The organism is Tenacibaculum sp., from assembly GCF_048269885.1.
Lineage (GTDB): Bacteria > Bacteroidota > Bacteroidia > Flavobacteriales > Flavobacteriaceae > Polaribacter.
In genome coordinates this window covers 1-57,671 of record NZ_JBLWTZ010000011.1, presented here as the reverse complement: position 1 = coordinate 57,671, position 57,671 = coordinate 1, and the positions used below count along the sequence as shown (strand labels likewise).

General features: G+C 31.1%; 48 protein-coding genes and 1 pseudogene (1 of these 49 running past the window's edge). 24 read left to right on the top strand and 25 right to left on the bottom strand.

From position 1 onward, the window contains the following. The 4 genes from ACN0WY_RS09825 to ACN0WY_RS09810 form a co-directional block, all read left to right on the top strand. A protein-coding gene (locus ACN0WY_RS09825; RefSeq protein WP_417800255.1) for a S9 family peptidase crosses the window boundary here: on the top strand, nt 1-1,621 show its 3' portion. Its footprint begins 527 nt before the window's first position; the window shows 1,621 of its 2,148 coding nt (coding positions 528-2,148); its start codon lies beyond the left edge, outside the window; it ends in the stop codon at nt 1,619-1,621. Nucleotides 1,622-1,633: 12 nt separating this feature from the next. Further along, nucleotides 1,634-3,058, top strand: a complete 1,425-nt coding sequence (locus ACN0WY_RS09820) for a peptide MFS transporter (RefSeq protein ID WP_330488358.1) — start codon at nt 1,634-1,636, stop codon at nt 3,056-3,058. 69 nt (nt 3,059-3,127) lie between these two features. After that, the gene (locus tag ACN0WY_RS09815) at nt 3,128-4,891 is read left to right on the top strand and encodes a peptide MFS transporter (RefSeq protein ID WP_417800254.1); all 1,764 of its coding nucleotides are present in this window, start codon (nt 3,128-3,130) and stop codon (nt 4,889-4,891) included. A gap of 98 nt (nt 4,892-4,989) precedes the next feature. Further along, nucleotides 4,990-5,508, top strand: coding sequence for a thioredoxin family protein (locus ACN0WY_RS09810; protein WP_417800253.1), 519 nt, complete (start codon nt 4,990-4,992; stop codon nt 5,506-5,508). Between the two features lie 3 nt (nt 5,509-5,511). On the opposite strand, the gene ACN0WY_RS09805 is transcribed toward ACN0WY_RS09810, so the two are convergent. From ACN0WY_RS09805 to ACN0WY_RS09745, 13 genes and pseudogenes are all read right to left on the bottom strand, one after another. Beyond that, nucleotides 5,512-7,539 carry a ComEC/Rec2 family competence protein gene (locus tag ACN0WY_RS09805; protein WP_417800252.1) on the bottom strand — a complete coding sequence of 676 codons (2,028 nt, stop codon included), beginning with the start codon at nt 7,537-7,539 and terminating at the stop codon, nt 5,512-5,514. 203 nt (nt 7,540-7,742) lie between these two features. Beyond that, nucleotides 7,743-7,979 (bottom strand): annotated as a pseudogene (locus ACN0WY_RS09800) (lysine--tRNA ligase); the annotation flags it as partial. Between the two features lie 107 nt (nt 7,980-8,086). Further along, nucleotides 8,087-8,344: a hypothetical protein gene (locus ACN0WY_RS09795; RefSeq protein ID WP_417800251.1), complete on the bottom strand. Its 258-nt coding sequence runs from the start codon at nt 8,342-8,344 to the stop codon at nt 8,087-8,089. A gap of 65 nt (nt 8,345-8,409) precedes the next feature. After that, entirely contained in the window at nt 8,410-8,754 is a 345-nt protein-coding gene (locus tag ACN0WY_RS09790) for a hypothetical protein (protein ID WP_417800250.1), read from the bottom strand. Nucleotides 8,755-8,807: 53 nt separating this feature from the next. Further along, entirely contained in the window at nt 8,808-9,014 is a 207-nt protein-coding gene (locus tag ACN0WY_RS09785) for a hypothetical protein (RefSeq protein WP_417800249.1), read from the bottom strand. Then, complete coding sequence (locus ACN0WY_RS09780; protein WP_417800248.1) at nt 9,014-9,466, bottom strand: hypothetical protein; 453 nt, start codon at nt 9,464-9,466, stop codon at nt 9,014-9,016. Before ACN0WY_RS09780 ends, ACN0WY_RS09785 begins: the two co-directional genes overlap by 1 nt. 420 nt (nt 9,467-9,886) lie before the next feature. Beyond that, entirely contained in the window at nt 9,887-13,678 is a 3,792-nt protein-coding gene (locus tag ACN0WY_RS09775; RefSeq protein WP_417800247.1) for a hypothetical protein, read from the bottom strand. 254 nt (nt 13,679-13,932) lie between these two features. Next, a complete protein-coding gene (locus ACN0WY_RS09770; protein WP_417800246.1) occupies nt 13,933-14,910 on the bottom strand; it encodes a phage/plasmid replication domain-containing protein in 978 nt (325 codons plus the stop codon). A 50-nt stretch (nt 14,911-14,960) separates the two neighbouring features. Then, nucleotides 14,961-15,266 carry a helix-turn-helix domain-containing protein gene (locus ACN0WY_RS09765; RefSeq protein ID WP_417800245.1) on the bottom strand — a complete coding sequence of 102 codons (306 nt, stop codon included), beginning with the start codon at nt 15,264-15,266 and terminating at the stop codon, nt 14,961-14,963. Nucleotides 15,267-15,319: 53 nt separating this feature from the next. Beyond that, nucleotides 15,320-16,054 (bottom strand): hypothetical protein, encoded by a 735-nt coding sequence (locus ACN0WY_RS09760; RefSeq protein ID WP_417800244.1) that lies wholly within the window; start codon nt 16,052-16,054, stop codon nt 15,320-15,322. Nucleotides 16,055-16,056: 2 nt separating this feature from the next. Next, complete coding sequence (locus tag ACN0WY_RS09755) at nt 16,057-17,124, bottom strand: tyrosine-type recombinase/integrase (protein WP_417800243.1); 1,068 nt, start codon at nt 17,122-17,124, stop codon at nt 16,057-16,059. A gap of 153 nt (nt 17,125-17,277) precedes the next feature. After that, entirely contained in the window at nt 17,278-18,975 is a 1,698-nt protein-coding gene (gene lysS, locus ACN0WY_RS09750) for a lysine--tRNA ligase (protein WP_417800242.1), read from the bottom strand. Nucleotides 18,976-19,422: 447 nt separating this feature from the next. Then, complete coding sequence (locus ACN0WY_RS09745; RefSeq protein WP_417800241.1) at nt 19,423-19,923, bottom strand: DUF456 domain-containing protein; 501 nt, start codon at nt 19,921-19,923, stop codon at nt 19,423-19,425. A gap of 174 nt (nt 19,924-20,097) precedes the next feature. Between ACN0WY_RS09745 and ACN0WY_RS09740 the strand changes: the two genes are divergently transcribed. The 5 genes from ACN0WY_RS09740 to ACN0WY_RS09720 are packed head-to-tail and all read left to right on the top strand — an operon-like array spanning nt 20,098 to nt 24,231. Then, nucleotides 20,098-20,535, top strand: coding sequence for a nuclear transport factor 2 family protein (locus ACN0WY_RS09740; RefSeq protein ID WP_330488352.1), 438 nt, complete (start codon nt 20,098-20,100; stop codon nt 20,533-20,535). Beyond that, entirely contained in the window at nt 20,528-20,896 is a 369-nt protein-coding gene (locus ACN0WY_RS09735; RefSeq protein ID WP_330488351.1) for a BlaI/MecI/CopY family transcriptional regulator, read from the top strand. Before ACN0WY_RS09740 ends, ACN0WY_RS09735 begins: the two co-directional genes overlap by 8 nt. Then, nucleotides 20,893-22,419, top strand: a complete 1,527-nt coding sequence (locus tag ACN0WY_RS09730) for a M56 family metallopeptidase (protein ID WP_417800240.1) — start codon at nt 20,893-20,895, stop codon at nt 22,417-22,419. Before ACN0WY_RS09735 ends, ACN0WY_RS09730 begins: the two co-directional genes overlap by 4 nt. 51 nt (nt 22,420-22,470) lie before the next feature. Then, nucleotides 22,471-23,724, top strand: a complete 1,254-nt coding sequence (locus ACN0WY_RS09725; RefSeq protein ID WP_417800239.1) for a tetratricopeptide repeat protein — start codon at nt 22,471-22,473, stop codon at nt 23,722-23,724. A 36-nt stretch (nt 23,725-23,760) separates the two neighbouring features. After that, nucleotides 23,761-24,231 carry a hypothetical protein gene (locus tag ACN0WY_RS09720; RefSeq protein ID WP_330488348.1) on the top strand — a complete coding sequence of 157 codons (471 nt, stop codon included), beginning with the start codon at nt 23,761-23,763 and terminating at the stop codon, nt 24,229-24,231. A gap of 4 nt (nt 24,232-24,235) precedes the next feature. Here the strand turns inward: ACN0WY_RS09720 and ACN0WY_RS09715 are convergent, their stop codons facing one another. Continuing rightward, entirely contained in the window at nt 24,236-25,744 is a 1,509-nt protein-coding gene (locus tag ACN0WY_RS09715) for a GH3 auxin-responsive promoter family protein (RefSeq protein ID WP_417800238.1), read from the bottom strand. Between the two features lie 66 nt (nt 25,745-25,810). Between ACN0WY_RS09715 and ACN0WY_RS09710 the strand changes: the two genes are divergently transcribed. Further along, complete coding sequence (locus ACN0WY_RS09710; RefSeq protein WP_417800237.1) at nt 25,811-26,605, top strand: DUF2797 domain-containing protein; 795 nt, start codon at nt 25,811-25,813, stop codon at nt 26,603-26,605. Here the strand turns inward: ACN0WY_RS09710 and ACN0WY_RS09705 are convergent. From ACN0WY_RS09705 to ACN0WY_RS09695, 3 genes are all read right to left on the bottom strand, one after another. Continuing rightward, on the bottom strand, nt 26,600-27,214 hold the full coding sequence (locus ACN0WY_RS09705) for a hypothetical protein (protein ID WP_330488345.1): 615 nt from the start codon (nt 27,212-27,214) through the stop codon (nt 26,600-26,602). The two genes, ACN0WY_RS09710 and ACN0WY_RS09705, sit on opposite strands and share 6 nt — an antisense overlap. A gap of 48 nt (nt 27,215-27,262) precedes the next feature. After that, nucleotides 27,263-29,383, bottom strand: a complete 2,121-nt coding sequence (locus ACN0WY_RS09700) for a carboxy terminal-processing peptidase (RefSeq protein WP_417800236.1) — start codon at nt 29,381-29,383, stop codon at nt 27,263-27,265. Nucleotides 29,384-29,458: 75 nt separating this feature from the next. Continuing rightward, on the bottom strand, nt 29,459-29,974 hold the full coding sequence (locus ACN0WY_RS09695) for a hypothetical protein (RefSeq protein WP_417800235.1): 516 nt from the start codon (nt 29,972-29,974) through the stop codon (nt 29,459-29,461). Nucleotides 29,975-30,089: 115 nt separating this feature from the next. Between ACN0WY_RS09695 and surE the strand changes: the two genes are divergently transcribed. From surE to ACN0WY_RS09640, 11 genes are all read left to right on the top strand, one after another. After that, the gene (surE, locus tag ACN0WY_RS09690) at nt 30,090-30,860 is read left to right on the top strand and encodes a 5'/3'-nucleotidase SurE (protein WP_330488342.1); all 771 of its coding nucleotides are present in this window, start codon (nt 30,090-30,092) and stop codon (nt 30,858-30,860) included. Beyond that, nucleotides 30,848-31,135 carry a hypothetical protein gene (locus tag ACN0WY_RS09685; protein ID WP_330488341.1) on the top strand — a complete coding sequence of 96 codons (288 nt, stop codon included), beginning with the start codon at nt 30,848-30,850 and terminating at the stop codon, nt 31,133-31,135. The genes surE and ACN0WY_RS09685 overlap by 13 nt, the downstream gene beginning before the upstream one ends. Before the next feature lie 9 nt (nt 31,136-31,144). Beyond that, nucleotides 31,145-32,257 (top strand): lipid-A-disaccharide synthase, encoded by a 1,113-nt coding sequence (gene lpxB / locus ACN0WY_RS09680; RefSeq protein ID WP_417800234.1) that lies wholly within the window; start codon nt 31,145-31,147, stop codon nt 32,255-32,257. Between the two features lie 11 nt (nt 32,258-32,268). Then, on the top strand, nt 32,269-32,808 hold the full coding sequence (locus tag ACN0WY_RS09675; RefSeq protein ID WP_417800233.1) for a C40 family peptidase: 540 nt from the start codon (nt 32,269-32,271) through the stop codon (nt 32,806-32,808). Between the two features lie 149 nt (nt 32,809-32,957). Next, nucleotides 32,958-33,734, top strand: a complete 777-nt coding sequence (locus tag ACN0WY_RS09670) for a LytR/AlgR family response regulator transcription factor (RefSeq protein WP_417800232.1) — start codon at nt 32,958-32,960, stop codon at nt 33,732-33,734. A gap of 5 nt (nt 33,735-33,739) precedes the next feature. Further along, nucleotides 33,740-35,347 carry a histidine kinase gene (locus ACN0WY_RS09665; protein ID WP_417800231.1) on the top strand — a complete coding sequence of 536 codons (1,608 nt, stop codon included), beginning with the start codon at nt 33,740-33,742 and terminating at the stop codon, nt 35,345-35,347. Nucleotides 35,348-35,462: 115 nt separating this feature from the next. After that, entirely contained in the window at nt 35,463-37,964 is a 2,502-nt protein-coding gene (locus ACN0WY_RS09660) for a zinc-dependent metalloprotease (RefSeq protein ID WP_417800230.1), read from the top strand. Nucleotide 37,965: 1 nt separating this feature from the next. Continuing rightward, nucleotides 37,966-41,265, top strand: a complete 3,300-nt coding sequence (locus ACN0WY_RS09655) for a SusC/RagA family TonB-linked outer membrane protein (RefSeq protein ID WP_417800229.1) — start codon at nt 37,966-37,968, stop codon at nt 41,263-41,265. Between the two features lie 12 nt (nt 41,266-41,277). After that, complete coding sequence (locus ACN0WY_RS09650; RefSeq protein WP_417800228.1) at nt 41,278-42,594, top strand: RagB/SusD family nutrient uptake outer membrane protein; 1,317 nt, start codon at nt 41,278-41,280, stop codon at nt 42,592-42,594. 74 nt (nt 42,595-42,668) lie between these two features. Next, nucleotides 42,669-43,682: a hypothetical protein gene (locus ACN0WY_RS09645; protein WP_417800227.1), complete on the top strand. Its 1,014-nt coding sequence runs from the start codon at nt 42,669-42,671 to the stop codon at nt 43,680-43,682. Between the two features lie 66 nt (nt 43,683-43,748). After that, entirely contained in the window at nt 43,749-44,378 is a 630-nt protein-coding gene (locus ACN0WY_RS09640; RefSeq protein WP_417800226.1) for a hypothetical protein, read from the top strand. Between the two features lie 57 nt (nt 44,379-44,435). Here the strand turns inward: ACN0WY_RS09640 and obgE are convergent, their stop codons facing one another. The 3 genes from obgE to secDF form a co-directional block, all read right to left on the bottom strand. Then, the gene (obgE, locus tag ACN0WY_RS09635; RefSeq protein ID WP_417800225.1) at nt 44,436-45,425 is read right to left on the bottom strand and encodes a GTPase ObgE; all 990 of its coding nucleotides are present in this window, start codon (nt 45,423-45,425) and stop codon (nt 44,436-44,438) included. 65 nt (nt 45,426-45,490) lie between these two features. Further along, nucleotides 45,491-46,609 carry an adenylate kinase gene (locus ACN0WY_RS09630; protein ID WP_330488330.1) on the bottom strand — a complete coding sequence of 373 codons (1,119 nt, stop codon included), beginning with the start codon at nt 46,607-46,609 and terminating at the stop codon, nt 45,491-45,493. A gap of 87 nt (nt 46,610-46,696) precedes the next feature. After that, a complete protein-coding gene (secDF, locus tag ACN0WY_RS09625) occupies nt 46,697-49,675 on the bottom strand; it encodes a protein translocase subunit SecDF (protein ID WP_417800224.1) in 2,979 nt (992 codons plus the stop codon). Nucleotides 49,676-49,884: 209 nt separating this feature from the next. Here secDF and ACN0WY_RS09620 point away from each other — a divergent pair, with 209 nt between their 5' ends. Together ACN0WY_RS09620 and ACN0WY_RS09615 are read left to right on the top strand one after the other, a co-directional pair. Beyond that, a complete protein-coding gene (locus ACN0WY_RS09620) occupies nt 49,885-51,561 on the top strand; it encodes a formate--tetrahydrofolate ligase (RefSeq protein ID WP_417800223.1) in 1,677 nt (558 codons plus the stop codon). A 37-nt stretch (nt 51,562-51,598) separates the two neighbouring features. After that, nucleotides 51,599-51,763, top strand: a complete 165-nt coding sequence (locus ACN0WY_RS09615; RefSeq protein WP_330488327.1) for a hypothetical protein — start codon at nt 51,599-51,601, stop codon at nt 51,761-51,763. 301 nt (nt 51,764-52,064) lie between these two features. On the opposite strand, the gene ACN0WY_RS09610 is transcribed toward ACN0WY_RS09615, so the two are convergent. The 5 genes from ACN0WY_RS09610 to thrS form a co-directional block, all read right to left on the bottom strand. Further along, the gene (locus ACN0WY_RS09610) at nt 52,065-52,649 is read right to left on the bottom strand and encodes a tRNA (guanine-N1)-methyltransferase (protein WP_417800222.1); all 585 of its coding nucleotides are present in this window, start codon (nt 52,647-52,649) and stop codon (nt 52,065-52,067) included. A gap of 95 nt (nt 52,650-52,744) precedes the next feature. Next, nucleotides 52,745-53,089, bottom strand: coding sequence for a 50S ribosomal protein L20 (gene rplT, locus ACN0WY_RS09605; protein WP_330488325.1), 345 nt, complete (start codon nt 53,087-53,089; stop codon nt 52,745-52,747). A 148-nt stretch (nt 53,090-53,237) separates the two neighbouring features. After that, nucleotides 53,238-53,435: a 50S ribosomal protein L35 gene (rpmI, locus tag ACN0WY_RS09600; RefSeq protein ID WP_047790515.1), complete on the bottom strand. Its 198-nt coding sequence runs from the start codon at nt 53,433-53,435 to the stop codon at nt 53,238-53,240. 44 nt (nt 53,436-53,479) lie between these two features. Beyond that, a complete protein-coding gene (gene infC / locus ACN0WY_RS09595) occupies nt 53,480-53,998 on the bottom strand; it encodes a translation initiation factor IF-3 (RefSeq protein ID WP_262706669.1) in 519 nt (172 codons plus the stop codon). A 72-nt stretch (nt 53,999-54,070) separates the two neighbouring features. Further along, complete coding sequence (thrS, locus tag ACN0WY_RS09590) at nt 54,071-56,017, bottom strand: threonine--tRNA ligase (RefSeq protein ID WP_417800221.1); 1,947 nt, start codon at nt 56,015-56,017, stop codon at nt 54,071-54,073. A gap of 195 nt (nt 56,018-56,212) precedes the next feature. On the opposite strand from thrS, the gene ACN0WY_RS09585 reads away from it, so the two are divergent. Then, nucleotides 56,213-57,502 carry a sensor histidine kinase gene (locus ACN0WY_RS09585; protein ID WP_417800220.1) on the top strand — a complete coding sequence of 430 codons (1,290 nt, stop codon included), beginning with the start codon at nt 56,213-56,215 and terminating at the stop codon, nt 57,500-57,502. The last annotated feature ends 169 nt before the right edge of the window (nt 57,503-57,671 follow it).

The following is a 57,671-nucleotide window of genomic DNA, read 5'->3' as shown; positions in this document are numbered from 1 at the left end:
AATCATTAACGGTATTACTGATTGGGTTTATGAAGAGGAATTTGGTTTCGTAAAAGCATTTGAATGGAGTAAAGATAGCAAAAACTTAGCCTATTTACGTTTTGATGAAAGTAAGGTTAAAACTTTTTCAATGGACGTATATGGAAAAGAAAAATACCCAACACAGCATGTGTTCAAATATCCAAAGGCTGGCGAAGAAAATGCAAAAGTAGCTTTGCGTATATTTTCATTAGAAACGAATAAAACGGCTGAAGTTAGAGTTGGAGATTATGAATACATTCCAAGAATTAACTGGACAAACAATCCAAATATTTTAGCCGTTAGAACATTAAACCGTCATCAAAATGATTTAAAAATGTATTTTGTTGATGCGACTACTTTTAATAGTGCTATCGTTTTAAACGAAAAAGATAAGGCGTATGTAGATATTACTGATGATTTAACTTTCTTAGACGATAATAGTTTTATTTGGACAAGTGAAAAAGATGGGTACAACCATATTTATCACTATGATAAGGACGGTAAGTTATTAAATCAGGTAACGAAAGGAAATTGGGAAGTTACTTCTTACTACGGATACAATGCTGACAAGAAAACTATTTACTATCAATCAGTAGAAAATGGTTCTATTAATAGAGGAGTATATAGTATTTCTTTAGATGGTAAAAACAAAAAGTTATTGAGTAATCCTACAGGAACAAATAATGCTGCTTTTAGTAAAAATATGCACTATTTTATCAATACTTTTTCTGATGTAAATACACCACCGGTGTACACGTTAAGAAATGATGAAGGGAAGGTGTTAAAGACTATAAAAGATAATGCAGACTTAAAAGAAACTATTGCAGGATATAATTTAAGTAAAAAAGAGTTTTCTACAATTAATGTAAACGGAAACGACTTAAATATGTACACTATGAAGCCTGCAAACTTTGATGCTAATAAAAAGTACCCAGTTTTAATGTATCAATATTCAGGACCAGGTTCTCAAAATGTAAAAAATAGTTGGAATGGTTCAAATGACTACTGGCACCAAATGTTAGCGCAAAATGGTTATATAGTTGTTTGTGTAGATGGTAGAGGAACAGGTTTTAAAGGTCGTGATTTTAAGAAAGTTACTTACATGAATTTGGTAAAGTATGAAACGGAAGATCAAATTTCTGTAGCTAAAGAGTTAGCAAAATTACCATATGTAGATGCGAATAGAATAGGTATTTGGGGATGGTCTTTTGGAGGACATATGAGTACCAACTGTTTATTAAAAGGAAATGATGTTTTTGCTGCAGCAATTGCAGTAGCACCAGTTACTACATGGCGTTTTTATGATTCTATTTATACAGAGCGTTACATGCGTACACCAGAAGAAAACCCAGCAGGGTATGATGACAATTCTCCTTTAAATTATCCAGAATTATTAAAAGGAAAGTATTTGTTAATTCATGGTACAGGTGATGACAATGTACATGTACAAAATGCTTATAGAATGGCAGAAGCGTTAATTCAAGCAAATAAGCAATTTGAATGGGGAATGTATCCAGATAAGAATCACGGTATTTATGGAGGAAACACTCGTTTACACTTGTATACCAAAATGACTAACTTTATTAAAAACAACTTATAAAATTCAACAACTATGAGTACAGTTAAACAAACAAACCAAAGTGAGTTTTTGGGGCACCCCAAGGGACTTTATGTATTATTCTTCGTAGAAATGTGGGAGCGTTTTTCATACTATGGTATGAGAGCTATTCTAACACTTTTTTTAGCAGCACCCGTTCTTTTAGAAAATCCACAATCAGGCTATGGTTGGTCTAATGCAGAAACGTTATCATTCTACGGAACCTATACTATGTTTGTTTATTTAATGTCTATTCCTGGAGGTTGGATTGCTGATAAATTTATTGGCCAGAAAAAAGCCGTTATGCTTGGTGGATTGTTACTATGTATAGGACACGGTATTTTGGCAATTGATGCTCAATGGGCATTCTTTACTGGATTGATACTAATTGTAATTGGTGTAGGTTTTTTAAAGCCGAACATTTCAACAATGGTTGGAGGACTTTATAAAAAAGGAGATGATAGAAGAGATAAAGGGTTTTATATTTTTTATATAGGAATTAACCTTGGCGCTTTTTTAGGTGCTTTAATTGTAGGGGCAGTAGCTGCTAAATGGGGATGGCATTATGGTTTTGGATTAGCAGGTATAGGAATGGCTTTAGGTCAGGTGGTATACATGTTTGGTTTAAAATACTTAGAAGGCGTAGGTGATTTTTTAGGAAAACAAGATTCTCCAGATAAAGATTTAATGAAAAAACCTCTTACTGCAGTAGAGAAAGACAGGATGTTAGTTATGTTTTTATCTTTCTTAATTATCATTGTTTTCTGGGGAGCGTTTGAGCAAGCAGGAGGTTTAATGAGTTTGTATACAGAACAAAAAACAGATAGAGCACTTTCTTTTTCATTACCACTTATAGGAAATGAAGTTCCTGCGGCTGTTTTTCAATCAATAAATGCATTTTTCATCATTACACTAGGAACTCTAGTAGCTAATTTTTGGTATAAGTGGGGTAAAAAAGGAAAAGAATCTTCTTCGTTATTTAAAATGGCCATCGGTGTTATTATCATGGCATTTGGTTTTTTCTTTATGAGTAAAGCTAGTATGGAAGTGGTTATGGATGGAGATAAAATAGTAGAAAAATCAGCAATGATATGGTTGGTGTTAGCATATTTATTTCATACAATTGGAGAATTATGTGCCTCGCCAGTAGCTCTGTCGTTTATTACTAAATTAGCGCCAATTAAGTACGCCTCATTCATGATGGGAGCTTATTTCGCAGCAACAGGTTTAGGAAATAAAGTAGCTGGTTTTGTAGGTGAACTTTCAGAAGGGGCAGGAGAATTCCAAGTGTTTACTGGAATTGCTATATTTTGTACAGTTTTTGGATTGTTAATTTTAGCAATTTTAAAACCTCTGAAGCGTTTAACTCATGGAGCAGAAGAGTTTAATAAAACTTCACAAGAAGAAGCTGAAGGATTCGAATTAGCAGATAATAATTAAAAAAAATAAGCCATGGTAGTATGAAATTGCTACCAAGGCTTCTTCTATTATAAACTATATATCAAAAAAATGAGTACAGATATCGAAAATTTATTTAAAGACAAGGTTTTAGGGCACCCAGCAGGGTTGTTCGTTTTGTTTTTTACAGAAATGTGGGAACGTTTTTCTTATTATGGAATGCGAGCCCTATTAATATTATTTTTTACCGCTTCATTAATGGATGAAGGTTGGGGGTGGCCACGTGAATGGGCATACGCAATCTTTGGTACTTATACCTCTTTGGTATACCTATCTACAATGGTAGGTGGATATTTTGCTGATAACGTTATTGGTATTCGAAAAGCTGTAGTTTTGGGGGCTGTATTAATGACTTTAGGTCACGGATGTATGGCTGTGGAAACTCCATTTTTTATCTACGCAGGTTTAGGCTTATTAGTTGTAGGTAGTGGTTTTTTTAAACCAAACATGACTTCTATTATCTCAGAAATGTATAAAGGGAAAGAAGAAAAGAAAGATGGCGCTTATACTATTTTTTACATGGGAGTAAATGCAGGAGCGTTTTTAGGAATACTTTTATGTGGATATCTAGGAGAAAAAGTAGGATGGTCTTGGGGATTTGGAGTAGCAGGTATTTTTATGTTATTTGGAATGTTACAATTCTGGTTTGCCCAAGGAATTTTTGGCAAGATAGGAGATGGACCTAAGAATAAAAATATTGATATTATCGATGATATAATCGATGAAGAAGCTTCTGAAGATGAAGGTAGAAATTCGTTTACAGGTGTTCAAAAAATAATGATTGCTATATCTTCATTATTAGGTTTGGCTTGGATATTTAACGATCCTATTTCAAAAATTTCCGAAGGAAAATATAACCTATTCCCATTCGAAGCAGTGGGCTTGTCTGGTTCTAATGTTGCTATCTTAGTAGCCTTAGGTCTTTTTATAGCCCTTTTGGTAATTAGAATACCTAAGTATGCTCCAGTGTTAAGAGACAGAATGTTAGCTGTTGTTTTCTTTGCATTTGTAACTATATTTTTCTGGGCGATTTTCGAACAATCTCCAAGTTCATTAACTGTTTTTGCTAAAGATTATACACAAAGAACATTAGAAGGAAGTGCAGGAACAATTTTTAAAGTAGTAAATTCTTTAATGACCATTGTTCCTTTAGGTATTATTACTTGGGTTTTATATTTGTTATTTAAAAAGACTTTTGGAAAATATGCACTTTCAAATATTTTCTTAGCATTAAGTTTTTTAATTGTATGGGGAATAGCTCTTTGGATGTTATATGCTGAGTTCTTAAAAGACACAACAGAAGTGCCAGCATCATGGTTTTCAATATTAAACTCACTATTTATTATTACGTTAGCGCCATTATTTTCTAAATGGTGGGAAAGTAAATACAATCCTAATGCAAATATGAAATGGGCAATAGGTATGGGGTTATTAGGATTAGGTATGGCGTGTGTTGCCATTGGTTCTGCAGGAATACCCGTAGGAGCTAAAACAGCATCAGTAAGTATGATATGGTTAATTTTAGTGTATTTATTTCATACTATGGGAGAATTATGTGTGTCTCCAGTAGCTTTATCGTATGTATCTAAGCTGGTACCGGGACGTATGATTGCTTTTATGTTTGGTATTTGGTACCTAGCAGTAGCCATTGGTATGAAATTAGCAGGTGTATTTGCAGAGTCTTCAGAGGCAATAGCACAAGAAAAAGGATTAAGTAGCTTTTTCTGGTTGTTAACTTTTGTGTCTTTAGGTTTAGCAGTATTATCAGCAGTACTTTATCCAGTAATTAAAAAATTAATGCACGGAGTTAAATAACTCTAAATAAACGTTAAAACAATATTTTACAACCTGTCAATTTTAAATGTTGGCAGGTTTTTTTGTAAATTTGGAACACTTATTGAGACTTAAGGAGTATGAAAAAAATAATAGTAGTAGCAGTTTTAACCTTTATTTCATTTGGAGTAAAGGCGCAAGATAAAGTAAACTGGTTAAGCTTTGAACAAGCAATGGAAATGAGCGAGAAAGAGCCAAAGCCAATTTTAGTAGACATTTATACTGACTGGTGTGGTTGGTGTAAAAAAATGGATAAAACAACCTATAAAAACAAAGTAATTATTGAGTATATCAATACACATTATTATCCAGTAAAGTTAAACGGAGAAGCAAAAGATGATATTACGTTTCAAGGAAAAACGTTTAAGTACCAAGCTCAAGGAAGAAGAGGGTATCACCAGTTAGCAGCGGCTATAATGAAAGGACAGTTAAGTTATCCTTCAACTGCTTTTTTTAATACAGAAAGACAATTGTTACAAAACGTACCAGGGTATTTGGAAGAAAAAAAGTTTGAAAAAATACTAGCGTATTTTAACAAAGATAATTACAAGAATACACCATGGAAAGAGTTTGAAAAAAACTTTAAAAGCGCCATGTAAAGTCTATTCTCTTAAAATATAAGCACCATTTTGACCAGTATACCAAAATGGTGTTTTTTGTTTATAACAAGTTTCTCTCCATCTAGTAATATATGATTTATAATTACTTCCATCAGCAATAATTTGTTGAGGTTTTAAGGTAGTAATTAATCTATTTAAGTTTATTTTAGGACTGTTTCGTAGGAGAACTATCGGGTTTTTAAGTCCGTTTATTCGATAAATTCCTACACTATCTACAATTAAAAATTGCTTACTTTTATATGAGAAAACAGCTAAGGTAGAGTCAACAATTTTAGAAGAAACATGTTCTCCAATTCTATACGACTGTATTGGTTTTTGTTGATGTAAAATAGTTTTATTCAAAGAACTAATGATTGATAATTCTTTCCCATTTCTCTTTCCGTAAAATGAGTGTCGGCTTTTATGAAATACAATGAATTCACTTTTTCTGTTAATTTGAAACTTTTCATAAAAATAAATTCCCTGTAGTAAGAGGATAGAAGCTAAAAGTAAAGTTACATTTTTATAAGTTTTTCGAATACACGCTTGATATAAGAAAATAATAAAAACATACCAAGCTAGCATTGTTTCAAAAGATATGGAAATTTCTTTGAGTAAAAAATCTTCTTGATGCGCAATCCAATCAACAAAATAATTCATTGTTGAGATAATAAACCCGTAAATATTAGCTATAAATTGAGGAAGGATGTTCAATGTAGCTAGTAAGATAATAATGATTCCAAAGAGCAATATGCTCCCTAAAAAAGGAATAATAATTAGATTTGAGAGTATAAATAAGCCTGGAAATTGATGGAAATAATATAAACTAATAGGTAAAATACCTGCTTGTGCAGCTATTGAAACGGTAAATAAGCTCCAGCCTTTATCTAGTAACCAAAGTTTAGGTTTCCAGAGGTTGTAGAGTAATGGTTGCACCCAAACAATACCAAAAACAGCCAGATAACTCAGTTGAAAACCAACATCAAATAAAAACATGGGTTTTATTAAAAGTAAAAAGAACATAGAACTGATTAAAGAATACTCAATCATCTTTTTTCGTTTGAATGATTGTCCAATTGCGACAAAAGTGAACATGGTTACAGCTCTAACTACTGAGGCTGATAATCCAGCAATAAAAGCAAAAGACCATAAGAGTAATACAATACAGATGGTTTTTACGAGTATTCCGTTAGGAAGTTTTTCCATAGGTTTGAATACATAGGAGAGCAATAGCAGTAAAATACCAATATGTAATCCTGAAATGGCTAAAATATGAATCGCGCCTGCATTGGTATAGCTTTCTAATAGCTCTTTAGATATTTCTTGACGCTGACCGAGTAATAAAGCATTAATCACAGCAAATTCATCATTGGAAAAGTGATATTGTTTTAAGGAAGTTTGTACTTTTTCTCTGATGCTAGCCGATAAAGCGATTAAAGAAAAACTAGCATTGTTAAGCTGTTTAAATTCTTGCTTGCTTAAAAACACTTGATGATAAACATACTGTTTTGCTAAATACTGTTTGTAGTCAAATTGATGCGGATTTAAAGGTGTAATTAGCTCTTTAAAAGGAGTTTTGATAAAAATCCGATTACCTACCTTTAATATAGGTGATAAACTGTCCTTTTGAATGTTTAGAAGAATAGTTCCAGCAGTTTTGGTAGTATCTACTTGTGAAACTTCAGTTAGGTATCTTGTATAGTAATTACCTGATTTTAATACTTTTTGAATAGTTAATACAGAAGATGAGTCATCTGTTAATTGATGTTTGTAATAATTCGTATAATTCTTCGGATTATGAATATAGGTGGTGCTAACCCCAATAAAAACAAAAAGGAGTAAGCTAACTACGCTAAATATTTTTCGTTTTTGTAATCTTTTTAAAAAAAAGAGAACAACCCCAAAAACCAATAATAAACTGCCTAAATAAATAAAACTATATCGCCAAACCTGTATATAGAATTGAAGCATAATCCCAATAACAAGGCACACTAAAAAGTGAAAAGGAGGGTATTCTAACAATTTTTTCATAGTCCCTTAAAGTTATGAAAAACTTTGAATATAAGAAGTTTAGCTATTGTTACAGAGGGTGTGGGTTTATTTTAACAATTTATACTCATTCATAGCTAGTTTATTAAAAATAAAGCAAAATCAAACAAAAAGCAATCTTACTTCGGCTACGCACAGTAACCAGTAAGATTGCTTTTTGTTTATTATAAACTTTAAAAAGTAATTTATATAATTTCTACAAATAAACCTTCTTCCGTTTTTTCAACTTTAGCAAGATTGTTTTTAGTCAATCCTTTAATGGTTTTGTCCCACTTTTTATTAGACAAACCACTTTGAGTTTTTAACTCGTTTAAATCTATTTTTTCAGCTTTTTCTATCAATGCTAGCAATGCTTTTTCGTCATCGTTTAATTCAACAGCAGGAGCTTGCTTTTCAGGTTTCATTTGCGGGAAGAATGAAACCAAGTTTTAGAAACCTTTATAAATACAGGTGTTTCTAACTAATGTTGTTTTTAAACTGACAAATTTGTGACTGAAAATGCAGGTTTATCTACTAAAATATACTAATTTCAATCAATGTAAGGTTTGAATGGAAATTTTTCCTCTAGCTTAGCTATCTCATCTTTGTCTTTAATTTCAAAAGTTCTTTCTTGAGTAATTTCCATTTTAGAGAAAGGACTAGCTTGGTATTCTTTATAAAGAATGGTTAAAACCGTATCATTTGGTTCTTCTTTCTGTATTCTTTTTCCGAAATCTGTTTTGCTATCACCTGACACCCACCCATTAGGTGTTAAGTGCCAATATGTATACTCATTACTTGCTGACATTTTCTTTTTTTTTATTCTCAATAAAAGTAAAATATTATTTACACTTAAATGAGTTTTTATTTATTTTAATCTATAAACTTTTGCTTTACCACTTTTCCGTCCCAAGTATTGAATTCTTTGTAATGCACTTCTACAAAAAAGTATGAAGGATTATTATATCCTTGTTTACAATTAAATTCACAATAAATTTTCACCAAATACCTAAAGTTACCTAGGTGTCGAAGTAAATATGGCTGATAACTGCCCTGACGAGTTACTTTGCAATTAGGTTTTTTATTTATCACTTTTTTGATATATAATTTAGTGGCTTTGTATGCTTCTTTTCTCCAATGGTCTGAGTATTCAAATTCTTTTAATGTTGGTTCTTTATGTTTTTTATTATACTCTTTGGGATTTGACCAATGTTCCAACAAATCTAGTTGAAACTCAGATTTATTTTGAAAAGGTGAGTTGGTAGTTATTTCTATTTTTCACCCTCTTTTAGTTGTTGAAGTTGTTGTGCTTTTTTTATCCAATCTTCATTGTTTTGTTTATGAGTTTTTGGCGGTTCAATTATGGTGTTTTGTTTCTTTTCTAGTATTTGGTTGTTATGTTGTTGAGGAGTTTCTTTACAACTTATTAGAAGTAATGCTAGAATTAATGTTGTTGTTGATATTTTTAATGTTTTCATTATTTTATTTCTATAACTCCGTAGAAAACTAATTTTTGACCATTTCTAAATTCATAACCAATATTGCCCATTGTACTAACCCATACTTGAAAACAATTTGGGTTTTCAATGTCAAATTCCATTCCTTTTAGTCCTAATAGACTTTCTGTTGTTTTGCTTTTCTTTATTTTAAATTCAAAGGTTTTCCAATTTCCGTTTTGTGATTGAGATTTCATGATGATAAGGTTTTTATTAAAATCAAAAGTATGATAGCTTACCTCATTAGTAGTCTGTAATATTTTAACCTCATTTTCTAAGTCATTACTATTACTTATAAACCTAAAAACTAACGCATTTTTCTCATTCGTCTTGATTCTTTGTTGAGAAGATTTGTTAGTATGATTGCAACCAATTATGAATATAAAGCCAATGGTTATAAGGTGTTTGATACTTGTTATATTAGTGCAGTTCACTGTTAAAATTGTTAGTTCAACCAAGTACCTAATTGAAGTTATTATAAAATAAGAGGCATGGTACTTAAGGACACTCTTTAGTAAGGTACTGGTATACCTATAAGTAAAGCGAACTAAGCCCATGCCAATATTATGCATGGGCATTAGCTCATCTTTTTCTACTTATTTTTAAAAATTACCAGTTTTTACTAAAGTTAAAGATGGCCAATGCCTTTCGATTATGTTTTAATGAACGTTTATATCTGTCTTTCTATTGTTTTAATTGTTATTCAAATATATATGTTTTTATGTTGTTTTATAAAGGATTATTGATAAAACCCGTTAATAATAGTTTTAAAAAAATTGTTGTAGTAAAAAACGTACATAGTATTCATAAAGAATGATTATCTAAAAATTAATGGGGGACAGATATTACCATATCTAACTTAAGCCTTTTTGTTCATCAGTAATTTTTTCAATTTCAATTTGTTTGTTAAAATATTCAATTTGTTTTTCTGTCCAATTTGTTAATTCATCGATATTTAAATGTATTAGTTTTTCTAATAACTTTTTTCTAGACTCTAAATAAGGAACTCTTGAACCAACAGTTGTCATTGAATGAAAGTTAGATGAAAGTTCATCAAGGAATTCTTCCTTATTTCCAAATTGAATTATCATTTTAAATGTAAAGTCAAACCATTCTCCGGAATCAGAAAACAAAGGAGTGTAACGAATTATTCTTTTTGCAACCTCAGGATTTGATATACACCAGTTGAGAATTTTATTGTTTCTTTCCTTGTCTGAGAAAAAGGGATGGGTATTCCTGTCACTTGAAAAACCAAGATTAAAAATTTTAGAGAATAATAGGTAATTAGGTACTTCAAGTAATAACTTAGAATAATTACTCCAAGCCAAATCAAAATTTTTCTCTAAAGTTAAAATAGCGACTTTCGTTATGTGATTCTCACTAATAAGTGAAGTGAAATTAGATTTATTATATGAAATTATTTGTTCACATATAATAGAAACATAAGCAGGGTTTGTACACAACATTATTTCCATTGTCTCTTGCCAATCATAATTATCTCGATATGCACTCTTATTGATGTTTTCTAGAAGATTGTGTTTTTTCATCAATTCATTTAACCATTTAAATATTGCTACTCTCCCCATATTAGATTTATGAGATCTTAGATAATTATGTATTAAATTTAAAAACGGAGATTTATTTTCTAATAATTGATTTAACCTTTCTAGAAAAGTAATTAATTCTCCAATATTAAGTGATGATAATTCATGCCCAGCAAATCTCAAATATTTTATATTATCAATATTTATAACTTCTAATAATTTTAAAGCATCTTTTAGGTTTGCATTAATGTTTCTAAAAAGGTAAAATGAAAATTTAGATTTTTTAGATAAAAACTTATAGAAAACAGATTTTCTGATTTCAGATGAAAATTCAGATAAGTATCCATTCAAAAAGGAAATATTCCAATTCTCATCATCTCTTAAATCAATCAGAAATATTAAAATTTCATTTAAAAAAGTTTCTTCAAAACCTTTTAGTTCTCCGTATTTTTTACCAAAATTATATGTTTGATATTGTTCTCCAATGAATAGGTTTTTTAAATAAAGACTTAAATCAATTCTTTCATGAAAAATTTTTTCTGCAAAAGCTTCACAGTTTTCTTTATTTATATCTTTATTTATATCTTTTGAATAAATGTATTGAGGATTTGATACTTTATCTTTTATTTCTTCTTCAATTGTTTGTGGTTCTGTCTTGGAGATAAACTCATTAATTACTTCTATTTGAGTGTCATGTTGAATTTCAAAAGATTTAATATCTAACAAAGATTTTCTGAGTTCATGTCTAGATTTTGAATCCTTAATCATGTTTTCAAAAAACTCTCCTAATAAATTAAAATCATAGCTACTTTCTATAAAAAAATATAAGCTTGAACGAATAATTCCATTTATATTATCCTGATATTTACCATATAGCTTTCTTAAGATGAGTAAAATATCGTTTGTATAATCATTAATTTCTGATAAGTTTTTAGGTTGAAAATCTTTTAAAGGAATTTCGCTCCCTTGATTTTCTGCTCCAATTATTCTTGTATTACTACTCATTCCACTTAAAGCAGAACTACAAGCTTTTAAAGTCATAATATCAAAGTCAGGATTCTTCTTTTCGATAGCCCATTGTAATGTTTTTATTCTTTCGTTATAATTAACCTCTGTTCCTGCCAAATAAATATGAAAAAGTTGTTTGAAATAACTGGTAGAATTATTACTGTAATAAGTTTCTATTTCAGCTACTGCAAACGACATTAAAACTTTTGAAGCATTTGGAAAAGTTTCTTTTCTAAAGCATAATTTTTCTAAAGCCCATACAAGGTTTTGTCTGCCCTCAATTACTTCTGAAAGATATTCTGTTGGTTTGTTTAGGTAATTTTTTACAAGAACCTTGGTTGTCTCTTCTGGATTCACAGTTACAATTGAGCGAAAAAGACGTGAACCCATATTAGAATTTAATATTTCCGCTGTTGAAAAATTTCCATTTAGCCCCCACATAGTTTTTACTAATCCTTTAGCTTTATCTACACCTCCTATTTGTTGAAGTTGATCTGATAATGGTATTTTTAGGGAGTCAGGAATGTCAGAGATGAATTTACTATAATGTAAAGGAGATAAATCATCCCAAAAGAGTAACGATAACTTTAACGCAAGTGGATTTGGTCTTATCATAATAAGATTACCTCTGCGTTCAATAGTACCTTTATCAATGAATTTTTTTATAGTTAATCGAAATTTTTCAAATTCTATCTTAAAAAAAGATGATAAGAAGTTTATACCTTCCAATAATTGTTTATAGTGGTTTTCATCTATATAAAAATACTCATCTGATGGGAATTCCACTTTGTCAAAAACAGATAGTAATTTTAGTATTTTAAATTCATCACTATCACTTGGTTCTCTTCCAAATATTATTTTTTCAACTAAATCGTTATTAAATGCTTCATTAAGGTTGATTTTTTTAACTGAAGCATTTGCAAAATCAATAGCCATTTTTGTATTTCCTTCTGAGAACTTAATAAGAAATTCAATGTCACTATCTGACAATTCACCTTGGTACTTTTCTTTTAATATATCCTCAGTTACTTTAATGTAATAATCACTTTTTAAATCTAAGATTTCATCACCATTACTTTGTGATTGATTAACTCTATCAAAGTCAATGGATATTAATTGAAGATTACTGCCAACTCTCTTACATTCTCTAGAATACAATAAGTGATTATCAGGAGGACAGTTATCTAATACAATTATAGCTTGTGTATCTAAAGCATGGCTTCTGACAAAATTAAGTAGGTCAGAATTGTTATTACTTATATCAAAAAAGATTGAGTTTTCTGAAATAGTTTTTCTTACTAAATCATACTGTCCTTTGTCATTTTTATTTCCAGGTGACATTATTTCACAAATCAATCTCGATTTACCAATACCTGAAGGTCCTTGAATTCTAATATGTTTTCCCTGATAAATATCATTTCTTAGTTTGCTTATAATATTTTTAAGTTCAGGACTACTTTTAAAATCCTCTTGATTTTCTTTATATGTTTTTAGTTCATCCCAAATTAATAAACCGTTTGGTTTTGTATAACCATTACAAATCTGAACATATGAAATTGCAGAAATATATTGATTAGTCCAATTACTGATTAAATTTGCATCATAAATTTTAATTTTAGCATTTTCAGAAAATACTTTTGCATCAACTTCACTTAAACCTTCTTTTATTTTAGCTTCTTTTATTCCTTCTCTAATACTTGCTACTCTATCACTATCCTTATCAAGGCCTTTTTCTACAATACTCTGTGTTGTAACCAATATATATGTTCCATTATGGTCTAATATTTCTTTTACTTTTGGTTTGAGATTTCCTTTTGAGTTAAGTAATTCTTCTTTACATTTTCCTTTTGACATATCAGACGCTTTACATTGATATAAGCATAGGTTGTCAGTAACCCACATAGAGTCTTTGTGGTCTGTTGTTTCAATTCGACCATCTTCTCCACCGTCGGCAACATTAATATTCTGAGGTACGCTTATATAGCAATTTTCAAAATTATATTTTTGATGTTCTAAGAAAAGTAGTTTTAGTATAAGTTTGGTTAATTGAAAATCTTGAAGATGATTTATTGCTGTATGGTTAATAGAATTCATAGTTGTATTTTTCGAGCTACAAATTAATTAATAAACCTCAACTATGAGCAAAAAATTATGATTTTTATAAGGGCTCTCAGTATCTAAATATAAAGATTAGGACAAATTTCTATTCTTCTTCGTAATGAATAGACATTGCCAAATAATTTCGTTCACTTATTAGGTAAGTATACTGCTTGGTTACTAAAACACTTTTTAAAAAAGAATTTAACTTTTTTAAATCTTTAATATTGTGTTTTTTTCTTAATCTAATTTTAAATGTTTTTACTTGTATCTTTTTGCCTTTCATTTTGTTTAAAGTTTATTATTTTATCGTCCAATTCATCTATTAAGTACTTGTCTAGTGTGTTTTTATGAGCTTCCTTTAATAATTCATTTACTGTATGTTTTAATTTACTACGTTTAGCTACTGAGTTTTTTAAATCAAAATTTAATTCAGCGATTGTATTACTTATTCTTTGATACCCTACTTTCTCAACACCGTGATATGCTAGGTACTTATATAAGCCATTGTATTCGTATATTAAATGTATTGGGTCTATACCAATCTCAATCTTATTTATCTTCTTATAACTTTTCTCCCACCTAGTATGGATTTCATTGATAATGCTTTTTCTAAATAAAGTGCTTACTTTAAATTTATTTACGTTAAATCTTCTCCGTAAATTTGTTTTAAACCTAATTTCATATCGCATAATTCTTTTATTATGATATTCAACAGGTAAATTGATGAAATGATTTTTATCGCTCGATTTCATTTCTTTTAACTTATCATAGAATATTAAAGTTTTTGAAGCGTATTTTGTAAAGAAGTATATAGAGTCTTTATATCTATTTGTATCAAATCTTGGATATGAATTTAAACAACTTAAATATTTATGTACTGGATGTTTAAGTTTAAAACTATATCCATAATCAACTCTAGTTAAATTAGCTTTCTTCATATTCATTCCAATATCATCTGAAAACATATCTACTGCCTTTTTTAAAGTTTTCATATTTAGATGAGATAAATTATTACCAAAGTAATATTTGGACAATGATCCATTGAAATACATCCTGTAAGGTATATTTTCTGAATTAACTTTAATTGTTATCTTAAAGTTTGAGACATTCAAAATTGCATTATATCCTTTCTCATGTATACTTATACTAGCCTTATCTATTAATTTACTAATATTATGATAGTGCTTAGACTTTAAATCTCTATATCCCTTTATTGTATCAATCATAATTATTTCCTTTATACAGAAACTTGTGTAGCTTATTATAAATACCAGGATTAAAGCCTCTTTTTTAAACTTAAAAGATTATTCGCTAAAATAGTATCAGCATCATCTTTTGTAGGAGTATAGTTTCTCATTAGAAATTTCTCTAAATCTTTACGCCTAATAAAAATTAGTTTACCATTTGGCTTAGAGTAAGGTATTTGATTAGTGCTGATAAGTTTTTGTACATAGGAAATACTTACACCTATTACAATTGAGGTTTCTTTAATAGTGTAGATTCTTTTTCTAAAAAGATAACTTTTTTTTATTTCTTTTTTAAGGTTTTCTACCTCATCGATTAGTTTGGATATTTTCTCCATAATTAAATATTTAAATTAATAATGGTTCAAATATCGCAACCTTAATCTGTCTATTATGTAAGTGTTAAGTTAGTACTTACATTATCAAAAATTTCATTAGTTATATCCTTATACATGTTATCTTTTTCAATAGAAAAAACCTTGCTTAATTGCTTTTCTTTAAATGGATTACCATTTTTGTTTATAAAATGAGAACAAATGATTTTATATTTAAATTGATTACATTTTGGTCTCAAATACTTGTTTTCAATTAGCAAGTTAATCAAATTTGCAATTTGTTTTTCTGTGCCTTTCCATAATATTTTACACTCCCAAGCATTAGTAAAATGTAAAGAAAATTCATCTAAGTCAATGTTTATTAATTCATTGTTTAATAGGTGTTTATGAAGAAGTTTGATTAAGGAGTCTTTGTCAAAATTTTTATTTAATAAAAATTGAGTATTAGGATTTTTTGTTCTTTTAGGTTTCTCAATTTCTTGAAGAATATCATTTTCATTTTTTCCTATATTGGATATTTTAGTGTCTATGATTCTTTTTAGCTTTATTAATCGAATTTTTAATTCCATAAATTTTTCTGCTATATTATCCTCAAGTTCAAGAAGAAGTTCTACAATCCTATAATGGTATTTCATAAAATATTCCTCATAAAAAAATTCATCTTCTGTAATGTCTTCATAACCTCCTTCATAGAAATCTTCTAACACTAGATAGCTAAAACTTGTTTCAAAATCTGTTACTATTTTATCTTCTAAATATTCAACTTCTATTTTTGCTTTTTTATATTTCATAACTAAAATTTTAAATTAATACTATTTACGGCTTTCTGTTTTTCTTCGTCAATTACTTTAGCATACACCATAGTGCTTTTTATGTCTTTATGTCCCATCAATTTTGAAATAGTAAAGATGTTAGTTCCTGAAGTTACTAATAATGTTGCAAATGTATGCCTTGCGCAATGAAAATGAACTTTCTTATTTATACCTGATAGTTTTATAAGTTTTTTTACTGTTCTATTTAATGAGCTGGTATGTTCAGAGAGATTAAAAATGAAATTTTCATTTAGTTTTTGCTTTTTTAGGATGTTTTGGGCAGCACTGTTTAAAGGAATATAAACTGTGTTTTTAGTTTTGTTTTGAACGAGTTGAATTTTATTTTCGACAATATTTGACCATTTGAGTTTCATAATATCTGAAGCTCTTAAACCAGTGTAACAGCTAAAAAGAAAAGCGTTTTTTGAATCATTATCCCAAAAATCAGTATCAATTATTATTTGAATTTCTTCCTTTGTTAAATAAACTATTTCAGTTTCTTCCTTTTTTGGTCTATCTATATATTTTATTGGATTTTCAACTATAATTTTTTCTTTTACTGCTTGATTTAATGCAGCATTAATCTTATTCGTATAAGTTAATATTGAATTATTTGCTAAACCTTTACTTTTTAAATATTCTATAAAATTTTCTAACCAACATGAAGAGATATTCTCAAATGTAATTTTTCGTCCTTGGAATTTTCTTATATGTTTTAACGTGTTATCCCAAGCAGTTTTTGTTTTCTCCTCTTTTTTGTTTCCTAATTTTTCAAAATAGCTAATAAAGTTCGCTTTTTGTAACTGTCTTGATACCAAACCATGTTTTGCATTTCCCAGTTCGATTTCTAATTTTGACCTGATATTATTTATTAACCTTTCTTTTTGTTTTCTGTTTTCCTTAGAGTCGTTAGGATAAAATACTACTTCTTTAATTGTTTCTCTAACCCTTTTACCATTTAATGTATAATCTAGTTGTTTCTTATAAGCTCTATTCTTTTTTGAAATCTTTGGGTTTCCTAAATATTTGGTTCTTAAATTAACTGACATATCTGTATGTTGCGTTTTCTAAATTTATAAGATATTTTTCAATCTAGTGACAGATTGGTGACACTTTATCTGTCTTTATCTGCTATAATATGCAACAAAAATAGGTTGCCATTTGGCAACCTATTGTAAGTGTTTAGTAAGTACTTAATTTATTTATAATACTTCTACAAATAAGCCCTCATCTGTTTTTTCAACTTTAGCAAGGTTATTTTTAGTTAACCCTTTAATGGTTTTGTCCCACTTTTTATTAGATAAACCACTTTGCGTTTTTAACTCGTTTAAATCTATTTTTTCAGCTTTTTCTATCAATGCTAACAATGCTTTTTCATCATCGTTTAACTCAACAGTAGGAGCTTGCTTCTCAGGTTTCATTTGCGGGAAGAATAATACTTCTTGAATTGACGGATTGTTTGTTAAATACATAATTAAACGATCCATTCCAATTCCTAATCCAGAAGTAGGAGGCATCCCATATTCTAAGGCACGTAAAAAATCTTGATCGATAAACTCACCCGCTTCATCATCTCCACGTGCTGCTAACTTTAACTGAGCTTCAAAACGTTCACGTTGATCGATTGGGTCGTTTAATTCAGAGTATGCATTGGCAATTTCTTTACCACATACCATTAACTCAAAACGTTCAGTTAATTCAGGATTGTCACGGTGCTCTTTACATAATGGAGACATTTCCTTCGGGTAATCGGTAATAAAGGTTGGTTGAATGTAGTTTCCTTCACATTTCTCACCAAAAATCTCATCAATTAACTTTCCTTTACCCATGGTGTCGTCTACCTCGATACCCATGTCTTGAGCGGCTTTACGGATTTCATCTTCCGATTTTCCGTTGATGTCAAAACCAGTAAAGTGCTTGATAGAATCAGCCATCGTAACACGGGCATACGGAGCTTTAAAATCTACCTTATACTCTCCAAAAGTAGCTTCCGTAGTTCCGTTTACAGCTAAAGCACAGTGCTCTAATAACTTTTCGGTGAACTCCATCATCCAGTTGTAGTCTTTGTACGCTACATAAATTTCCATGGCGGTAAATTCTGGATTGTGCGTTCTGTCCATTCCTTCATTACGAAAGTTTTTAGAGAACTCATATACACCATCAAAACCACCAACAATCAAACGCTTTAAGTATAACTCATTCGCAATACGCATATATAATGGAATGTCTAAGGCATTGTGATGTGTAATAAATGGTCTTGCAGCGGCACCACCTGGAATAGGTTGTAAAATAGGTGTTTCTACTTCAAAATATCCTGCATCATTAAAAAACTGACGCATGGCGTTGAATAACTTAGTACGTTTTACAAACACTTCTTTTACCTGTGGGTTTACTACCAAATCAGCATAACGCTGACGGTAACGCATCTCAGGATCTGTAAATCCGTCAAAGGTATTTCCTTCAGCATCTACTTTTGGTAATGGTAATGGCTTTAACGATTTACTTAATAGTTTAAAATCTTTTACCATGACAGTGATTTCTCCAACCTGAGTTTTAAATAACTCTCCTTCAATACCTACAAAATCACCTATATCCAATAACTTTTTGTACACTTCGTTGTACAAATTTTTGTCTTCACCTGTACAAATCTCATCTCTGTTAAAGTATACTTGAATACGTCCTTCACTATCTTGCAATTCAGCAAAAGAAGCTTTTCCTTGAATACGACGAGACATTAACCTACCAGCAATCACTACCTTCTTACCTTCCTTAAACTCCTGTTTAATCTGTTTGGAATTCGTATCTAATGGAAATAAATCTGCGGGGTATGGATTGATACCCAATTCACGTAATTTTGATAGTTTTTCTCTACGTACAACTTCTTGTTCTGATAATTGCATTGACTTAATTTTTAAGTAATTTTAATTTAAAGGTGCAAAGATACAATCAATTACAAAATTAGACAACGGTAGTATCACATAGATTTTATAAAAAAAGTTATTTTTTATTTGTGAGTTTCTGAAAAGAATGTATATTTGCAGGCTGTCTAATTTTAAAAAGACAGCATTTAGTTGTGTTGTTAGATACTTTAAATAGTATCATGGTTTTGTTAACCAATGGAAAGCTTCCCTTAGATGGGTTGCTTTTTTTTTGCATTTTATTTATGTTTATTTAGAAGCTATTTCCCGCTTTCCGCACTCGCTCTCTTCGAGGAGCTCAAACAGATGCTCCAATCGGGGCTAAGTGTATTTGCTAACTTTTTAAATCATTAATACCTGTCATTCCGAACTAGGTGCGAATAGGAACCTCATGATTAGAAGTAAAACTTAGATATAGCTTGCTTGCTTCTAAAAGAAAGAATTACTGTATTCAAAAAACTTAACAATAAATAACACTAAGAATACCATAGAAATTGAAAATTTAATGGTTGCTGAAGCTAAAAAACCTAAAAAGGCACCAAAAGAAGCTTTAATCGCTCTGTTAGTGTCTTTGCTGTCATAAATTAATTCACCAACTAAGGCCCCTACAAAAGCACCTATTAAAATTCCAAAGGGAATAGGGGAGAGTAATCCAATAACTAAACCGATAGTAGTACCGTATACTCCGTATTTGGTACCGCCAAAACGTTTAGTTCCCATAGCAGGTATAAAGTAATCAAGAAAAAATATAATAACAGCAATAGCTAAAGTGATTCCTAAAAATGTCCAATTTTGAGGAATAGCTTTTGTTAAATGCAATAATAACAAACCTACCCATCCAGTAATAGTCCCTGGTAATATGGGTAAAAAGGAACCTATTATCCCTAAGCAAGCAAAAACAAACCCGAGTATAACTAAAAATATATCCATTAACTTTTTATTGATAAGACGAAAATATAAAAGCTTTGTTACATATTTTATAACTAAAAAATTAGTTTAAACTAATTTTTTAGTTATATTTGTAAGCACGATGTCATAGGAAAGAAGGAGAGGTAGAGGCTGTTGTGTAAGTAAGAGTTGATAAAAAACTTTAAATAGGGTAAAATGAAAAAAATAATAATATTGCTACTGTTTTTTACAGTAGCAATGAATGCACAAGAAAGTGATAAGGATAATCAATTAATTGAAGAGACTATTATTAATTATATAGAGAATTTTTTTGAAAATAAGTTTGAAGAGATGAAAGTATCCCTGCATCCTAGGTTATCAAAAAGAGGATTAAATCCCAACGGTACTTTAAGTGAAGATTTTCCTATAGAAAAGTTAAAAGAGTTAATGGACTCAAAAAGGGCTTTTCCAAAAAAGGATCAAAAAAATGTGGTAGAAGGTATCATTGTTATGGGAAATATGGCAAAAGCCAGTTTAATTACAGGATACTCTAAAACAAGATGGGTAGAGTATATTCACTTAGTTAAGTTGGATGATAAATGGCAAATTATTAATGTATTTTGGGATTTTAAAAAGAAAAAAAAGAATGAATAAGCAATTAACGAAAGCAGAAGAACAAATAATGCAAGTAGTATGGAAGTTAAAAAAAGCTTCAGTAAAAGAAGTAATAACTGAATTATCCGAGCCAAAACCAGCATACAATACTGTTTCAACAATTATAAGGATTTTAGAAACTAAAGAGTTTGTGGGACACGAACCCAAAGGTAGAGGTTACGTATACTATCCGTTAGTAGAAAAGTCGGCGTATAGTAATGAAAGTTTACATAAGTTAATGAACGGCTATTTTGGAGGTTCATTTAAAAGCATGGTGTCTTTTTTTATGAAAGAAAACAAAATGGATATCCAAGAGCTGGAGAGTATTTTAAAGGAAGTAAATAAAAACAAGAAGTCATGATAAACTATATCATTCAAGTTGTATTATTCCAAGTGCTTTTTGTAGCGGTGTACGATTTCTTTTTAAGCAAAGAAACCTTTTTCACCAAAAACCGATGGTATTTGTTAGGTACTGCATTACTATCGTTTGTGTTGCCTTTGTTTAAAATTTCAACAGTTCAAAAAGCAGTACCGCAAGAATATTACATTCTATTACCAGAGGTAGTATTGTCACCTCAAAAAGTAATTGAAAAAGCGGCTTGGTATCAATCTATTACTTATTTAGATGTATTGTTTTGGGTTGGGTGTGCCTTGTTTTTAGTTGTGTTTTTAGTAAAGTTAGAGCGTATCATACGATTAGTTTTACGATACGGAACTACTCGAAAAGACAATTATAAATTGATATTCCTTCCAAAAGAAACAAAGGCGTTTTCATTCTTCAATTATATTTTTTTAGGAAAGGATATTCCATCATCAAAGCAAGAAAAAATTATTCAGCACGAATTGGTGCATAGTGAGGAAAAACACACGATAGATTTATTGTTTTTTGAACTTTTAAAAATAGTAATGTGGTTTAATCCAATGGTGTATGTATACCAACATCGTATTTCGTTAGTTCATGAATATATTTCAGATGCTGTAGCTAGCAAATCTGATAAGAAAGAAAATTATATCAACCATTTACTCGCTGATATTTTTCAGGTTGAGCATATTTCATTCATTAATCAATTTTACAAACATTCATTAATCAAAAAACGAATTATTATGATGACAAAAACGAAGTCAAAAAAAGTAAAACAGCTAAAGTATTTACTGCTAATTCCGCTTTTAGGAAGTATGGTTTTATATACAGCTTGCTCAAGTGAAGAAGTTAAAATGAATAAGGTTGAAAAACAACCTATAACAATATATAAAAGTGAGGAAGGTAAAATTGTAAAAAAACCATCTACGGGCTACCAAAGTAAATATCTTGATTTGTTTTTAGGAAAAGAACTTCCAAATACTAAAGAATACTCTATAGATGACCTGACAGAAGAAGAAAGAGGAGAATATTTAGCTTTATTAAATGGATTTAGTAAAGAAGGAATGCCTCAATTAAACATTAGAGTTTTTGAAGCTGAAAATGATAGAAAAATGGTTGCTTTTGACTTTATGGAGAAAAATAAAAATCAAGGAAAAACCAATAGCCAAGACTCAGAAGATGTTTCTTTTTCTACAATGGAAAAAGTACCAACTTTTCCAGGCTGTGCTGAAGGAGATAAAGCTTGCTTCGCTAGAAGTTTACAACAATTTGTAGCAGATAATTTTGATACTTCTTTATCGAAAACGTTAGGGGTATCCGCTGGAAAAAAACGAATTTATGTTCAGTTTAAAATAGATAAACAAGGAAAAGTCGTTGATGTAAAAGCAAGAGCACCTCACGTAACATTAAAACAACATGTAGAAGCGTTGGTACAAAAATTGCCTCAAATGCAACCAGGTGAACATAAAGGGAAAAAAGTACGAGTGAGTTATACCTTACCCATTACATTTACCGTAGAATAAATTAAGTATATTGGTTGCAGCAAAGCAACAGATAAAACCAAAAATAGAAACGTGAGAAATAAAATTTTACTTATTGTTTTTGTACTAGGAATACTAAAAGTCGAAGCGCAAGTTTCGACTTTTAAAACGATTGATAGTTTAGTAAATATAGGACGCTATCAAACAGCATTGACTAAGTTACATGCTCTGGATACTACTTTCCAATCAACTTCAACAATAGCCGCAATTTATGCGTCTATAGATAATTACAAGCAAGCATCAAAGTATTATGAACAAGCCTTAGCCTTACAAGATGATTACTCTGTTAAAGTAAGGTTAGCTAAAGCATATCAACAACAAAAAAAATTACAAAAAGCCATTGATGTTTATGAAGGTATTGTAACTAAAGATGCTGAAAATTTACTTATTCAGTATCAACTAGGAAAATTGTATGCACAAACAAAGCAACCAGCGAAAGCAATAGATACTTTTAAAAACATTATTAAGCAAGATAGTACGAATGCAAATTACCATTACCGATTGGGAATTGCTTATGGAATGTTGAAAAAGCGTAATCTACAAATAAACAGTTTTTTAGAGGCTTATAAAAATGATTCAACTCACATTAAATCTATTCACCACTTAGCATTAGCCTATACTATATTAAGAGATAAAGATTCAACAAACATTTTTGTAAATAGAGGTTTGGTGGTAGCTCCGAATCATATCAACTTAAATAAGCTAAAAATTAATAATTTATATAGAGAAGAAAAATTTACGGAAGCTATTCATTTTTTACAAAGACTAGATACGTTAGAACCTAACGAACACTACACACAAAAAATGTTAGGACGTAGCTATTTTAATCTAAAGAAATACGATGAAGCAAAAAAGTATTTTAATAACGCTATTAGAATTGATCGGTCAGACTTTAAAGCCTATACTTACTTGGGAGATATTAATTTTGAAAAGAAAAAGTTTTACAAAGCTCAGTTAGACTATATGGTGGCAATTTTTACGGGTAAAGAACCCAGAGATGTTGAATACTACCAATTGGCGAGAGTTTATGAAGAGTTAGGAAACCCTAAAGAAGAATTAAAGTCCTATAAAAGGGCCTTTGAAGAGAATAGGAAAAACTACAAAGCGCTGTATCAACTGGCTAAAACAAGTGAAGCTTATTACAAAGATAAAAGAATAGCTTACAAGCATTACAAAGATTATGTAAATCGTTTTGAAAGAAAAGATTCAGTAATGACAAAACATGCTAAAGAAAGAGTAAAAGAAATTAAAAAGTACTATTTCTTACAAGGAGAGATTTTACAATAGTATTTAATTTTGTATATTCATCTTAAAATCAACAAGATGAATTTTCGCTATGTAGCTTTTGGGGTTTGTGCTTTGCTATGTTCTTCTTGCGATTTCTTTCCATTTTTTAAAAAAGAGAATGCAAAGGTTATAGATACTATTGTAGATTTTACAAAAGTAGATGAATCTCCTTCTTTTAATAAATGTAAAAATTTGTTTAATGAAGCGAGAATTAATTGTTTTAGAGAAGAGATTTATAAAAGAATAACAACCAGTTTACTAGAGTACAAGTTCGTAACTAAAAATAGTTTAGATGAAGAGGTGTTTATTGATGTTCTAGTTAATAAGGAAGGTAAGTTTGTCTTAGGAAAGGTAATAGCCCCTGAAATTGTTGTCAATCAATTACCCGAATTGGATAGTATTATAAAGCTAACAATAGAGAAATTACCCACCATAACTCCAGCAACTAAAAGAGGAATACCTGTAGTAACAAAATACCAATTGCCAATTAAAATAAAAACAGAGTAGTTGGTTATAATTTCAAAAGCTCTTCAACAAAATCACGACTATTAGATAAACGAGGAATCTTATGCTGTCCTCCTAGTTTTCCTTTTTTCTTCATCCAATCATAAAACAATCCTTCACGAGCTTGATGTATTTTAGGCATTGCTAAAGTCATATCGTTATAACGTTTAGCTTCGTAGTCAGAATTACAATTTTTTAAAGCATTGTCTAGTGCTTCAGTGAAAAAAGTAATATCCTTAGGCGATTTTTTAAACTCAATAATCCATTCATGAGTTCCATTCTCTTTACCATTCATAAAAACAGGTCCCACCGTATATTCTTTAATTTCACAGTTGGTTTTGTCACTTGCTATTTTTAAAGCATCTTCAGCATTTTCAATAATTAATTCCTCTCCAAAAACATTGATATGATGCTTCGTACGTCCTGTAATTTTTATACGGTAAGGATCGGTTGAGGTAAACTTAATAGTGTCGCCTATCAAATAACGCCATAAACCACCATTAGTGGTAATAACAATGGCGTAATTAACATCTTTTTGTACATCAGAAAGGGGAACTGTCTTTGAGTTTTCTCCGTTGTATTCACTCATTGGAATAAACTCATAAAAGATTCCGTAGTCTAGCATTAATAACATCTCATCAGAATTATTTCGGTCTTGAATGGCAAAAAAACCTTCTGATGCATTATAGGTTTCATAATATTTAAAATTGTCTCTTGGAATGAGCTTCTTATATTGCTCTCTGTATGGATTAAAGTTAATACCTCCATGAAAATAAACCTCTAGATTGGGCCAAACTTCCAAAATATGATCCTTTCCTGTTTTTTCTAATACCCTGTTTAATAAAACCAGCATCCAGGAAGGAACACCAACCAAACTTGTGATGTTTTCGTCTATAGTTTCGTTAATAATAGCTTCCATTTTAGTCTCCCATTCACTCATCAATGCAGTTTCTTGTTTTGGAGCCGAGCTAAAATCTGCCCAAAAAGGCATGTTTTCAATAATAATTGCCGACAAGTCACCAAAGTAGGTGTTGTTGTCTTCATATACCGCAGAACTTCCTCCTAAACGAAGTCCTTTTCCTGTAAAAAGATTTGCGTTTTCATTGTTGTTAATGTATAAACACAACATGTCTTTTCCGGCTTTAAAATGACAATACTCAATAGCTTCGTCACTTACAGGAATAAACTTGCTTTTGGCATTGGTAGTACCGCTAGATTTGGCAAACCAACGTATAGGAGTAGGCCAAAATAAATTTTGTTCTCCCTTCCTACAACGTTCAATAAGCGGTTCAATGCTTTCATAACGTTGAATAGGAACATTGTTGGTAAAGTCAGTATAACTCTTAATTGAAGAGAAGTTTTGTAGCTTTCCAAACTCAGTATTCTTAGCGGCACTTACAAGTTTTAACAATAGTTCATTTTGAACATCAATAGGGTATTTTAAAAATAGCTCTACCTGATGTTTACGCTTTTTTAAAAACCAAGAAATGATTGAATTTATAAATGGAAACGTCATAGATTAACTCTTAATTCAATTTTTTTACTGTAATTTTGTGAAGCTAAATGTAACAAAATTTAAGACATGCAATACCAAGGAGTTTTAAAAAAAATGCCTACCGAAAATTTACATACAGTTCAATACTACTTAGATATGGGGGCTGATTTTTTGAATATGAATCAGTTATTGAATAAAGAATTGAAGTTGAGTTTTGTTACTTACGAGTGTTTAAATTGCCATTTAGAAAAAAAAATATACCGTCAAGGGTTTTGTAAAAAATGCTTTTTTGAGACTCCAACTGCAGGAGATTGGATTATGCGCCCTGAGTTGAGTAAAGCACATTTAGGAGAAGAAGATAGGGATTTGGAGTATGAGAAAAAGGTACAGTTACAACCGCATATTGTGTATTTAGCAAATTCAAGTAATGTAAAAGTGGGAGTGACAAGAAAACAGCAAGTTCCCACTCGTTGGATAGATCAAGGCGCACATGAAGCGATTGAAATAGTGGAGGTACCGAATCGTTATTTGGCAGGAATTACAGAGGTGGCTTTAAAAGAACATGTAGCTGATAAAACGAACTGGAGAACCATGCTGAAAAATGATATTAAGGATGAAAACTTGGTTGAATGGCGTGAGCGATTACAAGAGTTTATTCCTGATGAAGCGAAAGAATATTACATAGCTAATAACACTGAAACGAATATTCAATTTCCAGTTGAAAAATTTCCCCTAAAGCCTAAAAGCTTAAATTTAGAGAAAGAAGAAACCTATACAGGTAAATTGATAGGAATTAAAGGACAGTACTTAATTTTTGAGGACGAAACAGTGTTTAATGTTCGTTCTAATGAAGGGTTGGTCGTTAAAATTGAACTTTTATAACAGTTCAATTTCTTTCTGAATATTTTTTCGTGCTGTATCTTCGAATTTTTGAAAAAAGTATTCTGTTTTGAATATTTTTTTCATCGTTAAAAAATGTTGAAGAGCTTTTTTACGCCCTGAGTTATAAACCAAACTAGGATAAACGGCATATTCTTTTCGAACATTTGTATAATACTGAGTATATATTTTCCAGTCTTGACCTAAGATTGATAAATCAGCGTCAGTAAAATAATTGGTGTCTGAATCTTCAGCCACATTATGAGATTTAGTGGCTAAAATTTGAGTGCAGCAACTCTCTATCATTTCTTTAGGCACTGAAAGTTGTTTCATTCTTTTAATAGCTAATTCAGCGCTTTTTTCTTCGTTGTTACTTTTTAAAGAGTTGTAGATGATATCATGATAAAACAGTGTGAATAAAATTGTGTTCCAATGACTTATTTTGGTTTTTATAGGAGCTAATTGAAAAAGTAAATTTTCAAGATGTTCTAATGTGTGATAATGTCTTTTTTTACGAGTATAATGCTCTTCTATTTCTTGCCATAATAAGATATTGAAACTGTTGTCGTTTGAATAGTTGGCTAGCAGGTTTAAAAAAGTATTTTTTAGCATAAACAAAAAAGGAGTAAAAAGAAAAAAGGGTTCATTCGAACCCTTTTTTTAATGTTTAACAGCCACATGATTATCATTCATTTTCAATTCACTAAGAACGTTTAAGGCTTCATTTACATAAATGTCTTTTCGAAGGTTTTGATGCCACGCAACTCGTTTTTCTTCTAAAACAGTATCCTTTTTAAACAAGTTTAACTCATATTTAGGAGACACAAAAGTTAGATGAGAATCAAACTTAAAAATGTCTTTAAATTGTTCTCCTTCTTTCGTTTTAGCCTTGCTTTCTTCTTTAAAGGCTTCATAGTTTAAAGAATACACTCTTTCATCTTGGTTCTTCTTTAACCATTTAGCGTAATCATTTATTTTATTAAACTTTTCGTTATTCATTACACGTTGTTTACTGTTGTATACTACATCAGCAAAGTTACTGTATGAATTCGTAGCAGTATATTTTGCTTGTTGTACCTTATCCCAAGGCAAAGCACCGTCTAAATCACGCTCTCCAAAATCCATATAGCTATATCGGGTAGGTAAAGAAATATCAGAATAAACTCCTTCAATTTGAGTAGACCCACCATTAATTCTATAGAATTTTTGAATGGTCATTTTTAAAGCGCCCAGATCGTTTGGGTATTGTTCATAAAAACGGTTTATAGGTAATACATTTTGTACAGTTCCCTTACCGTAAGTTTGTTTACCACCAATAATAACCCCACGCTTATAGTCTTGCATTGCTGCAGCAAAAATTTCAGAAGCAGAAGCAGAAAATTCATTTACCATTACTACCAAAGGTCCTTCCCATTGAATTTTTGGATCAGTATCAACCTTTACTAAAGGATCTTCACCACGGTATTTAACTTGAACTATTGGTCCTTTATTAATAAATAAACCTCCAATTTCAATAGCTGTTTTTAATGATCCACCACCGTTATCACGTAAATCAACAATTAAACCTTGAACATTTTCTTCTTTTAAACGTTCAATTTCTTTTTCCATGTCTTTTGCTGCATCTCTGCGGCTTAAATCGTTAAAATCTATATAAAATCTTGGAAGATTGATAATCCCGTATTTTTTACCATTTTTTTCAACTATACTCGACTTTACAAAAGTTTCTTCAAGTTCAACAACGTCTCTAATAATAGGAATTACTTTAATAGAACCGTCAATTTTTTTCTTTACAGTTAAACGAACTTCAGTTCCCTTTTTCCCTTTGATAAATTTTATGGCATCATCTAAACGCATACCAACAATATCTAAAGGCTCTTCATCACCTTGTGCAACCTTTAAAATAATATCGTCAGCTTCTAACTCTCCTTGTTTCCATGCTGGACCTCCAGAAATTAATTCAACAATATGGGTGTAAATTCCTTTTTTCTGTAAACGAGCTCCAATTCCTTCTAGCTTACCAGACATCTCTTGATCGAAACGTGTTTTAATTCGAGGAGACATATAGGTTGTATGTGGGTCAAAACCACTTACGACACTATTTAAAAATGTAGAATACCAATCAGAATTTTCAAGTTCACCAATACGCATGTATAAATCATCCATGTTTTTTAGGACTTTCTTTCTCGCTTCAAACTCTAACTCTTTAAAGCTTTTCTTTTTAAAAGTTTTGTCTTTTTTAGCTTTTTCGTTTTGTTGGTTTTCAGCGTCTTCAATGTTACTTAAAATAGATAGCTTTAATTGTTTTCTCCAATAGTCGATTAATTCAGTTTCGTTTTGAGCATACGGAATTTTGTCGTAATCAATATCAATAGTTTCTTTCTTTTTATAATTGAAAGGTTGTTTTAATAAAGAACGGTAGGTCTTTTTACCCGATTCCATTTTTTCGAGAAAACGTTGATATACTAACTTATAGAAGTCAATATTAGACTCTCTTAATTGATTGTCTATTTGATATTTATATTGAGAAAATTCTTTTAAGTCTTCTTGCGTAAAATAACGTTTACTAGGATCGAGCCCGTCTATAAATGTAGTATATACATGTTCTGAAAAATCGTCATTTAATTTTTTTTGAACGTAATGATACCTACTTAAAATATTTTTTAAAACATAAACAATTACACGGTCTTTTTCAGGGTCGTTGTTAGGAAGTGTATTCGAACTAACAGAGTTAGAAAATAAAAGAGTAATTGCTAAAAATGGAATGATAAATTTCGTCTTCATAAAACCTTCTGTCTTTTTAATTTTTGTTGAGTCGTTGTGTTGCTAAGCTACTAAAATAATGCCAATTTTTTAGTTTTATTGCTTTTTATAAATGCCTCTAAAAACTTCTTTGGTTTTTTTGAAGTTTTCGTCAAGAAGATTCCATACTTGCGTTACAGAATAATCTTTGTTTTTTGTCCAAGTAATTTGATTGTAATAATTGCCTTTATCGTTTTCTATAAGATCACTTTTTAACATCATAGAATTATCTTTAAAACGACCTTTTAAAACTAATGAAAAACCAGTGTTATCAATCCAAACTTGATTCCAAGTATCGTCTTTTTTATTGTAATAATTGTAACTAGTTCCTTTACTTTTAGATGTTTTTGAGTCCCAGTTTTCTTGAATAGCACAAGCATTCGGCATTTTTATAACATTGTTATGACCAATTAATTTTCCTTTAGTGTTATAAACATTCCAATTTCCGACCCAAAAATCAAATTGAGTGTAGCTTATTTCATTACATGGTATTGTGGGGGTGTTTTGTGCAGAAATGATTGAAAAAAAAGAAGAAATAATAAAAATAGTTACATAAACAATAATCCGTACCATAATGTTTGGGTTTGATTACCACAATTTTACATATAAAATTAACCAATCTGTCTTTACAAAATGTTAAAAATAGAATCCATTTTTTATGTTACATTTGTTGTAAAACTTACTTACTATGCAAGATAGACCTTTGATTTTAGTTACAAATGATGATGGAATCACCGCTCCTGGTATTCGTATGTTAATTGAGATTATGAATAAAATAGGGGATGTAGTAGTGGTGGCTCCTGATAGTCCACAAAGTGGTATGGGACATGCCATTACAGTTAATAATGTGTTGCACTGTAATCCTATTACCATTGATGAAGGTCCGCAGATAGAGTATAGTTGTTCAGGGACACCAGCAGATTGTGTTAAAATGGCAAAGAACGAGATTTTAAATCGTACGCCCGATTTGTGTGTTTCAGGAATTAACCATGGAGCAAACTCATCAATTAATGTAATATACTCAGGAACCATGAGTGCAGCTGTTGAGGCTGGTATTGAAGGAATTCCAGCAATAGGGTTTTCTTTGCTAGATTTTGATTGGCATGCAGACTTTAGAGCAGCGCGTAAGTTTATTGAAAAAATAGCGTTAAATGTTTTGTTAAACGGATTACCTGATGGAGTAATTTTAAATGTAAATATTCCCAAACTAAAAGAAGACGAAATTAAAGGAGTTCGTATTTGTAGACAGGCAAATGGTTATTGGAAAGAAACATTTGATAAACGTAAAAGTCCCTTTGGTAAAGAATATTATTGGCTTTCTGGAGAGTTCGTTAATAGAGATAAAGGACAAGATACAGATATTTGGGCATTAGAAAATGGTTTTATATCGGTAGTGCCTGTTCAATTTGATATGACTGCACATCACGCTATTCAAAAATTACATACATGGGACATATAAAAAGAGAAATAGTAATAGGAATTTTAGTATCGTTATTAGCAACCACTTGTGGCTTTTTTGTCTATTTACAGTATATCTCTGAGCTTAGTATTTCTAAAACTATTGCTACTGTAAGAGAGGGAGGAGTTTTAGGATCTGTAGTTGCTTTGGCTGCAATCCCCAACTTATTTGTTTTTTGGGTGTTTTTAAAGAAAAAGCAAGATTATAGAGCAAGAGGAGTATTAATAACTACCATTGCTGTAGCTTTATTAACTGCATATTTAAAGTTTTTCTAATTTTAATACATGAAATATTACATTCTTGTAGGTGAAGCTTCGGGCGATTTACACGGAGCCAATTTGATGAAGGCCTTGCTAAAGGAAGACCCGAAAGCAGATATTCGTTTTTGGGGAGGAGATTTAATGCAAGAAGTTGGCGGTACGCTTGTTAAGCACTATAAAGAGCGTGCTTTTATGGGCTTTGTTGAAGTATTGATGAATTTGCGTAAGATTTTAGGAATGATTTCTTTTTGTAAAAAAGAGATTGCCCAATTTAATCCAGATGTACTAATCTTTATTGATAATTCAGGCTTTAATTTACGCATTGCAAAGTGGGCCAAAAAACAAGGCTTTAGAACAAACTATTATATTTCACCACAAGTTTGGGCAAGTAGAGCAGGAAGAGTAAAAGATATTAAACGAGATATCGATAAAATGTTTGTAATTCTTCCGTTTGAAAAAGAGTTTTATAAAAAATATGATTATGCTGTTCATTTTGTAGGACACCCTTTAATTGATGGGATAGCTGGAAGAGAACAAGTTTCTATAGAAAAATTTAGAAAAGAGCACAATTTAGGGTACAAAGAGTTCATAGCACTGCTACCAGGAAGTAGGAAACAAGAAATAACAAAAATGTTATCGGTGATGCTTTCGTTGGTAGATGATTTTCCAAAATATCAATTTGTAGTGGCAGGAGCTCCGAGTCAATCGTATGAGTTTTATAAAGAAATTATTGGAGATGCCAATGTAAAATTTATTAATAATAAGACGTATGATTTGTTGAGTATTTCACATGCTGCTTTGGTAGCATCAGGTACAGCAACACTAGAAGCAGCTTTGTTTAAAGTGCCTCAAGTAGTGTGTTATAAAGGAAGTAATATTTCTTATCAAATAGCCAAACGAATAATAACATTGAAGTATATATCGTTAGTAAATTTAATAATGGGTAGGGAAGTGGTAAAAGAGTTGATACAAAATGAGTTTACTAAAGAAAATTTACAGCACGAATTAACACGTATTTTAGAGCCAGAACACCGTCAGGAATTATTTTTGTCATATTTTGATTTGGAGCAAAAATTAGGAGGAAAAGGAGCTTCTGAAAAAACAGCAAAGTTGATTGTTGCTGGAGTAAAAAAATAAAAAAAAGCATGATGAAAAAAATCTTTTTTATATGTATAGTTTCGCTTTTAATGATTTCTTGTGGGTCATCAAAAAACATAAGTAATACATACAAAACAAGAAAAAATTCCATCACGAGAATAGAGAACAAAAGAGCCGTAAAAACTACCAAAAAAGCAGCAGGAGTAACCATCGCAGATAAAGTTGTATGGACTGCGGTTACTTATAAAGGAGTTCCATATCGTTTTGGAGGGATGACAAAAAGAGGAATGGATTGCTCGGGATTAATTTTTACATCATTTAAGCAACGAAATATACCTATTGCAAGAACATCGCATCAAATGTATGTACAAGGTGAAAGTATTTCGTTACGAGAGGTTCAAAGAGGAGACTTGCTCTTTTTTAAAACCTCTAGAAAAAGAGGTAGAATAAACCATGTAGGATTAGTAACATCGGTAACGAATGGTGACATTCGATTTATTCACTCTACTACCTCACAAGGTGTAATTGTTACTTCATTGTATGAAAATTACTGGAAACGAGCTTTTATCAAGGCAAAGCGAGTGTTGTAATACTCGCCAAATATCCGGTTAACAAATTTTTGGTTAGGTTTTATCTGTTTTGAAACAGGTGTTTATAGGTTAGTAGAAACACAACTTTTAATAAAGATAAAAATAATTTAATACTTTTGAGCAATACCTCTTAAAACCTACTTTAGAAAATGAAGACATTAGATGTTGTTATTATAGAAGATGAAGATTTAGCAGCATCTTCTTTGGAGAATTTATTACTTAAAAGTCCTTATTCAATTTCTGTAAAAAAAAGGTTAGAAAGTGTTGAAGATTCAATTCTGTGGCTTCAAGAAAATACATGTGATTTAATTCTAAGTGATATTCACCTCGGAGATGGATATAGTTTTGAAATTTTTGAACGTTTGAAAATTTCAATTCCGATTATTTTTACCACAGCTTTTGATGAATACGCAATTAAATCTTTTCAGTTTTTTGCAATAGATTATTTATTAAAACCCTACAGTGAAGAGTTGCTTAATAAAGCAATTGAAAAATATATAAATCTTAGCGAAAATAAAAACTATACCGATAAGCTAGAGCAATTGCTATTACAAATGAATAATAGAATACAGCATCAAAAAGAAAAAGAACGCTTTTTGGTGTCAAAAGGAAGCTTATCAATTTCTATAAAAAGAGAAGATGTTGCTTATTTTATGGCACAAGGTAAGTATTTGTTCTTATTTACCTTTGATAATGAAAGCTACCTCTATGACGGAACCATTTCCAGTTTAGAAGAAGAATTGTCTGAAAAATATTTTTTCAAGATTAATAGGAAATACATTATTCAGCATTCAGCAATTAAAAACATTTCTAAATATAGTAACAATCGCATAAAAATAGACTTACAATCTAGTTTACAAGTGGAGGAAATGTTATTGGTGAGTGCTCAAAGAATAAAAGACTTTAAAAACTGGTTAGATAATTAGTTTTTATGAAATTCCTGTTAAAAAAAAGAAAGCACCAGTACTACTTTGCCGTTAGTATCTCTTTAATCGTTTTATTTTTTATTGGTTATAGATTAATAACCAATAAAATTACATTAGAAGCCGAGAGGTTAGTGAGTGAAGTGGTGAGTCAAACTGTAAGAGAAAAGAAAAATATATTACAATTTGATTTTAATGAGTTTGATAAGTTTATTTCAGGAGCAGAAAAAATTTTAGAAAAAGGGGCAGATTTAGAGGAGTCTGAATTTAAAAATAGATTGTTATTTAATAGTGAACTTGCTTTTTCTGAAGAAGTAATTGATGTCAGTTTTATTTACTTTTTAAAAGAAAATAAAGTTACCTATGCATCCTTTTTAGGGGCTGAGGAGTTAGAAGCTAAAACACTTGAAAAAATAACAGTATTAAAAAATGAGAACGAAACCTTTAACACAGTACTAGAGTTAAATAGTATTACATACTATCAAAAAATTATTACGCACCAATTACCAGATGGTACAATGGTAATATATGGTTACAATGTTAACTTATTAAAATATTGGAACTATTTTTCACAAAAGTATAAAGGGTATGGAGGTTATGTTATCGTTACAGATAAGGAAGGTGTTTGTATACTTCATCCAGATACTAGTTATATAGGGAAATATGAAAAATCTTTTTTTAACAACGTTACGCCAAGTAAAATTATTAAGTCTTTTAAGGTCAGGGAAGCAAAAAATAACCAACAAATTAAATCAACTGTTACCTCAGAGTACTTAAACTTGGAGGTATTAAGGTATTATAATGTATTACAAGTAGGTAAGTCAGAGTTAGTTTTAATAACAAGTTTTCCTTTAAATATCTTAATTAAAGAGTCTGTAAATGATATAAAACAGTATTTGCTTTGGATGAGTTTATTAGCATTACTAACATTTATGTTAATTTTAGGATTCTCGCGTAGTCAGTTAAGAAGTCAGCATTTAAGAACACTTCAATACGAACAAGAAAGAAAACGATTGGCAATAAGTAATGAGCAATACCAACAAAAAAATGCACGATTACAGCTCAGTCAACTACGAAAAAAATTAAATCCCCACTTTTTATTTAACACATTAAATTCTTTACATGTTTTAATAGGGCTAGATAAAACAATGTCTCAACAGTTTGTTCTAAAGCTTTCTGAAGTTTATAGGTATTTATTAAAAGATAGAGAAGCTAATTTTACTACAGTTAAAGAAGAGTTGCATTTTTTAGAACAGTATTTCTTTTTGCAAAAAATTAGATTTAATAACAGTATAAACTTGAGTGTTACAGACAGGAGTGAGGGAAAAGCTTTGCTAAAGAAAATTCCATTTTTAGCATTAGAAACACTAATTGAAAATGCTATTAAGCATAATGAAATAACAAAAAAGAACCCTCTTTTTATTAATGTTTTAATAGAAAGGGATAAGATAGTGGTAAGTAATAATTACAACCCAAGAAAAAGTAAAAAAGAAAAAAGCCATGGTGTTGGTTTGAGTTATTTAAGTAATTTTTATGCATTTTATAATGTAACCTCATTTAAAACAGAAGTTTTTGATAAAAATTTTAAATGTTATCTTCCTTTATTGTCAAAATAATAAAATTCACTCCTTTAATAACACACTTCACTCTAGTTTAATTTTAAAAAAGCAACTTCAGCGCTACATTTGGTTTCTTCTTAATCACAACTAATTTATGAAGAGGTATTCTCAGATGAAGAACATTAATGTAAAAGTACTAATCTTGTTTTTTTTATTTTTTACTACAATAGCTGTAGCACAAAAAGAAGAAGAAAAAGATACTATTAAGAGTACAAGCAAGGTTTCTTATAAGAAACTACAAAAAGAGGGAAATAAAAAAAGAGGGGTATTTAATATTTATAGATTAGAAGAAGACATCTATTTTGAAATACCAGACTCATTATTATCAAAAGACTTTTTAATAGTTAACAAAGTTTCTCAAGTTCCATATGCGCTTAATGGACATGGGTTGAACAAAGGAATGGCTTATGAAACGAAATTAATTAGATTTTATAAAGATACACTCTTAAAAAAGGTGTGGGTAAAAACAATTAATCCCAGAGTAACTTCACCAAAGAACAACGCTATAACTCTTTCAGTACACGAAAATTTTGGAGAATCTATTATAGAAGAATTTAAAATAGAATCTGAAAACGAAGACGCTACCTCGGTGCTTATCAAAGTAAATAGAGTTTTTAATGGGGAAGATAAAAGTTTTAATGATTTGTTGTCGAATATTGGGTTAGGAGGGAGTATTAAAACAAAACTGTCTAAGATAGAAAAAGTGAAAAGTTTTTCGAGAAACATTGTGGTAAAATCACTTTTAACAACTTCTGTAAAAGAAGGTAAAAGTGCAGCATTACCATTATCTATAGGGGTGACAACAAATATCGTTTTGTTACCAACAAATATAATGAAACCTCGTTTTGGAGATAAAAGAATAGGGTACTTTAGTAAACCCATGGATTATTATTCTGATAGACAACATGAGGTAGAACACCGTGATTTAATCACTCGTTGGAGATTAGAGCCTAAAGAAGAGGATATTGAAAAATATAAAAAAGGAGCTGTAGTAACTCCTAAAAAACAAATAGTGTATTATATAGATCCTGCAACTCCTAAAAAATGGATACCATACATAAAAAATGGAGTATACGACTGGAACAAAGCTTTTGAACAAGCAGGGTTTAAAGATGCTGTGGTTGTTAAAGAAGTAACCAAAGAAGACAAAGATTTCGATATTGATGACGTTCGTTACTCTGTAATTACCTATGTGGCTTCAGAAAGACAAAATGCAATGGGCCCTTCAATTGTTGATCCACGAAGTGGTGAGATTCTGGAATCGGATATCATTTGGTGGCATAACCTAATGAAAGGACTACATCAATGGATTCGTGTGCAAACAGGTCCTATAAACCCTGAGGCAAGAGCAAATGTTTTTTCAGATGAGATTATGGGGGAATCTATTAGATTTGTATCCTCTCATGAAGTTGGGCATACTTTTGGGTTAAAGCATAATATGGGAGCATCATTTAGTTATCCTGTAGATTCTTTGAGATCAGCGAGTTTTACCAAAAAAATGGGAGGAACAGCACCTTCTATAATGGATTATGCTCGGTATAATTATGTTGCACAACCTGAAGATAAGATAACAGAAGTTAGTCCTAAAATAGGAGTGTATGATAAGTATGCAATTAACTGGGGGTATCGTTGGTTAGAGGTAAAAACACCTCATGAAGAGTTGCCAATATTAAATCAATGGATAAGAAAACACGAAAATGATTCATTGTATTTTTACGGACCACAGCAAAGTAAAGTTATCGATCCAAGATCACAAAGTGAAGACCTAGGGAATAATGCAGTTAAAGCAAGTGAGTATGGATTAAAAAACTTAAAAAGAATAGTGCCAAATATTATTAGTTGGACAGAAGAAGAAGGGGAAGATTACTATAAAGCAGCAAAACTTTACAAAGCTGTAATAGACCAATGGCAGTTATACAGTGGACATGTAATGGCTAATATTGGTGGGATGTATATTAACAACACCATTTATGGCGATGGTAAAAACACATTTGTCTCAGTACCAGCTAAAATCCAAAAAGAGGCCTTAGAATACATCATAAATGAGGCGATATTACCACAAAAATGGTTGTTTACTCCAAATGTAATACATAAGGTATTTCCAGTAAGAGATGCACCAGATGGAGAACGTTTTTATTCTCCAATATCGATGCATCGTGCATATCAAACAAATATGATTTATCGCTTGGTTGAAACAGATAGATTAATGCGTATTACAGAAAACAAGGTGCTAGCTTCTAACACAGAAGAAATTTTTACAGAAGAATATTTATTTGATCAACTTTACAAGGCCATTTTTAAAAAAACAATCAAAAATGAACCGCTAGACATGTTAGATCGCATGACCCAAAAAAATTATGTAGATGTACTAACTGTAGATAGAAACACCTTATTAAAAAAGACGAAACAAGCAGCATTAACCCATACAGAAAAGAGCTTTAAAAATGTACACTTTTCTTATATACCAAGAGTGTCTGATGTTGGTTCCAATAAAAGAGCAGAATTAGAAAGAATCTTAAAGTTATTAAAAAAGAAAAGAAAGAAAGGAAACAAGACGACTAAAAATCATTACAACGATTTAATAGCCAGAATTGAGTATAATTTGAATAATTAGGATGATGAATAAAAAAATAATTTACTTACTGCTTCTTATACCTTTTTCAGTTTTTGCGCAGAACACAAAAACAATAAGTGGAACAGTTATCGACGAAGCTAGAAATGAAACTTTACCAGGAGTTAGTATTTATGCTTCAACAAAAATGATTGGAAATAAAACCAATATTGATGGCGTTATTCAAGCTTCAATGATTGGAACAACTACTGATTTTGATGGAAATTTTTCATTCAAAGCACCAGCGGAAACAAAATATATTATAATCTCATATATAGGCTTTGAAACAGAGAAAGTAAACGTAGAAAATAGAAGCACTAACATGATTATAACCTTAAAAGAGAAAGAAGAACTTTTAGGAGAGGTTATTGTTATGGGATATCAAAAAATTGAGAAAAGAAAAATCACTTCGTCATTTGCTAAAATTAAAACAGACGATGTTAAGCGTGCTGGTACAGCTAATATAGACCAGATGCTTTCTGGGGAAATTTCAGGAGTACTTGTACAACCCACTAATGGAGCACCAGGAGCTCCCGCTAAAATTCAAATTAGAGGAACGTCGACTTTAAACGGCTCTTCTGACCCTTTGTGGATTTTAGATGGAATCCCTTTACAAGGAAATGATATTCCAAAAGATTTTAGAGATAAAGATAATATCGATAATTTAAAATCTTTTCCTATTGCAGGGATTAACCCAGAAGATATAGAAGAAATAACAGTGTTAAAAGACGCTTCGGCAACTTCTATATATGGGGCAAGAGCAGCAAATGGAGTAATTGTAATTACGACCAAAAAAGGTAAAGAAGGAGCTATGAGAGTTAACTTTAACGCCAGTACTTTCTTAACTTTACGTCCTAATTTTGATAAGTTAAACTTAATGAATGCTAGCGAAAAAGTAGACTTTGAACTAGGTTTAGCCCGTAGATCAGATTTAACGTATCAAAAAGAAAGAGGAGAAGTAGCTCGCATTTTACAAGCTTATGGAGCTTATGATAACTTCCAAAACAATGGTTTTTCAAACATTAGCCCCTTAGCACAAAATGCAATTAATAGTTTAAGAAACCAACAAACCAATTGGGGGAATGAGTTGTACCAAGCAGCAATAAACCAACAATATGGACTAACACTTTCTGGAGGAAGTGAAAAATCGAGGTATTATTTCTCTTTAGGATATTTTGATGAAGAGGGAACAACCAAAGGTACTGGTTTAAATAGATACAACCTTACGTTTAAAAACGATTACGACGTAAATGATAAGTTAAATGTAGGAGTATCTGTTTTTGCAAGTAGAAATAAAAGTACATCTTATATTACTGGAGCAGACGCTTATACAAACCCTGCATATTACTCAAGAAGGGTAAACCCTTATTTTATGCCTTTCAATGCAGATGGTACATATAATTATGATCCTGATTTAGTCGAAAGATCCGATTTAAATCTACGTTACAACCCGTTAGAAGAAAGACAAAATACAAATCAAGAACTCACATCATATTCTATTAAGCCTATCATTGATCTTACTTATAAATTTGACAATAGTTTAAAATTATATACTCAATTAGGAATGCAGTTTGATTTTGATCAAACAGAAAAATTTGCTGATCAAAACAGTTACTATACAAGAAAATATAGGTTTGGATCTAGATATCAAGATGTAAGTGGAAATGATGCGTATTTTTTACCTGAAGGAGGAATCATTCAAAATTGGAATAGTGATGCTTTCCAATATAACTGGAAAACAACGCTAAATTACAACACATCAATAAACAATATACATGAAGTAGATGTTATGTTAGGTACTGAATTTAGAGAAGATAAGCGTACAGAAATTCATACAAAGGGCTTTGGATTTAACAGTAATACTTTAAGAACCATACCAATAACAGATGAAAGGGCCTTAGGAAATGAGTTGTTTAATCCATATAGAAAAACAAAGAACGAAAATGCGTATGCTTCTTTCTTCGGAACAGCTTCGTATACCTATGATAGAAAATATACAATCTTTGGAAGCTTACGATACGATGGGTCTAACTTATTTGGTGTAAATCCAAAATTTAGATACTTGCCATTATGGTCAGTTGCTGGTTCATGGGATGTAACAAAAGAGAACTTTTTTGATGTAACAGCAATTAATGAGTTTAAAATAAGAGGATCATATGGAGTGCAAGGAAATATAGATAAATCAACATCACCTTTTGTAGTCGGAACCTATGAAGATGTAACAGTGTTACCAGGAAATTCTGAGCAAGGAATTAATGTTATATCTGCTCCTAATAAAGACTTACGTTGGGAAAAAACAATTTCATCAAATGTTGGGTTTGACCTAGGTTTATTTAAAAATAGCATCTATATCTCGGCAGATTATTATTACCGTAAAAGTTCAGACCTAATAGGTTTACAAGCTATTCCGTTAGAATCAGGTTTTAATTTTATCAACACCAATTGGGCTACGTTAAGTAATAAAGGGGTAGAGTTGGCTATTCATACTAAAAATATAGTTAAAGACGATTTTAGCTGGAGCACTAGTTTTAATATTTCACATAATAAAAACGAGGTAGAAAAAATTCAAATTAGAGATAACGACTTTAAACCATCTCTACAAGGTTACGGTGTAAATGCAATTTTTGCTATTAAAACAACGGGGCTTGATAGCAATGGATTGCCCTTGTTTTGGAAAGATGGAAAGCAAGTAACGGCTGTCGATTTTTATAATCTTTCAGAAGGGGTAGACGGAAGTCAACTAACGAGAGAAGAACACAGAAATTTATATACCTATGTAGGTAATGGAGACCCAGAATTTAGTGGAGGATTTATCAATAAGTTACAGTATAAAGAATTTAGTATAAGTATTGCAACAAACTTTAATTTAAATCAAACAGTAAAAAGAACGCCTTCGTATCATCCAACACAAGTAAGTCCAACATATAATTATAATAAGGAAATTTTAAAAGCAGGTACAGGAAATTATCCAGCGTTGATAGGAAGTACAACCCCTGGTTTTGAAACCGATTTAGTGTATAATTGGTATCATAATTACGATACAGGTAATACGTTCAGAGATTTAGATATTTGGGTAGATAAAATTTCATACATAAGAGTTAATAGTATAAAGTTTGGATACAATGTACCTGCCAAGTATTTGGAAAGTATGCATGTTTCGAGATTAAGTTTTAACCTAGAAGGAAGAAACCTATTTGTTTTCGGAACGGATTATGATGGATATTTTGATCCTGAAACTTTTGGAAGTCCATATTCACAGCCAATACCAAAGATTATCTCTTTTGGATTTAACCTTTCTTTTTAAAAAAATATAGAAATGAAAACACACATATATATATTATTTATAGCTGTCGTAAGCATGGTTTCATGCGATGATTACTTAGATGTAGAACCAATAGGACAGGTAATACCTAAATCTGTTGAAGATTATAGAAACTTTTTAACAACAGCCTATGCAACAGAAAAAAATAACTATTTACTAACTACTTATAGAGCTGATGAGTTACAGTTGAGTAAAAGTTCTGTAGGGATTGAACAGTATGAAGATATGTATTTATGGAATGATACTAGTGCATCACCCTTAACGACTTCTTTTTCATATGCCAGTTTTTATAAAATAATTTTTCACACCAATCATATTATTGATAATCAAACAGAAATAATAGGTGACGTAACAAAGATTAATCAATTGGTTGGAGAAGCATATGCATTGAGAGCCTTACAATATTTTCAATTAGTTAATTTGTATGCAAAAGCATATAATGCCACTACAGCTAGTAGTGATAATGGAGTGCCTATTGTTACAGAATATAATTTAGATCAAAAATATGATATTCAATCGCTGGAACAAGTGTATGTACAAGTTTTAGAAGATCTTGTTAGGGCAGAAGCACTTTTAACCATAGAGCGACAAGAAACAGGGTTCAATTACAGGTTTTCAAAAGCTGCATTAAAAAGTTTAAAAGCCAGAGTGTACCTATATAAAAAAGAATGGCAAAAAGCTATTGATGCAAGTAAAGAAGCATTGACTATACAGCATACATTACAAGATTTAAATACAAATAGTGCTATTATGCCTTCAGAGTTTACTTCAGTAGAATCAATCTTAGCATTAGACGTGGTATCTTCATTTGATATTGCAAGTAATGCCGCTATCTCAGACGATTTACTCAATAAATACGATAGAACAAATGACTTACGATTCCAGATGTACTTTAAGAAAGATGGAACGGTATATAGAGCTACCAAAACAGCTAATATAAAATACAAATCAACCCTTAGGGTAGCAGAGTTATATTTGATTTTAGCTGAAGCCTACACACAACAGAATCAATTAAGTTTAGCAAGAACTCAATTATTAGAGTTTGCTAAAAACAGGTATACACCAGCTAAAATAACAGATTATACTACATTTATCAACGCTTTAAATAAACAAGAGTTGTATGAAGAAATATTAGAGGAACGTGCACGTGAATTTGCTATTGAAGGTCAACGTTGGAATGATTTAAAAAGAACGATACAACCAGAAATTGTAAAATGGTATGAAGGAAAAAACTACACATTACAGCAAAATGATAGTAGATACGTAGTTCCATTTCCTAATGATGCTAAAATAAATAATCCAAACTTTTAATATAGACATCCGGTAAGTGTCAAACGGAATAAAATAAATTGATGCTCAATTACTAATATTTAAATATTTACATTATGAAAAAAGTTTTCCCTTTTTTGTCTTTAATTATAGCACTTGTAGTTGTAAGTTGCTCTAGTGATGATAGCGATAAAGTAGTACAATCATCATTAAATAGTATTACAAGTTTTAAAATAAATTTTGAAGGAGTTAATGAAGAGGATGTTATATATGATTTAGGAAACAATATAACGATTAGTGTTCCTTTCAACACAAATATTTCAGGAGTAATTCCTAACATCACGATATCAGACAAAGCAACTATTTCACCAGCTTCTGGAGAAGCAGTAAACTTTGTAGACGGAGAAGCAATGCCTTTTACAGTTACAGCAGAAAATGGTGATGAAAAAGTATACAATGTAACCATTAACATTCGTGGAGAAGTAGGTAGCGGTTCTCAAATAAAAGTATATCATTTTAAAGATGATTATAGTGAGAGTATTACTACATATACCTACGATGACAATTCTAATTTTATCAGCTCGTATACTATAGAAGAAGGAGGGGCTACTACAACTTATACTGTTGTTTATAATGATAAAAATCAAGTAATAGAAGTAAAGTCAGATACAAAAAGCACTCTATATACGTATAACGACAAAGGCTTAATTGTAAGTGCAGTTGAGAAGGAAGACGGTATAGAAGCCTATACTTATACCTATACGTATGATGCTGAAAATAAATTAGAGAAAAAAGAGAGAGTAAATAAAGAAAACGATAAAATAACTAACACAAGTTATACATACAATGAAGAAGGGAATGTAAAAACAGAGACAATAGGTACTCAAACATTAGAAAATACCTATGATGACAAGAACAATCCTTTTAAAGGAGTTTATCCTACAGCTTTTGCTAAAATTAATGTAGGAACAGGATTAGATGGAGTAAATATAAATAATCCAGCACAAGGTAGTTTTTCTAGCGATACTCCAGTAACTTATACTTATAATACAGATGGATATCCATTAACAGCTTCGTATGTTGTATTCGGTTTTCTTAATACTAGTATTACATATACGTATTTTGATTAATTAATGTTTCCCCTAGTAAGCACTCTTAAAATTTAATTTTAAGGGTGTTTTTTTATACCAAAAATCATGAAAAATATCATAACAATAATCATCACTTTTATAGTAATAAGCTGTAACACAGTCGAAACTAAGAAAGAAGAAGTTGTAGAGAGTTTAACAAAAGAAGAAAAATTAAAGGAACTATATTTAAAAACAGTAAAGCCGTTATTTAAAGAGTTTACAGAAGTAGATATTCCTAATGAGTTTAGAATAGATAAAAACGATGTCTCAGTGAATGCAGGAGCAGCAACGAATTATGTTGAGGTAAGTCAGGGGTTAATAGAGTATGATAAAAATTATATACAAGTTTTTGTGTTGACTCATGAGCTGGGGCATCTTGTAACACTTAAACAAGCAGAGCAATTTCATTTAGGAACCGAAATTCCCAATGGAGCTAAAACAAATGCGTATAAGAAAGCAGAATACCTTGCAGATATCATAGCAATGTATTTATTAACTACACAAGAAGTAGCGTTAGGTAATGAGTTGATAGCTAATATAGAAGTTTTACAAAGCCTCCTAGGACCAGAAATTTTTACGCATCCAAGTGCAGCTGATAGGGTAGCGTTAATAAATGAGTATGTAGAAAAAAGTGCCAAAGAGAATGCAAAAACTGCTTTTCAAGAAATGTTTAGAAGAATTTGGAAGATGGAATAAGAGAACAAAAAAACACCTCGTAGAGGTGTTTTTTTATAGGGGTATTTTAAACAAAAGCTAATTCAGCATTTGCCACAATTTATCTTTTAGCTCCATTAAGCCTTGTTGAGCAACAGAAGAGATAAATAACGCTTCAATGCCTTCAGGCAAATCGTGTTTAATTTCTTCTTTTAGTTCATCGTCTAGCATATCCGATTTTGAAATAGCTAACAAACGATCCTTATCCAATAATTCAGGATTGTGTTTGCGAAGCTCATTCAATAAAATTTCATACTCTTTTTTTATATCCTCGCTATCAGCAGGAATTAAAAAGAGTAGGGTAGAGTTACGTTCTATATGACGTAAAAAGTGATGCCCCAAACCTTTTCCTTCAGCAGCTCCTTCAATAATTCCAGGAATATCTGCCATGACAAAACTTTGATGATTGCGATATTCCACAATTCCTAAATTAGGTTTTAGGGTTGTAAATGCATAATCAGCGATTTTAGGTTTTGCAGCGGTAATAACAGATAATAAAGTCGATTTTCCTGCATTAGGGAAACCAACTAAACCAACATCAGCTAAAATTTTTAATTCAATGCGGTACCAGCCTTCTTGTCCATCAATACCTGGTTGTGCATAACGAGGAGTTTGATTGGTAGAAGACTTAAAATGCCAGTTACCACGTCCACCTTTACCACCTTCTAATAAGATGATCTCTTGTTCGTCTTCAATAACTTCATATAAAATTTCGTCAGTATCAGCATCCCGAATAATAGTTCCTAATGGAACAGGAATGATAACATCGGCACCATCATGCCCAGTACTTCTACTACTACTACCATCACCACCGTGTTCTGCTCTAAAGTGACGTTTAAATTTTAAATGGAAAAGTGTCCACATATTTTTATCGCCACGTAATATAATATGACCACCTCGACCACCGTCACCACCATCAGGTCCACCTTTCGCAATGTATTTTTCGCGATGTAAGTGTGCAGATCCACGACCACCTTTACCTGATGATGCGTAGATTTTAATATAGTCGACAAAATTTCCTTCAGTCATTGTTAATTGTTTAATTGTTTAATTGTTGAATCGTTTAAACGATTCAACAATTAAACAAGTGTTTGTTATAATGTATCAAATACGTCTGATAAACGTTGAGTAATTTCTTCAATAGAACCCACACCATTTATCCCGTAATAATTACCTTGTGCTTGGTAATAGTCTTTTAAAACAGCTGTTTTAGTATTGTATTCATTAAAGCGGTTACGAATTTTACTTTCGTCCATGTCGTCTGAACGACCACTTGTTTTACCTCTTTCTAATAAACGTTCAACTAATAAATCTTCTGGTACTTCTAAAGCCACCATTCCGTTAATACGCTCGCCTTTTTCGGCTAAAAACGTATCTAAAGCTTTTGCTTGAGATTCTGTACGTGGGAAACCGTCAAAGATAAATCCTGCTGCATCTGCATTTTTAGTTACTTCTTCTTTTAGCATGTTAATAGTAACTTCATCAGGAACTAAATCTCCAGCATCAATATACTTTTTAGCTAATAGTCCTAATTCAGTTTCATTTTTAATATTAAATCGGAAAACTTCTCCAGTTGAAATGTGTACCAAATTGTATTTTTCTCTTAAAACTTCTGCTTGAGTACCTTTTCCTGCTCCAGGAGGACCGAATAATACGACGTTTTTCATATTGGGTTGTGTTGTTAATTGATAAATAGCAGGCAAGTTTCTACCATAACCTTTGTAATCTAATCCGTAACCTACAATAAATTTATCATCAATACTTTTTCCGATATAGTTTATATGCAGCTCTTTACGATACACATCTGGTTTGTAAAAAAGAGTTACTATTTTTAATTCTTTTAAATTTTTCGTTTTAAAGATGTCATAAATCTCTTGAAGAGTCGTACCAGTATCTATAATATCTTCTAAAATAATAACGGTTCGACCAGATAAATCTTCATTAAGACCAATTAAGTTCTTTACATTTTCTGTTGAAGAAGTACCTTGGTATGAAGACAACTTAACAAAACTAATTTCACAGTTTCCTTTATATTCACGTAAAAAATCAGCGGTGAAAACAAAGCATCCGTTTAAAATCCCTATAAAAATAGGCACTTCATCAGAAGGTAAATCTTTTCTTACTTGTTCAGCCAATGAGCTAACAATTTTAGAAATTTCATCAGCTGAAATAAATTCTTTAAAGTATAAATCGTGGAGTTTTGTAATTTTCATCAGACTGCAAAGATAGTTGCTTGATATTAAATGAAAAAACCGTTTTGAAGTTTATTCAAAACGGTTTTATGTATGCTTTTATATGAGTTACTTGTTTTCTTCTTTTTTAGAAACGTCAAACATAATTGGCGTTGCAACAAATAAAGAAGAGTAAGTACCTACTACCACACCTACGATTAATGCGAACATAAATCCTTTAATACTGTCTCCTCCAAAGAAGAAGATAGCTAACATTACTAATAATGTTGTTAAAGAGGTGTTGATAGTTCTTCCTAATGTACTATTTAATGCTTTGTTTACTAAACTAGCAGTAACAGAGTTTTTACCTTCTGTAAACTCTCTAATTCTATCAAAAATTACCACGGTATCGTTCAATGAATATCCTACTACTGTTAAGATGGCAGCGATAAACGATTGACCAATTTCCATATCAAATGGCATGAACTTGTATAGTAAAGAGAAAACTCCTAATACCACCAATACATCATGGAAAACAGCTACTACAGCACCGATAGAGTATGCCATTTTTCTAAAACGTAATAAGATGTATAAGAAAACGACAATTAAGGAACCTAAAACTGCCCATAAAGCTGATTGCTTAATATCATCTGCAATAGTTGGTTCTACTTTCATATAGCTCATAATTCCATTTCCTGCTTTTTCAAAACCAGGTTTGAAGTTTTCATATGATGTATCACCTAAATATGGTTTTAAACCATTGTATAGGGCATTTTGTACAGTTTCATCAACATCAGTACCTTCTTCATCAATTTTAAAGGCAGTAGTAATTTTTAATTGATGATCAGAACCAAAAGTTTTTACTTCAGGAGCAGTACCAAATACTTCTTTTAATTGCTCAGCCACTTCATTTCCTTTCATAGCCTCATCAAAACGAACTACATACGAACGACCTCCTTTAAAATCTACTCCTTGCTTTAATCCTACAGTAAATATTGAAACTAAACCAACAACAATAAAGAAGCCAGAAATGATGTAAGCAATCTTGCGTTTTTGCAAGAATTCAATACTAATGTTGTTAAACCAATTTTTAGAGAAACCAGTATTGAATGTTAATTTGGTGCCTCTTTCAACAGCGCCATCAATAAATAAACGAGTAATAAATACGGCGGTAAATAAAGAAGTAGCAATACCTATCATTAATGTTAACGCGAAACCTTTAATAGGTCCTGTACCAAAAGTATATAAAATAATACCTGTTAATAAGGTAGTAATGTTAGCATCAATAATAGCAGATAATGCACCTTTAATACTAAATCCTTCATCTACCGATTCTCCTAAACTTTTCCCTCCGTATAAGGCTTCCTTAATTCTTTCGAAAATAATTACGTTCGCATCTACTGACATACCTATGGTTAAGATAATACCAGCAATACCAGGTAAGGTTAATACCGAATTAAATGAAGCTAAAATCCCGAAAATGAACAAGATGTTAACTACTAATGCAATGTTAGCATAGATACCAGCTTTACCATAGTATAAGAACATCCAAACTAAGACTAAAATAATAGCCAACCCGAATGACCACATACTCGCATCAATAGATTCTTTACCTAAAGATGGTCCAACAACTTCAGCTTGAATAATACGAGCAGGAGCAGGTAATTTACCAGCTTTTAATACGGTGGCAATATCTTGTGCTTCCGTTACTGTCATTGTTCCTCCAGAAATTTGAGTACTACCACCTGTAATAGCTCCATTTACTACAGGAGCAGTATATACGTAGTTATCTAATACTACAGCAACGAATTTACCAACATTTTCGCTAGTCATTTTTGCCCATTGTTTAGTACCAGAACCATTCATTAACATAGATACTACAGGTTTACTCAATTGGTCGTATTCTTGCTTAGCATCAGCAATTACATCACCGCCAATTGGAGCTTTGTCTTTTCTGTTAGATTTAATAGCATATAAACCAATAATTTCAGTTCCATCAGCACCAGCTTGTGACTTATAGTCCCATAAAAACTTAGTGTATTTTAAGTTGTTAGGTAACAAAGCTCTTACCTCCTTGTTGTGTAAGAAGCTATTTACTTTTGCAGTATCCTGAACTCTAGCTTGTGCGACCAAAGAACTTACTTGTTGTGGACTTTGAGCTACGTTAGGATATAAATATGTAAATAAATTCTTTTGAGTTTCAACTTTTGTTGAATCAGTTGATTCACCTAGTAAATCATCAATGTCATTACCTTCCTTAGCAGTATCTTTTGCTTGTTCTGTAGCAGAATCATCTTTTAACATTTCGGCAACCTTAGCATTTGCTGTAAAGAAAAAGTTTTGAATGTCTACGTTTGTATGTACTTCCCAGAACTGTAATTCAGCAGTACTTTGTAATAACTTCTCTACACGGTCAATATCTTTAGCTCCAGGTAATTCTACTTGAATTCTACCAGAGTTACCAATACGTTGAATGTTTGGTTGTACAACCCCAAATTTGTCAATACGGCTACGTAATACTTCAAAAGCAGTGTTGATAGAAGTGTTGATTTCTTCTTGTAAAGTCGATTTAACCTGCTCGTTTGTTTTGTTGAAGTCTATTTTATCACGTAAAGCTTTGGTTCCAAAAATACTTGGGTCGCTTAATTTAACGCTACCATTACTTAATTTTTCGAACTCATTATAGAATAAATCTAAATAATTCTCTTGACTGTCTTTTTGAGCTTCATCAGCATTTGTTAATGCTTGCTTAAAAGTTGTGTTTTGAGAATCGTTAGATAACCCAATTAAGATATCTTTTACTGATACCTGTAAAATTGCATTAATACCCCCTTTTAAATCAAGACCAAGGTTCATTTCCTTGTTTCTGATGTCGTTGTAAGAGTACTTTGCAAATCCTAAATTTACGATCTCTTTGTTAGCTACGCTATCTAAGTATTTTCGTTCATACCTAGCCAAAGCTCTACCATTGTTATCACTAACATTAGCCTTAGCATACTGTTTCGCACTATCTTCTACCTTATTGGCAAAGAAAGTAAACGATAATTGATAAATACTTACTAAACCAAAAAGTATAGCAAATAATTTAATTAATCCTTTGTTTTGCATTGTAAATAATTTAAATCGACTTTATTTTAAAAACGTGCAAATATAGCGTTTCATTAAAAGAAAAGCCAATTCTTTTACCATATTTGTGTTATTAGATAATAATTAAGGAATATTTGCTAACAAATGTCAGTTTTTATGGGGATTATATTACGTATATTTACCTGCTTTTTTTAGTACAACAAATAACTTAAAAATTTAAATAATTTGCCATGGCGCATTTAACCGATATCGAGATTGCTCAAGCAAAAGAATTACAACATATTAAATACATAGCTAATAAGTTACAAGTAAGAGAAGATGATTTAGAAATGTATGGGAAATACAAAGCTAAATTACCTCTAAACTTAATAGATGAAAACAAAATAAAAGATAATAATTTAGTGTTGGTAACAGCATTAACTCCAACACCTGCTGGAGAGGGAAAAACAACTGTTTCTATAGGGGTAACAGAAGGATTGAATGTCATAGGAAAACAAGCTACTGTGGTGTTAAGAGAACCCTCGTTAGGGCCTGTTTTTGGAATTAAAGGAGGTGCCGCAGGAGGTGGATATTCGCAAGTTGTACCTATGGAAGATATCAACTTACATTTCACAGGAGATTTTAACGCTATTGAGAAAGCTAACAATCTACTGTCTGCTCTAATAGATAACAACTTGCAAAGCGGAACGAACAGCTTACATATCGACCCGCGTACCATTTTATGGAAACGTGTAATTGATATGAATGATCGTTCGTTACGTCAAATTACAATTGGTTTAGGAGGAACAGCAAACGGAATACCACGTGAAGATGGATTCAATATTACACCAGCATCAGAAGTAATGGCTATTCTTTGTATGGCAACTTCTTTTGATGATTTAAAAGAACGTTTAGGGAATATTTTCATAGGATTTACTTTTGATAAAAAGCCAGTTTTTGCACGTGATTTAAAAGCACAAGATGCAATGGCTATTTTGCTAAAAGATGCTGTAAAACCAAACTTGGTACAAACATTAGAGGAAAATCCAGCGATTATTCATGGTGGGCCTTTTGCAAATATTGCGCAAGGAACCAATACAATTATTGCAACTAAAATGGGATTGTCGTTATCAAATTACGTAGTAACAGAAGCTGGTTTTGGTGCCGATTTAGGAGCTGAGAAATTCTTAAATATCAAATCACAATACGCGGGGTTAAATCCAAAATGTGTGGTGTTAGTAGCAACAATCCGAGCATTACGTCATCATGGAGGGGCACCAAAAGAAGAATACAATACTCCAAGCTTAGAGCGTGTACAAAACGGGTTTAAAAATTTAGAAAAGCATATTGAAAATATTAGAAAATTCAATATTGAGCCTGTAGTAGCAATTAATTCTTTTATATCTGATTCTGATGAAGAAGTACAATTTGTTATTAACGCTTGCAAGAATTTAGGTGTACAAGCTGTTGTTTCTGAAGGATGGGCTAAAGGAGGAGAAGGAACTAAAAATTTAGCCGAAGCTGTGGTTGATGTAGTTGAAAATAAAGCTACACAATATAAGCCTTTATATAATTGGAAAAGTCCTGTAAAAGAGAAAATAGAAAAAATTGCTAAAGAAATTTACGGGGCAGATACTGTAACCTATGATAAAAAAGCTGAGTTAAATTTGCGAAGAATAGAGCGTTTAGGATTTAATGATTTTGCTGTGTGTATGGCAAAAACTCAAAAATCATTTTCTGATAACGATAAATTAATAGGGAGGCCAGAAGGATTTACAGTAAATGTTAGAGAGATAGAAATTGCAGCAGGAGCTCAGTTTATCATCCCTATTTTAGGGAAAATGATGCGTATGCCTGGGTTGCCAGCCACTCCTGCATCAGAAAACATGAGCATTGATAATAACGGGGTAATTTCAGGGTTATCTTAATGTATTAAAGATGAAGTCACTTATTGTAAACTAAGTAATGAAGATTTCAACAGATAAGGGTATGGGAAGCGATAACTACTTATTCTTTAATGCTAGGATGATTTTTGATAACATTCCTGCTTTCGAACTAATAGTTGGATTTATCACGGAGTTCAATGTGCTGTCAGAAGAAAAAACTTTTTGCATGTTTGGAAGGTTATAGATATTGTTGACAAAGAAAGAACAGTTTTTGTGAATGGAAATATCCTGAATTTATTGATGAAAGCTTGTTGCTTACTTTTGAAGTAAAATTTTTGAGTAAAGAAGAAACACAGTTTTCTGTAACAGTTTTAGGAATTGAACATTTCTCAAATACAAATATTTAAGAATTTATAAGATAAAGTTGTAAAGGAGGTTGGGAATATTTTTCCAATCGATTACAACAGTTTATTAGTATAAAACAAAATCCCGAGTTCATACTCGGGATTTTGTTTTATACTAGTTCATGATTAAGTTAAGGTAGGTTAACTTACACCGCGCTGTTTGTTGATCTCGTCTTGTAATTGTCTACGTAGTTTTTGCTCTTTTTCAATAGATTTTCTTTTGTACTGTTCAAACTCTTCTTCAGTTTCAACTAACAAGCTTTTGGTTTCTTTAGTAACCACATTGCTATTCTTAAACCTGTAAATAAAGAAAGCCAACCCAACCAGTAAAACAAGGATAATACCCCATACAATAGAGTTGTAGGTAGCTTTGTTTAATGGAACACCAATAAAGGAAATGGCATCTTCTTTGTTGATAGAAGTAGCTAAGTCTTTGTTTAACGTGTCTATTTTAGTTTGTAATTCAGTTATATTTTTTTGCTGCTCATTTATTTTAATTTGTTTCGAACTGGCATCAGTTTTAATAACTTTTATGCTATCTAAAATACTATTCTGTAGTCTTAAGTACTCATTTTTTTTTACAACTTTATAAATTTGATAATTGTTTGATTTTTTATAAAGTTCTATAAATTGGTTTTCAACAGTATTTGGTTGTTCAGAAGGGCTATTTTGAGCAATAATACTTTGCGTGAAGATAAAGATGAATACTATTTTTAAAAATTTCATAATATTGATATTTTAGTTCAATTGATGAATATGGATGGTTTAAAAAAACCCAAACGTTAAGGTTTGGGTTTTTAGTATAAGCAAGGGTATGAAACTTATTTTACTTTTTCTACAATGGCCTTAAAAGCTTCTGGGTTGTTCATCGCTAAATCAGCTAAAACCTTACGGTTTAACTCAATATTATTAGCTTTTACTTTCCCCATAAACTGTGAGTAAGACATTCCGTACAGACGAGCTCCAGCGTTAATACGTTGAATCCATAATGAACGGAAGTTTCTCTTATTGTTTTTACGGTCACGGTATGCATATAGCATTCCTTTTTCAACCGCATTTTTTGCTACCGTGTAAACGTTTTTACGACGTCCAAAGTAACCTTTTGCTTGCTTCAAGATTTTTTTTCTTCTATTTCTTGAAGCTACTGAATTTACTGATCTTGGCATAATTCAAATGTGTTTTTGTAGTAGGCGATTATGAAACTGTGAATTGATAATTACGAATTGATACAACCCTATAATTTAAAATTCATAATTCATAATTCTTTAACAAGCCTAACTCCATGGTTAATAATTAAATTCCCTGAGCTAACAATTATTTTAAAACTAATTGCTGCTTAATGTTTGCTTCATCAGATTTGTGTACTAATGTAGCGTGTGTTAATGCAAGCTTACGTTTTTTAGACTTTTTCGTTAAAATGTGACTTTTAAACGCGTGCTTTCTTTTGATTTTTCCAGTACCAGTTAACTTGAAACGTTTCTTAGCACTAGATTTTGTTTTAATTTTAGGCATCTTTGTTTTTTAGTTTTATCTTGCTTATATTATTATTGTATGTATTATTTACTCTTTTTAGGAGCAATAAACATAATCATACGCTTTCCTTCTAGTTTAGGCATTTGCTCTACCTTACCATATTCTTCTAATTCTTGAGCTAATTTTAATAGTAAAATTTGTCCTTGTTCTTTAAATACAATTGAACGCCCTTTGAAGAATACAAAAGCCTTTAATTTAGCTCCATCTTGTAAGAACTTAATTGCATGCTTTTTTTTGAACTCGTAATCATGTTCGTCAGTTTGAGGTCCGAAACGAATTTCTTTAACGGTAACTTTAGTAGCTTTAGCTTTTAAAGCTTTTTCACGTTTCTTTTGCTCATATAAGAACTTTTTGTAATCAATAACTTTACAAACAGGAGGAACAGCTTTAGGCGAAATTTCAACTAAATCTAATTCTAACTCTCGTGCAATCTCTTTAGCTTTAGCTAATGGATATACACCAACTTCCACGTTATCGCCTACAAGACGAACTTCATCAACATGTCTAATTTTTTCATTAATTCTATGTTGATCTTCTTTAATTACTCTCGCGGGTCTTCTACCGCCTTTTCTTCTAATTGCTATGACTTATAAATTTTAAATTACTATCTATTTTTAACTTCCAAAAGGAACCAATGTTTTACTAACTTCTTTCTGTATTAGAGAAATGAACTCTTCTATAGTAAATGTTCCTAAATCACCTTCACCATGTTTTCTTACAGATACTGTGCCATCTTTTTCCTCTTGCTCACCAACAATAACCATGAATGGTATTTTGCTAACTTCAGCATCACGTATCTTTCTTCCTGTCTTCTCGTTACGGTTATCAACGAGGGCGCGAATTTCGGAATTTTCTAACAAAGTTAAAACTTTTTCGGTATATTTTTGATATTTCTCACTGATTGGCAGTACAATAACTTGCTCAGGAGTTAACCAAAGAGGGAAATTACCTCCTGTATGCTCTAGTAAAACCGCAATGAAACGCTCCATAGAACCAAACGGTGCACGGTGAATCATTACCGGGCGGTGTAATTGGTTATCAGCACCTTTATAATGTAAATCAAAACGTTCTGGTAAGTTATAATCCACTTGAATAGTTCCTAATTGCCAGCTTCTACCTAAAGCGTCCTTCACCATGAAGTCTAATTTTGGGCCATAAAAAGCAGCTTCACCTTCTTCAACTACGTAATCCAAACCTTTGTCTTTAGCTGCATTAATAATTGCTTGTTCGGCTTTTTCCCAGTTTTCGACTGAACCAATATATTTATCAAGGTTTTCCATGTCTCTAATAGATACCTGAGCAGTAAAATCTTCAAAACCTAAAGAGCCAAATACATAAAGTACTAGGTCAATTACATTTTTAAACTCTTCATCTAATTGTTCAGGTGTACAGAAAATGTGTGCATCATCTTGAGTAAAACCACGAACACGAGTTAAACCATGCAATTCACCACTCTGTTCATATCTATATACGGTACCAAATTCAGCAAAGCGTTTAGGTAAGTCTTTATATGAATATGGTTTATGGTTGTACACTTCGCAGTGATGCGGACAGTTCATAGGTTTCAGTAAAAACTCCTCGTCTTCCTTTGGAGTAGTAATGGGCTGAAAACTATCTTCACCATATTTCGCATAATGCCCAGAAGTTACATATAGTTCTTTCTGTCCAATATGTGGAGTCATTACCATTTCGTATCCTGCTTTCTTTTGAGCAGCTTTTAAGAAATCTTCTAAACGACCACGCAAAGCAGCTCCCTTTGGTAACCATAAAGGTAAGCCTTGCCCCACTTTTTGAGAAAAAGTAAAAAGCTCTAATTCTTTACCAAGTTTTCTATGATCACGTTTTTTTGCTTCTTCAAGTAATTCTAAATATTCTTTTAACTCTTTTTGTTTAGGAAAAGAAATTCCATACACACGAGTTAACTGGTTATTCTTTTCGTCACCACGCCAATAAGCTCCAGCAACATTCATAATTTTCACCGCTTTGATAATTCCAGTATTCGGAATATGACCTCCACGGCATAAATCGGTAAAATCACTGTGGTCACAAAAAGTAATGTCGCCATCTTCTAAACCTTCAATAAGCTCTACTTTATATTGATTGTTTTGTGCTTGGTAGTATGCCAAAGCATCAGCTTTGGAAATAGAACGCATCTTAAACTCTGCTTTTTCACGAGCACGTTCTAAGAATTTCTTTTCTATTTTATCAAAATCTTTTTCAGAAATAGTGTCCTCTCCAAAATCAACATCGTAATAAAAACCATTTTCAATAGCAGGGCCAATAGTTAATTTTGCATGAGGGTAAAAATCTTGAATAGCTTGTGCCAATACGTGAGCAGATGAATGCCAAAAAGCCTTTTTACCAGAAGCATCATTAAATGTATATAAAACCAACGAGCCATCTGTGGTTAAAGGTGTAGAGGTTTCAACAGTTGTTCTATTAAAACTAGCAGAAATAACATTTCTAGCTAAACCTTCACTAATACTTTTAGCAACATCCATTGGAGTGCTGTTCATTTCAAATTCTTTGACGCTCCCGTCGGGTAGTGTAATCTCAATCATTATATATGTATATTTTTATAATTTCCTTACAAGTGGAAATTTTGAGTCGCAAAGATATTGTAAAAGCATTTTGTAAGCAATACATAATAATTAAAGATTGTAAAATCAATTTCACTCTTACAATAATTATAAAGAGCCAATGCTTTTTAAAATGAATTAATTACTTTTAATTTTTTAAGCATCTATTTTTTAGTTATGTTTTTTGAGTTTTTTAAAAATAAAGGTAAGCTTGAGCCGTTTGAAATTAGAAATAGTAGTACAGTTCTGTTGTTAATGGCACCTGGGTTGTATATTTATTCTCTTCTAATTTTTTATTTTAATAAAAAGGCAGTAGAATTTCCTTATCTAAGAGAAATTTTTGCCGTTGTTTTTCTCGTAGCAGGATTAATTCCTTTTGTAAAAAAGAAATGGGCAAGAAAATACTATGGTTATGTGGTTTTTTTAGTGCTGTTCTTGTTTCAACACTACCTTATATATACGACAAAAACAAATAATTTTTCAATTGATTATTTGTTGGGAACTTTTATTGTGATGTTTGGGGCTGTACTAATGCTAAATAATAGAGGGTTTGTAATTGCTTTTAGTACTTTTCAATTATTGCATCTGACTTATTGGACCCTTACGTCAAATATAAATATTGTATTAGAATCTGCCATATTGATATCTACATCAACTATTTTTATTTTTTCAATAATCATTTTGAATGGACATATAAGGTATCGAAAAAAATTACAAGAAGTAAACTCGTCATTAGAAAATAGAGTAAAAGAAAGAACAAGAGATTTAGAAAGTAGAGCAAAAGAATTGTCAGAAAAAAACGAAGACCTAGAAGAATTTGCTTATGTAGTGTCGCATGACCTAAAAACTCCTTTAGGAAATTTACATGCTTTATCAGAGTGGATGTTGGAGAGTGATGAAGGAAATGATCGAGGAAAAAGCGAATACTCTAATATGCTCCAAATGATGAAAGAACAGGTAGAACAGATAGATTTACTAATCAATGGTATTCTCGATTATTCTTTAAGGGCGAATGATAGAGAAGTAAAACAAGAAGTAAATGTAAACAGTGTTGTAGAGCAAATAATACAATTGAATTCTGATTCTAATTGCACTATGGTAGTAAAGAACAAACTACCAACAGTACTGTATAATGAGTCTCAACTAACCCAAGTATTTAAAAATTTAATAGAGAACGCGGTTAAGCATAATAATAAAGAATATATATATGTAGAGATAGGGAGTGAAGAATATGATGAAGAATATATTTTTTATGTAAAAGATAATGGTCCAGGGATAGATCAAAAAAACCATGAAAAGATTTTCAACCTTTTTCAAAAGTTAGAAGAAACATCTTCATTTCAGTCTATAGGACTAGGGTTGGCTTTGGTTAAAAAGATTTTAAAGAGAGAAGGAGGGAGGATATGGTTGAAGAACGAAGAGGGTAAAGGGGCTGCGTTTTACTTTTCTATCATGAAAAATAAATAGTTTGCAAGGAAGAGTGCTGGTTATTAGTACGTTGTGTTTTTTAAAAAAAAAGATAAAAAAAGTCATTGTTGTAAAGAAAAAGGTATCTATATTTGCACCCGCAAACGGAGCAGCGGTAAGCTAGGAAGTTAGTAACAGTTCATTAAAATAGGGTTTAAGATATCTAAAG

What these genes read in the sequence shown, in the direction of transcription:
- ACN0WY_RS09775 (WP_417800247.1), bottom strand. Translation starts at nt 13,678, where the DNA reads ATGAATTCTATTAACCATACAGCAATAAATCATCTTCAAGATTTTCAA.
- ACN0WY_RS09610 (WP_417800222.1), bottom strand. Translation starts at nt 52,649, where the DNA reads ATGAAATTTTTAAAAATAGTATTCATCTTTATCTTCACGCAAAGTATT.
- ACN0WY_RS09805 (WP_417800252.1), bottom strand. Translation starts at nt 7,539, where the DNA reads ATGAAAAAATTGTTAGAATACCCTCCTTTTCACTTTTTAGTGTGCCTT.
- lysS (WP_417800242.1), bottom strand. Translation starts at nt 18,975, where the DNA reads ATGCAATTATCAGAACAAGAAGTTGTACGTAGAGAAAAACTATCAAAA.
- ACN0WY_RS09670 (WP_417800232.1), top strand. Translation starts at nt 32,958, where the DNA reads ATGAAGACATTAGATGTTGTTATTATAGAAGATGAAGATTTAGCAGCA.
- ACN0WY_RS09655 (WP_417800229.1), top strand. Translation starts at nt 37,966, where the DNA reads ATGATGAATAAAAAAATAATTTACTTACTGCTTCTTATACCTTTTTCA.
- ACN0WY_RS09760 (WP_417800244.1), bottom strand. Translation starts at nt 16,054, where the DNA reads ATGAAATATAAAAAAGCAAAAATAGAAGTTGAATATTTAGAAGATAAA.
- obgE (WP_417800225.1), bottom strand. Translation starts at nt 45,425, where the DNA reads ATGACTGAAGGAAATTTTGTCGACTATATTAAAATCTACGCATCATCA.
- ACN0WY_RS09795 (WP_417800251.1), bottom strand. Translation starts at nt 8,344, where the DNA reads ATGTCAGCAAGTAATGAGTATACATATTGGCACTTAACACCTAATGGG.
- ACN0WY_RS09720 (WP_330488348.1), top strand. Translation starts at nt 23,761, where the DNA reads ATGAATTTTCGCTATGTAGCTTTTGGGGTTTGTGCTTTGCTATGTTCT.
- thrS (WP_417800221.1), bottom strand. Translation starts at nt 56,017, where the DNA reads ATGATTGAGATTACACTACCCGACGGGAGCGTCAAAGAATTTGAAATG.
- ACN0WY_RS09710 (WP_417800237.1), top strand. Translation starts at nt 25,811, where the DNA reads ATGCAATACCAAGGAGTTTTAAAAAAAATGCCTACCGAAAATTTACAT.
- ACN0WY_RS09665 (WP_417800231.1), top strand. Translation starts at nt 33,740, where the DNA reads ATGAAATTCCTGTTAAAAAAAAGAAAGCACCAGTACTACTTTGCCGTT.
- ACN0WY_RS09730 (WP_417800240.1), top strand. Translation starts at nt 20,893, where the DNA reads ATGATAAACTATATCATTCAAGTTGTATTATTCCAAGTGCTTTTTGTA.
- lpxB (WP_417800234.1), top strand. Translation starts at nt 31,145, where the DNA reads ATGAAATATTACATTCTTGTAGGTGAAGCTTCGGGCGATTTACACGGA.
- ACN0WY_RS09705 (WP_330488345.1), bottom strand. Translation starts at nt 27,214, where the DNA reads ATGCTAAAAAATACTTTTTTAAACCTGCTAGCCAACTATTCAAACGAC.
- ACN0WY_RS09745 (WP_417800241.1), bottom strand. Translation starts at nt 19,923, where the DNA reads ATGGATATATTTTTAGTTATACTCGGGTTTGTTTTTGCTTGCTTAGGG.
- ACN0WY_RS09645 (WP_417800227.1), top strand. Translation starts at nt 42,669, where the DNA reads ATGAAAAAAGTTTTCCCTTTTTTGTCTTTAATTATAGCACTTGTAGTT.
- ACN0WY_RS09650 (WP_417800228.1), top strand. Translation starts at nt 41,278, where the DNA reads ATGAAAACACACATATATATATTATTTATAGCTGTCGTAAGCATGGTT.
- ACN0WY_RS09675 (WP_417800233.1), top strand. Translation starts at nt 32,269, where the DNA reads ATGAAAAAAATCTTTTTTATATGTATAGTTTCGCTTTTAATGATTTCT.
- ACN0WY_RS09765 (WP_417800245.1), bottom strand. Translation starts at nt 15,266, where the DNA reads ATGGAGAAAATATCCAAACTAATCGATGAGGTAGAAAACCTTAAAAAA.
- ACN0WY_RS09640 (WP_417800226.1), top strand. Translation starts at nt 43,749, where the DNA reads ATGAAAAATATCATAACAATAATCATCACTTTTATAGTAATAAGCTGT.
- ACN0WY_RS09700 (WP_417800236.1), bottom strand. Translation starts at nt 29,383, where the DNA reads ATGAAGACGAAATTTATCATTCCATTTTTAGCAATTACTCTTTTATTT.
- ACN0WY_RS09740 (WP_330488352.1), top strand. Translation starts at nt 20,098, where the DNA reads ATGAAAAAAATAATAATATTGCTACTGTTTTTTACAGTAGCAATGAAT.
- ACN0WY_RS09660 (WP_417800230.1), top strand. Translation starts at nt 35,463, where the DNA reads ATGAAGAACATTAATGTAAAAGTACTAATCTTGTTTTTTTTATTTTTT.
- ACN0WY_RS09815 (WP_417800254.1), top strand. Translation starts at nt 3,128, where the DNA reads ATGAGTACAGATATCGAAAATTTATTTAAAGACAAGGTTTTAGGGCAC.
- ACN0WY_RS09685 (WP_330488341.1), top strand. Translation starts at nt 30,848, where the DNA reads ATGGGACATATAAAAAGAGAAATAGTAATAGGAATTTTAGTATCGTTA.
- ACN0WY_RS09695 (WP_417800235.1), bottom strand. Translation starts at nt 29,974, where the DNA reads ATGGTACGGATTATTGTTTATGTAACTATTTTTATTATTTCTTCTTTT.
- ACN0WY_RS09810 (WP_417800253.1), top strand. Translation starts at nt 4,990, where the DNA reads ATGAAAAAAATAATAGTAGTAGCAGTTTTAACCTTTATTTCATTTGGA.
- ACN0WY_RS09785 (WP_417800249.1), bottom strand. Translation starts at nt 9,014, where the DNA reads ATGAAAACATTAAAAATATCAACAACAACATTAATTCTAGCATTACTT.
- ACN0WY_RS09820 (WP_330488358.1), top strand. Translation starts at nt 1,634, where the DNA reads ATGAGTACAGTTAAACAAACAAACCAAAGTGAGTTTTTGGGGCACCCC.
- secDF (WP_417800224.1), bottom strand. Translation starts at nt 49,675, where the DNA reads ATGCAAAACAAAGGATTAATTAAATTATTTGCTATACTTTTTGGTTTA.
- ACN0WY_RS09620 (WP_417800223.1), top strand. Translation starts at nt 49,885, where the DNA reads ATGGCGCATTTAACCGATATCGAGATTGCTCAAGCAAAAGAATTACAA.
- ACN0WY_RS09755 (WP_417800243.1), bottom strand. Translation starts at nt 17,124, where the DNA reads ATGTCAGTTAATTTAAGAACCAAATATTTAGGAAACCCAAAGATTTCA.
- ACN0WY_RS09615 (WP_330488327.1), top strand. Translation starts at nt 51,599, where the DNA reads ATGAAGATTTCAACAGATAAGGGTATGGGAAGCGATAACTACTTATTC.
- ACN0WY_RS09715 (WP_417800238.1), bottom strand. Translation starts at nt 25,744, where the DNA reads ATGACGTTTCCATTTATAAATTCAATCATTTCTTGGTTTTTAAAAAAG.
- rplT (WP_330488325.1), bottom strand. Translation starts at nt 53,089, where the DNA reads ATGCCAAGATCAGTAAATTCAGTAGCTTCAAGAAATAGAAGAAAAAAA.
- ACN0WY_RS09770 (WP_417800246.1), bottom strand. Translation starts at nt 14,910, where the DNA reads ATGATTGATACAATAAAGGGATATAGAGATTTAAAGTCTAAGCACTAT.
- ACN0WY_RS09630 (WP_330488330.1), bottom strand. Translation starts at nt 46,609, where the DNA reads ATGAAAATTACAAAACTCCACGATTTATACTTTAAAGAATTTATTTCA.
- rpmI (WP_047790515.1), bottom strand. Translation starts at nt 53,435, where the DNA reads ATGCCTAAAATTAAAACAAAATCTAGTGCTAAGAAACGTTTCAAGTTA.
- ACN0WY_RS09585 (WP_417800220.1), top strand. Translation starts at nt 56,213, where the DNA reads ATGTTTTTTGAGTTTTTTAAAAATAAAGGTAAGCTTGAGCCGTTTGAA.
- surE (WP_330488342.1), top strand. Translation starts at nt 30,090, where the DNA reads ATGCAAGATAGACCTTTGATTTTAGTTACAAATGATGATGGAATCACC.
- ACN0WY_RS09735 (WP_330488351.1), top strand. Translation starts at nt 20,528, where the DNA reads ATGAATAAGCAATTAACGAAAGCAGAAGAACAAATAATGCAAGTAGTA.